This is a genomic window from Pseudomonas sp. KB_12, assembly GCF_052114545.1.
GTDB classification, from domain to species: domain Bacteria; phylum Pseudomonadota; class Gammaproteobacteria; order Pseudomonadales; family Pseudomonadaceae; genus Aquipseudomonas; species Aquipseudomonas brassicacearum.
Map to the genome: position 1 here is coordinate 1 of NZ_JBFREY010000038.1, position 46107 is coordinate 46107.

Below are 46107 nucleotides of genomic sequence, written 5' to 3' on the forward strand. Positions count from 1 at the left end.
CTGTGCTGTGTGGGAGCAAGGCTTGCCCGCGATGAAAACGCCGCGGTCTCTTGAGGACCGCAGCGCCTGGATCGCGAGCAAGCTTTGCTCCCACACAGCTCGCTCCTACAGGTCCCGGGAAACCTGTCAGTGGGTTACAGGATATACCGCGACAGGTCTTCGTTCTGCGCCAGCTCACCCAGGTGGCTGTTGACGTACTCGGCGTCGATGAGGATCGGCGCTTCGTTGTGGGCGCTCGCCAGGTCGCCGGCGCTGAACGAAACTTCCTCGAGCAGGCGTTCGAGCAACGTGTGCAGGCGACGGGCACCGATGTTCTCGGTCTTCTCGTTGACCTGCCAGGCGATCTGGGCCAGGCGCTTGATGCCTTCTGGCGTGAACTCGATGTTCAGGCCTTCGGTCTTGAGCAGCGCGCAATACTGTTCGGTCAGGGACGCGTGGGGCTCGCTGAGGATGCGTTCGAAGTCTTCCGGCGTCAGCGCCTTGAGCTCGACACGGATCGGCAGGCGACCCTGCAGCTCCGGCACCAGGTCGCTCGGCTTGCTCAGGTGGAACGCGCCGGAAGCGATGAACAGGATGTGGTCGGTCTTGACCATGCCCAGCTTGGTGTTGACCGTGCAGCCTTCGATCAGCGGCAGCAGGTCGCGTTGTACACCTTCGCGGGACACATCGGCACCGCCGACATTGCCGCGCTTGGCGACCTTGTCGATTTCGTCGATGAACACGATGCCATGCTGTTCGACCGCCTCCAGCGCCTTGGCCTTCAACTCTTCTTCGTTGACCAGGCGGCCGGCTTCCTCATCGCGCACCAGTTTCAGCGCTTCCTTGACCTTGAGCTTGCGGTTTTTCTTCTTGCCCTTGCCCATATTGGCAAACAGGCTCTGCAACTGGTTGGTCATCTCCTCCATGCCGGGCGGCGCGGAAATATCGACGCCGGCCATTTCGGCGACTTCGATCTCGATTTCCTTGTCGTCCAGCTGGCCTTCGCGCAGGCGCTTGCGGAACAGTTGGCGGGTGTTGGAATCCTGGGTCGCGGCGGTGTCGGCGTTGAAGCCCATGCGCGCCGGTGGCAGCAGGGCGTCGAGGATGCGCTCTTCGGCGGCGTCTTCGGCGCGGTGGCGGACCTTGGTGATTTCCTGTTCGCGCAGCAGCTTGATGGCGGCATCGGCCAGGTCACGGATGATTGACTCGACGTCGCGACCGACATAGCCGACTTCGGTGAACTTGGTGGCTTCGACCTTGATGAACGGCGCGTTGGCGAGTTTGGCCAGGCGACGGGCGATCTCGGTTTTACCAACACCGGTCGGGCCGATCATCAGGATGTTCTTGGGGGTCACTTCGACGCGCAGTTCTTCGGGCAGTTGCATCCGGCGCCAGCGGTTACGCAGGGCGATGGCGACGGCGCGCTTGGCATCGTCCTGGCCGATGATATGGCGGTTGAGTTCGTGGACGATTTCGCGGGGAGTCATGGACATAATAATGGGTGGTCCTCAAGCAAGAATGGGCCGTGGCGTGGTTCGCCTGGACAGGCTTATTCCGCGAGGTCCTGCTCCTCAATGGTCTGGGTGTGGTTGGTGAAGACACAGATGTCGCCGGCAATGCCCAAGGCAGTCTCGACGATCTCACGAGCCGACAGGTCGGTTTTTTTCAGCAGGGCGCTGGCCGCAGCCTGGGCGTAGGCACCGCCGGAACCCATGGCGATCAGGCCGTCTTCGGGCTCAACGACGTCGCCGTTGCCGGTGATGATCAGGGAGGCATCCTTGTTGGCGACCGCGAGCATGGCTTCGAGGCGGCTCAGGGAACGGTCGGTGCGCCATTCCTTGGCCAGCTCCACGGCGGCACGGACCAAGTGGCCCTGGTGTTTCTCAAGCTGGCCTTCGAAACGTTCGAACAAGGTGAAGGCGTCGGCAGTGGCCCCGGCGAAACCGGCGATGACTTCGCCGTGATACAGGCGGCGGACTTTCTTCGCGTTGCCTTTCATCACGGTGTTGCCCAGTGAAACCTGGCCGTCGCCGCCCATGACGACTTTGCCATGACGGCGGACTGAAACGATGGTGGTCAAGGGAGAGTCTCCACGCAGCGGGGCGAAAATGCCCGGATGGAACTCATATGGGGGTGGCGTGGGTTTTTTCAACTGCGGGGGACGAGTGGTGCGAGTCACGTAGGAGCTGTCGAGTGCAACGAGGCTGCGATCTTTCCCCAGACCATTGAGTCTCAAGCGAAAGATCAAGATCAAAAGATCGCAGCCTCGCTCCGCTCGACAGCTCCTACAGGCCCAGCGGGAGCAAGCTCCCTCGCCACGAAAGCCCCGCAGCCACAGATGCTTTCGTTAGAATCAGCGGCTCTGGCGTTGTTGTAACAACAGATTGCTGAAACCGCTGCCAGCCAGTTGCTTCTGCGCCTTGGTCAGTTCTTCGCGGTTGCTAAAAGGCCCGACCAATACCCGGTACCAGGTTTCGTCCTTCACGGTGCCGGACTCCACCGCCACGGACTGGCCCAGCAGAATGATCTGCGCCCGGACCTTGTCGGCGTCGGCTTCCTTGCGGAACGAACCGGCCTGGAGGAAGAACTTCGTCACCGGCGCGGCTTTCTGCACCGGTGGGGCCGGTGGCGGCGTGATGCCGGCCAGGGCCGCCTGGGCGCGAGCGGTGTCGATCTTCGCCGCTTCGGCTGGGGTCACCGGTGTGGTGGGCACTTGCGGCGTCGGCAGGGTTTTCTCCGGCACGGCATCGGGCGGCACGATGACTTCCGATTCCGGCAGCAAGGTGTAGAAGTCGTACTTCGGCTTCACCGGTTGCGTCGGGCTCGGCGGGGTCTTGTTGGCCTCGGCGATGCGCGTGGCTTTCTGCTGCTCTTGGCGGACGCGCTTGACGTCATCGCCCTGGCCCGGATCCAGCTTCATCAGAAACACAATGAAAGCGCCGACGGTCAGGCCGATGGCCATCCACAACCAGCCCGGAATCGGTTTTTTGGCCGGAGGCTGGTAACGACTGGCGCCGCGTTTGGGTGCAGGTTTTTTCTTGGCGGCCAACTTACATGCGCTCCAGGGTTTCCAGGCCCAGCAGTTCCAGGCCTTGCTTGAGCGTGCGCCCGGTCAGCGCGGCGAGGCGCAGGCGGCTCTGCATTTGCTCTGGGGTTTGCGCGTTGAGGATCGGGCAGTTCTCGTAGAAGCTGGAGAACAGGCCGGCGACATCGTACAGGTAGGCGCACAGGGTGTGCGGCGTGCCCTTGTCGGCGACGTTGTTCAACACTTCACCGAACTGCGCCAGCTTCGCCGCCAGCTCCTGTTCGTGAGGGGCCTGGAGCACAATCTGGCCGTCCACTTCATTGAAGTTTTTGCCGAGCTTGCGGAACACCCCGGCCACGCGGGTGTAGGCGTACAGCAGGTACGGCGCGGTGTTGCCTTCGAAGTTGAGCATCAGGTCGAAGTTGAAGCTGTAGTCGCTGGTGCGGTGCTTGGACAGGTCGGCGTATTTCACCGCGTCGATGCCCACGACCTTGGCGATCTTGCGCAGTTCGTCTTCGGCCAGCTCGGGGTTCTTGCCCTTGACCAGGGTGTAGGCGCGGTCCTGGGCTTCGGTCAGCAGGTCGATCAGCTTCACCGTGCCGCCGTCGCGAGTCTTGAACGGGCGGCCATCGGCGCCGTTCATGGTGCCGAAGCCCATGTGCTCCATCTCCATCGGATGGGTCACGAAACCGGCCAGGCGTGCGACTTCGAACACTTGCTGGAAGTGCAGGGCCTGGCGCTGGTCGACGAAGTACAGCACCCGATCGGCCTTGAGCACGCTGTTACGGTAGCGCACGGCTGCCAGGTCGGTGGTGGCGTAGAGGTAGCCACCGTCGGCCTTGACGATGATCACCGGCAGCGGCTCGCCATCGGCGGTCTTGAACTGGTCGAGGAACACGCACTGGGCGCCGTTGCTTTCCACCAGCATGCCCTTGGCCTTGAGGTCGTTGACCACGTTGATCAGGTCGTCGTTGTAGGCGCTTTCGCCCATCACGTCGGCCATGGTCAATTTGACGTTCAACAACTCGTAGATTTTCTGGCAGTGGGACAGGGAGATGTCCTTGAACTTGCTCCACAGTGCCAGGCACTCGGCATCGCCGGCCTGCAGCTTGACCACCAGGCCCCGGGCACGGTCGGCGAACTCGGGCGACTCGTCGAAGCGTTGCTTGGCGGCGCGGTAGAAGTTCTCCAGGTCCGACAGTTCGTCGCTGGTAATGGGGTTTTCCTGCAGGTAGGCCATCAGCATGCCGAACTGGGTGCCCCAGTCGCCCACGTGGTTCTGGCGGATCACGGTGTCGCCGAGAAACTCCAGGACCCGGGCCACGCCGTCGCCGATGATGGTCGAGCGCAGGTGGCCGACGTGCATTTCCTTGGCCAGGTTGGGGGCCGAGAGGTCGACCACGGTGCGCTGCAACGGGCCGGCCTTGCGCACGCCAATGCGCTCGTCAGCCAGGGCCGCGTCAAGGCGCGAAGCCAGGGCCTGGGTGTTCTGGAAGAAATTGATGAACCCGGGGCCGGCAATGTCGGCCTTGCTGACGTTCTCGTCGGCCGGCAGGGCATTGATGATTTTCTCCGCCAGGTCCCGTGGCTTCATGCCAGCCGGCTTGGCGAGCATCATCGCGATGTTGCTGGCGAAGTCGCCGTGGGTCTTGTCGCGGGTGTTTTCGACCTGAATCGCCGGCGACAGGCCTTCTGGCAGCACACCTTCAGTGACGAGTTGGGCGATGGCTTGCTGGATGAGCTGGCGAATGGTGTCTTTCATGGTCTTCTCTTTCAACCGCAGGCGCGGCGGCGCTTCGATGCGCAGGTGGAAAAACTGGGCATTATCCGTGGCGAAGGCGGGCTTGCCAACTGTAGCGGGTCGGTTGGGGATGTGTGGTGACTATTCTTGGCCGTCAGGATGTACGCGATCCCCTTGTGGGAGCGAGCTTGCTCGCGATGACGGTGGGTCAGCTTGCATTGATGTTGAATGCCAGACCGCTATCGCGAGCAAGCTCGCTCCCACAGGGAATCAGTGAGCCCCGTCAATACAAATCCACCGGATCCACATCCAGCGACCAGCGCACCGCCCGCCCGCTGGGCATTTGTTCCAGCACCAGCAGCCAGGTGCTCAGCAGTCGATGCAGCGGTGCCCGGGCATTGGCCTGTAATAGAAGCTGCGCGCGATAGCGCCCGGCCCGCCGTTCCATCGGCGCCGGCACCGGCCCCAAGAGTTCGATGCCGGTGAGATTCTGCTCCGCCAGCAAGCGTTCTGCCTCGCTGCAGGCCTCATCGAGAAAGCCTTCGGCCTGCCCCGGCTTGTGGGCTTCGGCCCGCAACAGCGCCAGGTGGGCAAAAGGCGGCAGGCCGGCGCTGCGGCGTTCGCTCAAGGCCTGTTCGGCGAAGGCGAAATAACCTTGCTCGGTCAGTTGGATCAACAGCGGATGATCGGCCAGGTGCGTCTGGATGATCACTTTACCCGGCTCCTCGGCCCGCCCGGCCCGGCCTGCGACCTGGACGATCAACTGCGCCATGCGCTCGCTTGCGCGGAAATCACCGGAAAACAGTCCGCCATCGGCGTCGAGGATCGATACCAGCGTGACCCGCGGAAAGTGGTGCCCCTTGGCGAGCATCTGCGTGCCCACCAGAATGCACGGCTGGCCCTTCTGGATCGTGGCGAACAACTGGTTCATCGCGTCCTTGCGCGAAGTGCTGTCGCGATCCACCCGCAGTACCGGGTAATCGGGGAACAGGATGCCCAGTCGTTCTTCGGCACGCTCGGTGCCGGCGCCGACCGGGCGCAAGTCCACTTTGCCGCACTGCGGGCAATGCCTTGGCACGCGCTCGACGTGGCCGCAGTGGTGGCAACGCAACTCGCCATGGCGTTGATGCACGGTCATCCGCGCATCGCAGCGCTCACAGCCAGACATCCAGCCGCAGTCGTGGCACAACAGCGTCGGGGCAAACCCGCGGCGATTGAGGAACACCAGGACCTGTTGCCCGGCAGCCAGGGTCTGGCCGATGGCTTGCTGCATCGGCCCGGAAATACCGCTGTCCAGCGGGCGACTTTTCACGTCCAGGCGCAGGAAGCGCGGTTGCTTGGCGCCGCCGGCCCGCTCGTTGAGGCGCAGCAGGCCGTAGCGGCCGGTGTAGGCGTTGTGCAGGCTTTCCAGCGATGGCGTGGCCGAGCCGAGGACGATCGGGATGTTTTCCTGGCGGGCGCGCACCAGCGCCAGGTCGCGGGCGTGGTAGCGCAGGCCTTCTTGCTGTTTATAAGAGCCGTCGTGTTCTTCGTCGATGATGATCAGGCCAGGGTTCTTCATCGGTGTGAACAGGGCCGAACGGGTGCCGATGATGATATCGGCCTCGCCGTCACGGGCGGCGAGCCAGGCCTCCAGGCGTTCGCGGTCGTTGACCGCCGAGTGCACCAGGGCGATCCGGGCGTTGAAGCGTTGTTCGAAGCGCGCCAGGGTTTGCGGGCCGAGGTTGATTTCCGGAATCAGTACCAGCGCCTGCTTGCCGGCCTCCAGGGTCTGGCGGATCAGTTGCAGGTAGACCTCGGTCTTGCCGCTGCCGGTGACACCTGCCAGTAGAAAGGCGTGATAACTGTCGAAACCTGCGCGAATCGCTTCGCAAGCGGCCCGCTGTTCGGCGTTGAGCGGCAGTTCCGGCTGGGCCAGCCAATGTTCATGGCGGGCGCCGGGGGCGTGCCTGCGTACTTCCACCTGGACCAGGTCCTTGGCCAGCAACAGGTCGAGGCTGTCCTTGCTGAGCATCAGTTTGCTCAACAATTGATGCGCCACGCCGTGGGGATGTTGGGCCAGGGTCGCCAAGGCCTCACGCTGGCGCGGGGCACGGGCGATGCGCGGGTCGTCCAGCGAGGCGCCAGGCGCCACCGACCAGAACCGCTCCTGGCGCGCCTCGGCCGGTTCGCCCTGGCGCAGCAGCACCGGTAGCGCCCAACTCAGGGTGTCGCCGAGGCTGTGCTGGTAATACTGGGACGTCCACAGGCACAACTTGAACAGCGCGGCGGGCAGTGGTGGCGTGGCATCGAGCAGGGCCAGGGCTGGTTTGAGCTTGTCGACCGGGACCTCGCTGTGGTCGGTGACCTCCACCAGGATGCCGATCATCTCCCGCCGGCCGAACGGCACCCGCAGGCGCATGCCCGGCTGCAACTGGGCGCGCAGGACCCCGGCCGGGGCGCGGTAGTCGAACAGGCGGCGCAGGGGCGAAGGCAAGGCGAGGCGCAGGATGGCGTCGGGCACGCGGGGGATCTCGATAGGCGGACAAGTTCGCAAGGCTGGGCACGATTCAATGTGGGAGCGAGCTTGCTCGCGATGGCTGCGGCACAGCCAGTATCACTGCAACTGACCCACCGCTTTCGCGAGCAAACTCGCTCCCACAGGGATTGTGCTTGAGGTCGCGAGCCTAGCAGACGGTTGGTACAAGTCATAGCTTGCGTGATTGATGTTGTCTGGTAGAATCCGCGGCCTAATTACGTGCGGTATTCAACAATAGTGTTGGATGGCGGCACGCTAGCCTGAGGAAAACAGCATGAAAACCGATATCCATCCGGAATACCCAGTAATTGCCGTAACCTGCAGCTGCGGCAACAAGTTCGAAACGCGTTCGACCTACGGCAAAGCCCTGGCGATCGACGTTTGCAACGAATGCCACCCGTTCTACACCGGCAAGCAAAAGACTCTGGATACCGGCGGCCGTGTTCAGAAGTTCGCCGATCGTTTCGGTGCTTTCGGCAAAGTTACTCCAAAAGCCTGAGGCTGATCATTTTGGATGGTCGTCTCGACCGCTCCAGACTGATGAAAAAGGCGCCCCTTGTGGGCGCCTTTTTTGTGTCTGCGATTTGGCTCGGTGGTGCCCAGGCGTCTTGTCCGTCGCCGGGCAACCTGCCCCAGGTGGCGGTGCAACGGGTGGTGGATGGCGATACCTTGTACTTGGAGGATGGCCGACGCATTCGGATGATTGGGCTCAACAGTCCTGAGCTGGGCAAGCGAGGCCGCGCCGACGAACCGTTCGCCGTGGCGGCGCGTCAGCGACTCGAAGCCCTGGTAGCCGCCAGCGATGGACGGGTGGGCGTGTTGCCTGGCAAGGATGAGCGGGATGATTACGGTCGCACGCTGGCCCATGTCTACAACGCCCAGGGCGAGAACCTCGAGGAACGGTTGATTGCCGAGGGGCTGGGGTTTCTGGTGGCGGTCGCGCCGAACGTCGACCTGGTCAGTTGCCAGCAAATGGCCGAACGTCATGCGCGGCAAGCCGGATCCGGTCTCTGGAAAAAATCGCCCGTCGTGCGAGCGGAGCAAATCAATGCGCCCGGTTTTGTGCTGACGAGCGGACGTGTCGAAAACGTCCAGCGCAATCGCGGGGGCATCTGGATTGAATTGCAGGGGTCGGTTGTCTTGCACATTGCGCCCGGCGTGCAAAGACGCTTCGACGCCTCGGCCCTGAAGCGGCTAAAGGGCCGAAAAATCGAGGCCCGTGGCTGGGTCGTCGATCGCGCCCGACGCGGCGGCCACAAGGCCGGGCAGGCGCGATGGATGTTGCCGCTGACCGATCCTGCCATGCTGCAAGCGGTCTTGTAAGAAAATAATTGTAGACATTTTATAGATCGATTGTATGCATATGGCCCTTGTGTTTCGCGGCTCTTGGTCCAAAGTCGTAGGGCAGGGCGCTTGACAGCAGTGACTGGTCAGTCTTGTGGGGACTTTGCGAGGCGCGTATCCTCGGCGGTCCGTCTGTCCAACACAGTAAAAAGCGGAATGCCCACATGTCTGATCTGAAAACTGCCGCTCTCGAATATCACGCTAATCCTCGTCCAGGGAAGCTGAGTGTCGAGCTCACCAAGGCCACCGCTACTGCTCGCGACTTGTCGCTGGCCTACAGCCCCGGCGTAGCCGAACCAGTCCGCGAAATCGCTCGCGACCCTGAACTGGCCTACAAATACACCGGTAAAGGCAACCTGGTTGCAGTCATTTCCGATGGCACCGCGATTCTCGGCCTGGGTAACCTCGGCCCATTGGCTTCCAAGCCAGTCATGGAAGGCAAGGGCGTGCTGTTCAAGCGCTTCGCCGGTATCGACGTATTCGACATCGAAGTCGACTCCGAGAGCCCGCAAGCCTTCATCGACACCGTCAAGCGCATCTCCATCACCTTCGGTGGCATCAACCTGGAAGACATCAAGGCACCTGAGTGCTTCGAGATCGAGCGCGCCCTGATCGAACAGTGCGACATTCCAGTATTCCACGATGACCAGCATGGTACCGCGATCGTTACTGCGGCCGGCATGATCAACGCCCTGGAAATCGCCGGCAAGACCCTGCCGCAAGCCAAGATCGTCTGCCTCGGCGCCGGCGCTGCGGCCATCTCCTGCATGAAGTTGCTGGTGAGCATGGGCGCCAATATCGAAAACATCTTCATGGTCGACCGTACCGGTGTGATCCACTCCGGCCGTGACGACCTGAACCAGTACAAGGCTGTGTTCGCCCACGCGACCGAGAAGCGCTCCCTGGCGGACGCGCTGGACGGTGCCGACGTGTTCGTTGGCCTGTCCGGTCCGAACCTGCTGAGCGCGGAAAACCTGCTGCGCATGGCGCCGAACCCAATCGTGTTCGCGTGCTCGAACCCGGACCCGGAAATCGCCCCGGAACTGGCTCACGCAACTCGTAACGACGTGATCATGGCCACCGGCCGTTCGGACTATCCGAACCAGGTCAACAACGTACTGGGCTTCCCGTTCATCTTCCGCGGTGCCCTGGACGTTCGCGCCAAGCGCATCAACGAAGAAATGAAAGTCGCGGCCGCCAATGCCCTGCGCGAACTGGCCAAGCTGCCAGTGCCTCAGGAAGTGTGCGACGCCTACGGCGGCATCAAGCTGGAATTCGGTCGTGAGTACATCATCCCGAAACCAATGGACGCCCGCCTGATCACCCTGATCTCCGACGCCGTGGCCAAGGCCGCCATCGAGACTGGCGTGGCCACCCTGCCGTATCCGAAGAACTACCCGCTCAAGAGCGTGGATGATGTGTTCAACGGCTAAGCCGTTGTAGCGCTTCAACAAAAAGCCCCGGCTCCTGTGAGTCGGGGCTTTTTGTTGCTTGCGGTTTCGTGTAGCCGCCGCAAGTCCCCTGTGGGAGCGAGCTTGCTCGCGATTGCAGTCTGGCATTCAACATCGATGCAAGCTGACCTGCCGCCATCGCGAGCAAGCTCGGCTCCCACATTTGATCGGTGATGGACTTTGATTGTGGCCACCGCAAATCCCTGTGGGAGCGAGCTTGCTCGCGATTGCAGTCTGGCATTCAACATCGATGCAAGCTGACCCGCCGCCATCGCGAGCAAGCTCGGCTCCCACATTTGGTCGGTGGTGGGCTTTGATTGTGGCTACCGCAAATCTCTGTGGGAGCGAGCTTGCTCGCGATTGCAGTCTGGCATTCAACATCGATGCAAGCTGACCTGCCGCCATCGCGAGCAAGCTCGGCTCCCACATTTGATCGGTGGTGGGCTTTGATTGTGGCTCCTACAGAATGTTGCGGCCCAAAAAAGCCCCGCGCTTCTTCCGAAGGCGGGGCTTTTGGGTGGTGCCCGGTCAGAACAGATCGATCGGCGCCGCTTCGTCCGCTGGCAATGGGCTGCCCGGTGCGACGCCGTTGCCCAGCTCGTTGGCCGACGGTGGGGTGTCTTCGCTCTTGAACAGTTCGAAGTACGCACCCGGGGTGCCCGGTGTGGCGGCGCGGCCACTGACTGGATCGACCCGCAGGCTGAGGATGCCTTCTGGCTCCGGCTGGATGTGAGGCGGTTTGTCCTTGAGGGCGGCGCCCATGTAGCTCATCCAGATCGGCAGCGCCACGGTGCCGCCGAACTCACGGCGACCCAAGCTTTCGGGTTGGTCGAAACCGGTCCAGACGGTGGTCACGTAATCGGCGTTGTAGCCGGAGAACCAGGCGTCCTTGGATTCGTTGGTGGTACCGGTCTTGCCCGCCAGGTCGGTGCGGCCCAGGGCCAGGGCGCGACGGCCGGTGCCGAGCTTGATCACGTCCTGCAGCATGCTGTTGAGGATGTAGGTGGTACGGCCATCGACAATGCGTTCCGCGATGGCGGGCGCCTGGGGCAGGCCTGGGGCCGTGGTGGCTTCGCCCGGTGTCGCATTGACCGTAAACGTCTCGGTGGACGGTGCGGCGACGCCATTGCTGGCCTGCTCACCCGTTGGGACGCGTGGCGGGTTGGCGACGAACAGCGTCTCGCCGTTGCGGCTTTCGATCTTGTCGATGATGTACGGGGTGATCTTGTACCCGCCGTTGGCGAATGTACTCCAGCCGGTGGCGATTTCCATCGGCGTCAAGGTCGCGGTGCCCAGGGCCAGGGACAGGTTGCGCGGCAGATCCTGCTTGTTGAAGCCGAACTTGCTGATGTAGTCGATGGTGCGGTCCACGCCCAATGCCTGCAGCAGGCGGATCGAGACCAGGTTGCGGGATTTGTACAGCGCCTCGCGCAAACGAATCGGGCCGAGGAACGTATTGGTGTCGTTCTTCGGTCGCCAGACCTTGTCCAGGTACTCATCGACGAACACGATCGGTGCGTCGTTCACCAGGCTGGCGGCGGTGTAGCCGTTATCCAGGGCGGCGCTGTAGACGAATGGCTTGAAGCTCGAGCCCGGCTGGCGCTTGGCCTGCAACGCGCGGTTGTAGTTGCTTTGCTCGAAGGCGAAGCCACCGACCAACGAACGGATGGCACCGTCCTGCGGGTCGAGGGACACCAGGGCGCCCTGGGCGGCCGGGATCTGGCTGAACTTGAGAGTGTTGTCCGCCTGGCGCTGGACGCGGATCAGGTCGCCGACCTGGGCAACGTCGGACGGTTGCCGTGGGTTGGCGCCCATGCTGTTGGTGTTGAGGAACGGCCGGGCCCACTTCATGGTGTCCCAGGCCACGTGTTCTTCCTGCTCGCCGTTACGGGTCAGCACCTTGATGCCGTCCTTGTCCACCGACGTGACAATCGCCGGCTCCAGGCTGCTGATGGTGCGCTGCTTGGTCAGCTCCAGGGCCCAGGCTTCCTTGGTCTTGCCTGGCAGGCGCGATTCAGGGCCACGGTAGCCGTGGCGCTGGTCGTAGGTCATCAAGCCTTCGTGCAGCGCGGTGTTGGCCATTTCCTGCAAGTTGCTCGGCACCGTGGTGGTCACGCGGAAGCCTTCGGTGTAAGCGTCGCTGCCATAGCGCCCAACCATCTCGGCACGGGCCATCTCGGCGATATACGGGGCGTTCACTTCCGGGGTCGGTACGTGATAGCTGGCGTTCAGCGGTTCATTGATCGCGGCGGTATAGTCGGCCTCGCTGATCTTGCCGAGCTTGTACATACGCCCCAGGATCCAGTCGCGACGTTCCTTGCTGCGTGCCGGGTTGGCCAGCGGGTTGAAGCGCGAGGGTGCCTTGGGCAGGCCGGCAATCATCGCCATCTGTGCCAGGCTCACGTCGCGGATCGACTTGCCGTAATACACCTGCGCCGCCGCCTCGATGCCGTAGGCGCGGTTGCCCAGGTAAATCTTGTTCACGTACAGCTCGAGGATTTCATCCTTGGTCAGTTGCCGCTCGATTTGCAGGGCCAGGAGGATCTCGGTGGTCTTGCGCGAGAAGCTGCGCTCGCTGGTCAGGAAGAAGTTCTTGGCCACCTGCATGGTGATGGTGCTGCCGCCGGACTGGATGTGCCCGCTCTTGACCAACTGGCTGGCGGCGCGCATCAGGCTGCCCGGGTCGACGCCGTAGTGATTGGCGAAGTTATCGTCTTCAGCACTTAGTAACGCATTGATGAAATTGGGGGGAATGTCGGCGAAACGGATCGGCGTGCGGCGCATTTCGCCAAATTCGGCGATCAACTTGTTGTCGCTGCTGTACACCCGCAAAGGAATCTGCAACTGAATACTTCTCAGCGCCTCCACGGACGGCAATCCCGGACTAAGGTAAAGAAAGGCACCGCTCAGGCCCAAGAGCAGTCCGCAGAAAACGGCGACGATGGACCATCCGAAAAATTTCAGCAGACGAATCAAGGCTTTTGGATATCCAGGCAAAGAATGAAAAAGGCGCCAGGTGCAGGGATGGACCCGTGCTTGCAACAAAGCGAAAAAAAACGCTGGGCATTATAAGCATTTTTTTTCGTCGGGAATGCCATCCGGACGTCCGTCGGACCGGTGTAATTGAACGCAATGCATATTAGAGAGTCCGTAACTCACGGATAGTCATAGGGAATTGGTAGTGCTACGACTCTTCAATAAAAAAGCCCATGCGCTTCTGGGGATCGACATCAGTTCGACGTCGGTGAAGCTGCTGGAGTTGAGCCGCCAGGGCGATCGATACCGCGTCGAGTCCTACGCGGTCGAACCGTTGCCAGCCAACGCCGTGGTCGAGAAGAACATCGCCGAGCTCGAAGGGGTGGGGCAGGCGTTGTCGCGCCTGTTGGCCAAGGCCAGGACGCCCTTGCGTAGCGTGGCAGTGGCCGTGGCGGGTTCGGCGGTGATCACCAAGACCATCGAGATGGACGCCGGGTTGTCCGACGATGACATGGAAAACCAGCTCAAGATCGAGGCCGATCAATACATCCCCTATCCCCTGGATGAGGTGGCCATTGATTTCGAAGTGATAGGTGTTTCGCCACGCAGTGCCGAGCGCGTCGAAGTGCTGCTGGCGGCGTGCCGCAAGGAAAACGTCGAGGTCCGCGAGGCCGCGTTGGCGCTCGCCGGGCTGACGGCCCGGGTGGTCGATGTGGAGGCTTATGCGCTGGAGCGTGCTTTCGGCCTGCTCGCCACCCAACTGGCTGCCTCCCAGGAACGGCTGACTGTGGCGGTTGTAGACATCGGCGCCACCATGACCACCCTCAGCGTGCTGCACAACGGGCGCATCATCTATACCCGCGAACAATTGTTCGGCGGTCGCCAACTGACCGAGGAAATTCAGCGCCGCTATGGTCTGACACCCGAGCAGGCCGGCCTGGCAAAGAAGCAGGGTGGCCTGCCGGACGATTATCTCAGTGAGGTGCTGCAACCTTTTCGCGAGGCCCTGGTACAGCAGGTCTCGCGGTCCTTGCAGTTCTTCTTCGCCTCGGGCCAGTACAGTGCGGTGGATCACATTCTGCTGGCCGGGGGCTCGGCTTCTGTCGCCGGCCTGGATCGGCTGATCGAGCAGCGCCTGGGCACGCCGACCCAGGTGGCCAACCCGTTTACCAACATGGCCCTGAGCAGCAAGGTCAATGCCGGYGCCCTGGCCGGTGATGCGCCGGCACTGATGATTGCCTGTGGGCTGGCCCTCAGGAGTTTCGACTGATGGCGCGGATCAACCTGCTTCCCTGGCGCGAAGAGCTGCGTGAAGAACGGCGTAAACGCTTTTTGCTGGCCTTGGTGGGGGCGCTGGTCGGTGCGGTTGGCATGGTCCTGGTCGCGGCCCGGTACTTCGACAGCGCCATCGACCATCAGGTCGCTCGCAATAGCCATCTCTCCGAGCAGATCGCCGTGCTGGACGAACGCATCAAGCAGATCAGCGAATTGAAGGCCCGTCGCCAGCAATTGTTGGAGCGCATGCGCATCATCCAGGACTTGCAAGGTAACCGGCCGGTCAGCGGGCGCATCTTCGACCAATTGGTGCGAACCCTGCCGGACGGGGTGTATTTCACTGAGGTGAAGATGGAAGACGGGACGCTCTCGATCAAGGGGGCCGCGGAATCGAACAACCGGGTCTCGGACCTGATGCGCAACCTGGACTCGTCGGACCTGTTCGACACGCCCAGCCTGACGGAGGTCAAGGCCACCACCGCTGGGCAGCTCGACCAGGCCAACGTCTTCCAGCTGACGGTTCGCCAGACTCGCCCGGCCGATGCGGAGGACGCCCAATGAAGCCTGGGGAGTGGCTCGACGCACTGCGCAAGATCGATCTCAGTGACCTGGACACCAACAACATCGGTTCCTGGCCCGCGCCGATCAAGTGGCTGGCGGGTGTCCTGCTGGTGGTCCTGGTGCTGGGGCTGGGCTATAACTTTGCCTTGAGTGACCTGGAGAACCAGTTGCAGCAGGTGCGCGAGGAAGAAAACACCCTCAAGGCGCAATTCGCGGGCAAGGCCCACATGGCCGCGAACCTGGAGCGCTACACCGAGCAGATGAAGCAGATGGAAACGTCTTTTGGTGTGCTGTTGCGGCAATTGCCCAGCGATACCGAAGTGCCGGGCCTGCTGGAGGACATTACTCGCACCGGCCTGGGCAGTGGCCTGGAGTTCGAGGAAATCAAGCTGCTACCGGAGGTCACCCAGCCGTTCTACATCGAGTTGCCGATCCAGATCACCGTGACCGGCGGCTACCACGACCTGGCGACGTTCGTCAGTGGGGTGGCGGGGTTGCCCCGGATTGTCACGCTGCATGATTTCGAGATCGCACCGATGGAGCCCGAGGCCGGCGCGAAGCTGCGCATGAGCATCCAGGCCAAGACCTACCGGTACAACGAGCAGGAGGCGCAACCATGAGGCCGGTGTGGCGCATCTGCCTGCTGGCAGGCCTGGTCGCGCTGGCGGGCTGCGGTAACGACAATGGTTTCAGCGACCTGGACGCCTACATGAACGAAGTGCGCCTGCGGCCACCCGGCAAGATCGAGCCGACGCCGACGTTCAGGCCCTACGAAACCTTTACCTACAGTGCCGCCAACCTGCGCAGCCCGTTTTCCCGGCAGGTCCGCGTGGACCAGGCTGAACGGCAGCGGGGCTCGCGCAATGTCCGGCCCGACCCGAACCGGGTCAAACAGTACCTGGAAGGCTTCAACATCGAGCAGTTTGAAATGGTCGGTACGATCTCCAACGCCAGTGGCTCCTTCGCGCTCCTGCGGGGCGCGGGCGGGGTGCATCGGCTCAAGGTCGGTGACTATCTGGGGCGCAACGACGGGCGGATCGTCAACATCAGTGCCACCCAGGTCGATGTGGTCGAAATCGTTCCCGATGGCGAGGGTGCCTGGCTGGAGCGACCACGGACCATTCCTTTGAAAGAGCATTCATAGTGGAACTCGAACAATGAACAGGTTTTTTTCAGCCCTCGGTATTTCGCTATGGATAGCGCTGTTGTCGCCGATGGTTCTCGGGGCAAGCCTGAAGACGTTGGATGTGGCGGCGTTGCCGGGGGACCGTGTCGAGTTGAAGCTCTCCTTCGACGGGCCGCCGCCGCCGCCCCGGGGCTACACCACCGAACAACCGGCGCGGATTGCGCTGGACCTGCCGGGCGTGACCAATCAACTTTCCAGCAAGCGCCGCGACCTGGGCGGGGGCAATGCACGCAGCGCCACGGTGGTCGAGGCTGGGGATCGTACTCGGTTGATCATCGGCCTTACCCAGCTGGCGCCGTATGACACCCGGATCGAAGGTAACAACCTGTTCGTGGTGGTTGGCAAGGGCGTCGCCCCGAAGACCGTCGCCCCGAAGAACTCCACCACCCAGCCCCCGCGCCCGGCGGTTGCCAGCGCTGCGCCTGCGAGGGCCAGTGCGCCGGCGGGCAAGGCGATCCGAGGAGTGGATTTCCAGCGCGGGACCCAGGGCGAAGGCAACGTCGTGATCGACCTGTCTGATCCGTCCATCGCCCCGGATATCCAGGAGCGCGAAGGCAAGATCATCCTCAATTTCGCCAGGACCCAGTTGCCTGAGCCGCTGCGCGTGCGCCTGGACGTCAAGGACTTCGCCACCCCGGTGCAATTCGTCAATGCCAGCGCCGGCAGCGACCGGGCGACCATCAGCATCGAACCCAGCGGGACCTTCGACTACTCGACCTACCAGACCGATAACAAGCTCACTGTCAGCGTCCGGCCCATGACCGTCGACGACCTGCAAAAACGCAACGCCGACCGCGCGGCCTACAGTGGCGAGAAGCTCTCGCTCAACTTCCAGGACATCGAGGTGCGTTCGGTCCTGCAGCTGATTGCCGATTTTACCAACCTGAACCTCGTGGCCAGCGACACGGTGCAGGGTGGCATCACCTTGCGGTTGCAGAATGTGCCCTGGGACCAGGCGCTCGACCTGGTGCTCAAGACCAAGGGGTTGGACAAGCGCAAGGTCGGCAATGTGCTGTTGGTGGCTCCGGCCGATGAAATTGCCGCGCGTGAACGCCAGGAGCTGGAGTCGCAGAAGCAGATTGCCGACCTGGCGCCGCTGCGGCGTGAGCTGTTGCAGGTCAACTATGCGAAGGCGGCGGACATCGCCAAGTTGTTCCAGTCGGTGACCAGTGCCGAGGCCAAAGCCGATGAGCGCGGCTCGATCACGGTCGATGAGCGAACCAACAACATCATTGCCTACCAGACCCAGGACCGCCTCGACGAACTGCGCCGGATCGTGGCGCAACTGGATATTCCGGTGCGCCAGGTGATGATCGAAGCGCGGATTGTCGAAGCCAACGTCGACTACGACAAAAGCCTGGGCGTGCGCTGGGGTGGTTCGGTACAGAACCAGGGCAACTGGAATTCCTCCGGGGTCACCAACGGCACTTCCACCACCATCGGCACCCCGGGCAGAACCGGCACCAACCAACCGTTCGTCGACATGGGCACCTCGGGCAACACCTCGGGCATCGGCATCGCGTTCATCACCGACAACGTATTGCTGGACCTTGAGCTGACGGCCATGGAGAAAACCGGCAACGGCGAAATCGTCTCCCAGCCCAAGGTGGTGACGTCCGACAAGGAGACGGCAAAGATCCTCAAGGGCACGGAAATTCCTTATCAGGAAGCCAGCTCCAGCGGTGCTACGTCGGTGTCGTTCAAGGAGGCTTCGCTGTCGCTGGAGGTGACCCCGCAGATCACCCCGGACAACCGGATCATCATGGAGGTCAAGGTCACCAAGGATGAGCCGGACTACCTGAACAAGGTGAATGATGTGCCGCCGATCAAGAAAAACGAAGTCAATGCCAAGGTCCTGGTCAATGACGGCGAGACCATTGTGATTGGTGGGGTTTTCTCAAATACTCAGAGCAAGGTTGTAGATAAGGTGCCATTTCTTGGCGATGTGCCGTATCTTGGCCGCCTTTTCCGGCGTGATGTGGTTTCGGAGAAAAAATCCGAGCTGCTGGTGTTCCTCACTCCGCGTATCATGAATAACCAGGCGATTGCTGTGAGTCGTTGATTCTGTGCGAAATTTGATTCTTGTTGGGCCGATGGGCGCTGGAAAAAGCACCATCGGCCGTTTGCTGGCCAAAGAGCTGCGCCTGCCGTTCAAAGATTCCGACAAGGAAATTGAATTGCGCACGGGCGCCAATATCCCATGGATTTTCGACAAGGAAGGCGAACCGGGCTTTCGTGACCGTGAGCAGGCGATGATCGCCGAGCTGTGCGCGTTCGATGGCGTGGTGCTCGCCACCGGTGGCGGCGCGGTGATGCGCGAAGCCAATCGTCGGGCGCTGCATGCTGGGGGACGAGTGGTCTATCTGCATGCTTCTGTCGAGCAGCAGGTGGGGCGCACCGCTCGGGATCGCAACCGCCCGCTGTTGCGCACCGCCGACCCGGCCAAGACCCTGCGCGACCTCCTGGCGCTGCGTGACCCGCTGTATCGGGAGATCGCCGACCTGGTGGTGGAAACCGACGAGCGGCCGCCGCGGATGGTGGTGCTGGACATTCTCGATCGCCTTCAGCAACTGCCTCCCCGTTAATGCGCTTGGCGAAATGCGCTATCCTCGACGTCCCGTCATGGCCCGCCTGGGGCGTGGCGGATGGCCATTAACTGGCGTCAGAACAAGCTCCGTGGACTTTCGTTAATTGCAGGCAGGACGCCTGATTCCATCTTCACTGTGGGGACACATGCAGACACTTAAGGTCGACCTGGGCGAGCGCAGCTACCCGATTCATATTGGCGAAGGCTTGCTGGACCAGCCCGAACTGCTGGCGCCGCATATCGCCGGGCGGCAAGTGGCGATCATTTCCAATGAAACCGTCGCGCCCCTGTATCTGGAACGCCTGATCCGCAGCCTGTCGGCCTTCTCGGTCATTTCCGTGGTATTGCCCGACGGCGAAGCCTTCAAGAACTGGGAAACCCTGCAACTTATTTTCGACGGCCTGCTGACTGCGCGCCACGATCGTCGCACCACGGTGGTTGCCTTGGGTGGCGGTGTGATCGGCGACATGGCCGGTTTTGCTGCCGCCTGCTATCAGCGTGGCGTCGATTTCATCCAGATCCCCACCACGCTGCTGTCGCAGGTCGACTCGTCGGTGGGCGGCAAGACCGGGATCAACCATCCGCTGGGCAAGAACATGGTCGGCGCGTTCTATCAGCCCAACGTGGTGCTGATCGACACCGCCACCCTCAATACCTTGCCGGCCCGCGAACTGTCTGCGGGGCTGGCGGAAGTCATCAAGTACGGGCTGATCTGCGACGAGCCGTTCCTGGGCTGGCTCGAGGATAACGTCGACCGCCTGCGCGCACTCGATCAAGCAGCCCTGACCTACGCCATCGAACGCTCCTGTGCCGCCAAGGCTGCCGTAGTCGGTGCCGATGAGCGTGAGTCGGGGGTGCGCGCCACCCTCAACCTGGGTCACACCTTTGGCCATGCCATCGAAACCCACATGGGCTATGGTGTCTGGCTGCACGGTGAAGCGGTTGCGGCCGGTACGGTCATGGCCCTGGAGATGTCTGCGCGCCTGGGCTGGATCAGCGAACAGGAGCGTGATCGCGGTATTCGTCTGTTCCAGCGCGCCGGGCTTCCGGTGGTTCCGCCCGAGGAAATGAGCGAGGCGGATTTTCTTGAACACATGGCAATCGACAAAAAAGTGATCGACGGTCGTCTGCGTCTGGTGCTGCTGCGCCACATGGGCGAAGCGGTGGTGACCGACGATTATCCGAAAGAAGTTCTACAGGCCACGCTGGGAGCGGACTACCGCGCCCTGGCTCAGCTTAAAGGTTAATAAGATCCGATGACTAGTTTGCATGCCGACGAGGCTTTCCTCGGCCATTTCCAATTGAGTCATGACCCTTTCGCACCGCGGGTCCCGGGCTTCAAGTTCTTTCCTGCACAGCGCAAGCCGGTGCTGGGCCAGTTGCATCACCTGGCGCGCTACAGTCAATTGCTGCTGGTGGTCACCGGTCCCCAGGGCAGCGGCAAGACCTTGCTGCGCCAGGCGCTGGTGGCCAGCACCAACAAGCAGTCCGTGCAAAGCGTGGTGGTGTCGGCCCGTGGCGCCGGCGATGCAGCCGGTATATTGCGTCAGGTGGCCCAGGCGCTGAACGTCGCGCAGGCCGAAGTCGGTGCAATTCTCGATCAGATCGTGCAACTGGCGCTGACCGGGCAGGAAGTCTATCTGCTGGTGGACGATGCCGAGCAACTCGACGAGTCGGCCTTAGAGGCCCTGCTGGCCTTGGCGGCCGGGGCGCCGGAGGGTCGCCCTCATGTGTTCCTGTTCGGTGAGTCGTCGCTGATCGCTGATCTGGACCAATTGAACCTTGAGGAAGAGCGCTTCCACGTCATCGAGCTGGCGCCCTACACCGAGGAAGAAACGCGCGAATACCTGGCCCAGCGTCTTGAGGGTGCGGGCCGGGGTATCGAACTTTTCACCGCCGATCAGATCTCTGAGATTCACGAAAGCGCCGACGGTTGGCCTGGCAACATCAACCAGGTCGCCCGCGATGCTCTGATCGAAGTCATGATTGCCAGCCGCTCAGCGGTGAAGCGTCCAAGTATGGGGTTCAACATGCCGAAGAAACACGTATTGGCTATTTCCGCCGTCGTCGTGGTCGCGGTTGCCGCCGCCTGGCTGATGCCGGGTCGCACCAAGGCACCCACCACGGGTGCCCCTGCCAACGAACAGGCGCAACTGCCTCTCGGCCAAGGGACGCCGCAACCCAACGGTGGTGCGCCGGCAGTGGAATTCGCCGGCAACACCCAGCCGATGCCACTGCCGCTGGTCGGCCAGTCGCAACCGGTCATGCGCGGTCCTCTGGCTGAAGCGGCCGGTGGCATCACCGAAGGCGACGACGGCGCAGCGCCACCGGTCGACGACAGCAGCGACGTGCCGCCGACCGTGACCACCACCGCACCGCCTGTGGGCGTGCCGGCCGGTCCTGCCCCGACACCTGCCCCGGCTGCCAAGCCGACTCCGGCGCCGACCCAGCTGGCCACTGCCAAGCCTGCCCCGGTTCCAGCGCCTGCCACCAAGCCGGCGGCGCCAGCACCCGCAGCCAAGCCTGCTGCTGCCCCGGCCAAGGCCACGGGCGGTAGCTGGTACGCTGGCCAGGCACCGGGCAACTACGTAGTGCAGATCCTCGGCACCAGCTCCGAAGCCGCGGCACAGAGCTTCGTCAAGGAGCAGGGCGGCGAGTACCGCTATTTCAAGAAAGTCCTCAACGGCAAGCCGCTGTATGTCATCACCTACGGCAGCTTTGCCAACCGTGATGCAGCCGTTTCCGCCATCAAGGCCTTGCCAGCGAAGGTTCAGGCTGGTAAACCTTGGCCTCGCACTGTCGCCAGCGTCCAACAGGAACTGGCAGCAACTCGCTGAAGATTCGGCGGCCTTACCCAGGCCGCCTCTCCCGGCAACCTCAAAATTTCCGCAGGGGCGGGCGACCTTTCAGGCCGCGCGCCTTGTGGTGTCTGCGTCACAGTAGTGTTTGAGTCGTAGCGGTCGAACCCAAAAAAGTTTTGACTAGCACAGCATATAGCTTTAAACCTTTCATAAATGCGACATGGATTTGCGACAGTTCGTCGTCAAATTTGTGAGCCTCTGTGTCGGTGTGTACAATGACCTCCCTTTTGCCCCCGCAAAGCTGGCGTACGTTCGGCGCGGTATGCAACTGGTTGAATTGAAAAGAATTTGCCTCGATTAGAGGCAGCCTGGTGAGAAAGTGTCTATGAAAGCAGGTCTGTACCAACCAGATGAATTCAAGGATAACTGCGGTTTCGGCCTGATAGCTCATATGCAGGGCGAGCCCAGCCACACCCTTTTGCAAACGGCCATTGAGGCCCTGACCTGCATGACCCACCGTGGTGGGATCAACGCCGACGGCAAGACCGGCGACGGTTGTGGCTTGCTGATTCAAAAACCCGACGAGTTCCTGCGTGCCATAGCCCAGGAAACGTTTGGCGTGACCCTGCCCAAGCAGTACGCCGTGGGCATGGTGTTCTTCAATCAGGACCCGGTGAAGGCGCAAGCGGCTCGCGAGAACATGAATCGCGAGATCCTGGCCGCTGGCCTGCAACTGGTCGGCTGGCGCAAAGTGCCGATCGACACCAGTGTCCTCGGCCGCCTGGCGCTTGAGCGCCTGCCGCAGATCGAACAGGTGTTCATCGCCGGCGAAGGCCTGAGCGACCAGGACATGTCGATCAAGCTGTTCAGCTCCCGTCGTCGTTCGTCCGTGGCCAATGCCGCCGACACCGATCACTACATCTGCAGCTTTTCCCACAAGACCATTATCTACAAAGGCCTGATGATGCCGGCGGACCTCACCGCCTTCTATCCGGACCTGAGCGACGAGCGCCTGAAAACCGCGATCTGCGTGTTCCACCAGCGCTTCTCCACCAACACCCTGCCGAAATGGCCGCTGGCCCAGCCATTCCGCTTCCTCGCCCACAACGGCGAGATCAACACCATCACCGGCAACCGCAACTGGGCCGTGGCCCGTCGCACCAAGTTCGCCAACGACCTGATGCCCGACCTCGAAGAACTCGGCCCGCTGGTCAACCGCGTGGGCTCGGACTCCTCGAGCATGGACAACATGCTGGAACTGATGGTGACCGGTGGTATCGACCTGTTCCGTGGCGTGCGCATGCTCGTGCCGCCGGCGTGGCAGAACGTCGAGACCATGGACCCGGACCTGCGCGCCTTCTACGAATACAACTCCATGCACATGGAGCCGTGGGATGGCCCGGCCGGCATCGTCATGACCGACGGTCGCTACGCCGTATGCCTGCTGGACCGTAACGGCCTGCGTCCGGCGCGTTGGGTCACCACCACCAACGGGTTCATCACCCTGGCGTCGGAAATCGGCGTCTGGAACTATCAGCCTGAAGACGTCATCGCCAAGGGCCGCGTAGGCCCGGGCCAGATCTTTGCCGTGGACACCGAGACCGGCCAGATCCTCGACACCGACGCGATCGACAACCGCCTCAAGTCCCGTCATCCGTACAAGCAATGGCTGCGCAAGAATGCCCTGCGCATCCAGGCGACCATGGAAGACAACGACCACGGCTCGGCGTTCTACGACGTCGACCAGCTCAAGCAGTACATGAAGATGTACCAGGTGACGTTCGAAGAGCGTGACCAGGTGCTGCGTCCGCTGGGCGAGCAAGGCTACGAAGCGGTCGGCTCCATGGGTGACGACACGCCGATGGCCGTGCTATCGCAGCGCGTGCGCACGCCGTACGACTATTTCCGCCAGCAGTTCGCCCAGGTGACCAACCCACCGATCGACCCGCTGCGCGAAGCGATCGTGATGTCCCTGGAAATCTGCCTCGGTGCCGAGCGCAACATTTTCCAGGAGTCGCCGGAACACGCCTCGCGGGTGATCCTCAGCTCGCCGGTCATTTCCCCGGCCAAGTGGCGCTCGTTGACCAACCTCGATCGCCCGGGCTTTGCGCGCCAGGTCATCGACCTGAACTACGACGAAAGCGTCGGCCTGGAAGCGGCGATCCGCAACGTTGCCGATCAGGCTGAAGAAGCCGCGCGCGCCGGTCGTACCCAGATCGTGCTGAGCGACCGTCATATCGCGCCGGGCAAGCTGCCGATCCACGCCTCGCTGGCCACCGGCGCGGTGCACCATCGCCTGACCGAAAAAGGCCTGCGCTGCGACTCCAACATCCTGGTAGAGACCGCCACCGCCCGCGATCCGCATCACTTCGCGGTGCTGATCGGTTTCGGTGCCTCGGCGGTGTATCCGTTCCTGGCCTATGAAGTGCTGGGCGACCTGATCCGTACCGGTGAAGTGCTGGGCGACCTCTATGAGGTGTTCAAGAACTACCGCAAGGGCATCACCAAGGGCCTGCTCAAGATCCTGTCGAAGATGGGTATCTCGACCATCGCCTCGTACCGTGGCGCGCAACTGTTCGAGGCCATCGGCCTGTCGGAAGAAGTCTGCGAGCTGAGCTTCCGTGGCGTGCCGAGCCGCATCAAAGGTGCGCGTTTCGTCGACATTGAAGCCGAACAGAAAGCCCTGGCGGCCGAAGCCTGGAGCCCGCGCAAGCCGATCCAGCAAGGCGGCCTGTTGAAGTTCGTCCATGGTGGCGAGTACCACGCCTACAACCCGGACGTGGTCAGCACCTTGCAAGCCGCCGTGCAGCAGGGCGACTACAGCAAGTTCAAGGAATACACCTCGCTGGTGGACAACCGTCCGGTGTCGATGATCCGCGACCTGCTCAAGGTCAAGACCCTCGACACGCCGCTGGACATCAGTGAAATAGAGCCGCTGGAATCGGTGCTCAAGCGCTTCGATTCGGCGGGTATTTCCCTGGGCGCCTTGTCCCCGGAAGCCCACGAAGCCCTGGCCGAAGCCATGAACCGCCTCGGTGCGCGTTCCAACTCCGGTGAAGGCGGCGAAGACCCGGCGCGCTACGGCACCATCAAGAGCTCGAAAATCAAGCAGGTGGCGACCGGCCGCTTCGGTGTGACGCCGGAATACCTGGTCAACGCTGAAGTGCTGCAGATCAAGGTTGCCCAGGGCGCCAAGCCCGGCGAAGGCGGCCAGCTGCCCGGCGGCAAAGTCAACGGCCTGATCGCCAAGCTGCGCTACGCGGTACCCGGCGTGACCCTGATCTCGCCGCCACCGCACCACGACATCTACTCGATCGAAGACTTGTCGCAACTGATCTTCGACCTCAAGCAGGTGAACCCGAAGGCGCTGGTCTCGGTGAAACTGGTGGCGGAAGCCGGCGTTGGCACCATCGCGGCGGGCGTGGCCAAGGCCTATGCCGACCTGATCACCATCTCCGGCTACGACGGCGGCACCGGCGCATCGCCGCTGACCTCGATCAAGTACGCGGGTGCGCCGTGGGAACTGGGCCTGGCCGAAACCCACCAGACCCTGCGCGGCAACGATTTGCGCGGCAAGGTCCGGGTGCAGACCGACGGTGGCCTGAAAACCGGCCTGGACGTGATCAAGGCTGCCATCCTCGGCGCCGAGAGCTTCGGCTTCGGTACCGCGCCGATGATCGCCCTGGGCTGCAAATACCTGCGCATCTGCCACTTGAACAACTGCGCCACCGGCGTGGCGACCCAGAACGACAAGCTGCGCAAGGACCACTACATCGGTACCGTCGACATGGTGGTGAATTTCTTCACCTACGTGGCCGAAGAGACCCGTGAGTGGCTGGCGAAGCTGGGCGTACGCTCGCTTGAAGAGCTGATCGGCCGTACCGATCTGCTGGAAGTGATCGAAGGCCAGACCGCCAAGCAGCATCACCTGGACCTGACCCCATTGCTGGGCAGCGATTACATTCCGGCAGACAAGCCACAGTTCTGCCAGGTCGAGCGCAACCCGCCATTCGACAAGGGTGAGCTGGCCGAGAAGATGGTCGACATGGCCGCTGCGGCGATCAACGACCTGAGCGGTGCCGAGTTCGACCTGGATATCTGCAACTGCGACCGTTCCATCGGCGCACGGATCTCCGGCGAAATCGCGCGCAAGCACGGCAACCAGGGCATGGCCAAGGCGCCGGTCACCTTCCGTTTCAAGGGCACCGCAGGCCAGAGCTTCGGCGTCTGGAACGCCGGCGGCCTGAACATGTACCTGGAAGGCGATGCCAACGACTACGTGGGCAAGGGCATGACCGGCGGCAAGCTGGTCATCGTTCCGCCCAAGGGCAGCGTCTACAAGACCCAGGACAGTGCCATTATCGGCAACACCTGCCTCTACGGCGCCACGGGCGGCAAGCTGTTCGCCGCCGGCACCGCGGGCGAGCGTTTTGCCGTGCGTAACTCCGGGGCCCACACTGTGGTGGAAGGCACCGGCGATCACTGCTGCGAGTACATGACCGGTGGTTTTGTCTGCGTGCTGGGCAAGACCGGTTATAACTTCGGCTCAGGCATGACCGGCGGTTTCGCCTACGTGCTCGACCAGGACAACACCTTCGTTGACCGGGTCAACCACGAACTGGTGGAAATCCAGCGGATCAGCGGCGAGGCGATGGAAGCCTATCGCAGCCACCTGCAAAACGTGCTGAACGAGTACGTCGCGGAAACCGACAGCGAGTGGGGTCGTGAACTCGCCGAGAACCTCGATGACTACTTGCGCCGTTTCTGGCTGGTCAAGCCCAAGGCTGCCAACCTGAAATCGTTGCTTTCCAGCACTCGTGCCAACCCGCAGTGATATGCGCCTGAAGAGTTTGATGAGGTTTTAACAATGGCTGAACGTCTGAATAACGACTTCCAGTTCATCGATGTCGGGCGCAAGGATCCGAAGAAGAAACTGTTGCGTCAACGCAAGAAAGAGTTCGTGGAAATCTACGAGCCTTTCAAACCCCAGCAGTCGGCCGACCAGGCCCACCGCTGCCTGGGCTGCGGTAACCCGTATTGCGAATGGAAGTGCCCGGTGCACAACTTCATTCCCAACTGGCTGAAACTGGTGGCCGAGGGCAACATCCTCCAGGCCGCCGAGCTGTCCCACCAGACCAACACCCTGCCGGAAGTCTGTGGCCGGGTGTGCCCGCAGGATCGCCTGTGCGAAGGTGCGTGCACCCTCAACGACGGTTTTGGCGCGGTGACCATCGGTTCGGTGGAGAAGTACATCACCGACACTGCGTTCGCCATGGGCTGGCGTCCGGACATGTCCAAGGTCAAGCCGACCGGCAAGCGCGTGGCGATCATTGGTGCCGGCCCGGCGGGCCTGGGCTGTGCCGACGTGCTGGTGCGTGGTGGCGTGACCCCGGTGGTGTTCGACAAGAACCCGGAAATCGGCGGTCTGCTGACCTTCGGCATCCCCGAGTTCAAGCTGGAAAAGACGGTGCTGAGCAATCGTCGCGAAGTCTTCACCGGCATGGGCATCGAGTTCCGCCTGAACACCGAGGTGGGCAAGGACGTGACCATGGAGCAACTGCTCGAAGAATACGATGCGGTCTTCATGGGCATGGGCACCTACACCTACATGAAGGGCGGCTTTGCCGGTGAGGACCTGCCAGGCGTCTACGACGCACTCGACTTCCTGATCGCCAACGTCAACCGCAACCTGGGCTTTGAAAAGTCGCCGGAAGATTTCGTCGACATGAAAGGCAAGAAGGTCGTGGTGCTCGGCGGTGGCGACACGGCGATGGACTGCAACCGTACGTCGATTCGCCAGGGCGCCAAGTCGGTGACCTGTGCCTACCGTCGCGACGAAGCCAATATGCCCGGCTCGCGCAAAGAGGTGAAGAACGCCAAGGAAGAAGGCGTGAAGTTCCTCTACAACCGCCAGCCGATCGCCATTGTCGGTGAAGACAAGGTCGAAGGCGTGAAAGTGGTCGAGACCCGTCTCGGCGAACCGGACGCCCGCGGCCGTCGCAGCCCCGAGCCGATTCCCGGTTCCGAAGAGATCATCCCGGCCGACGCCGTGGTCATCGCCTTCGGCTTCCGCCCAAGCCCGGCCCCGTGGTTCGAGCAGTTCAGCATCCAGACCGACAGCCAGGGCCGCGTCGTGGCGCCGGAGCAGGGCCAGTACAAGCACCAGACCAGCAACCCGAAGATCTTCGCCGGTGGCGACATGGTCCGCGGTTCCGACCTGGTGGTGACGGCGATCTTCGAAGGCCGCAATGCAGCGGAAGGGATCCTGGATTACCTGCAAGTCTGACCAGGCGACACAACCCCCTGTGGGAGCGAGCTTTGTGGGAGCAAAGCTTGCTCGCGATCCAGACGCCTCGGTCCTCAAGAGACCGCGGTGTTTTCATCGCGGGCAAGCCTTGCTCCCACAAAAAAAGCTCCCACAGGTGTTTTGTGGTGTTGCGAAAGTTGTGCTGCCCCGCGACAAATTGCCCCGATAGATAAAAGGCACGGCTCTTGCCGTGCCTTTTGCGTCGCGCTCTGAGAAAATGCCCGCACTTTTTTTCCGGATGCCGACATGACTGCCCTGAAGAACGACCGTTTCCTTCGCGCCCTGCTCAAGCAACCCGTGGACGTCACCCCCGTATGGATGATGCGCCAGGCCGGTCGCTACCTGCCGGAATACCGTGCCAGCCGCGCCAAGGCCGGTGACTTCATGAGCCTGTGCATGAACCCACAGTTCGCCTGCGAAGTGACGATGCAGCCGCTGGATCGGTATCCGCAGCTGGACGCGGCCATCCTGTTCTCCGACATCCTGACCATTCCCGATGCCATGGGCCAAGGCCTGTACTTCGAGACCGGCGAAGGCCCGCGCTTCAAGAAAGTCATCAGCACCCTGGCCGACATCGAGGCCCTGCCGATTCCCGATCCACAGAAAGACCTGGGCTACGTCATGGACGCGGTCAGCACCATTCGCCGCGAGCTCAATGGTCGTGTGCCGCTGATCGGTTTCTCTGGCAGCCCATGGACCCTGGCCACCTACATGGTCGAAGGCGGCTCGTCGAAGGACTTTCGCAAGACCAAGGCAATGCTCTACGACAACCCGCAGGCCATGCACCTGTTGCTGGACAAACTGGCCCAGTCGGTCACGTCCTACCTCAACGGCCAGATCCTGGCCGGTGCGCAAGCGGTACAGATCTTCGACACCTGGGGCGGCAACCTGTCGGCGGCGGCGTACCAGGAATTCTCCCTGGCCTACATGCGCAAGATCGTCAGCGGCCTGATCCGCGAGCACGAGGGACGCAAAGTCCCGGTGATCCTGTTCACCAAGAACGGCGGCCTGTGGCTGGAAAGCATCGCCGATGTCGGCGCCGACGCCCTGGGCCTGGATTGGACCTGCGACATCGGCAACGCTCGTGAGCGCGTCGGTCACAAGGTCGCCCTGCAAGGCAACATGGACCCGACCGTGCTCTACGCCAAGCCTGAAGCCATTCGTGCTGAAGTTGGGCGCATCCTGGCCAGCTACGGCAGTGGCAGCGGCCATGTGTTCAACCTCGGCCATGGCATCACCCCGGAAGTCGACCCCGAACACGCCGGCGCCTTCCTGCGGGCGGTGCATGAGTTGTCGGCGCAATATCACGTCTGATTGCGGCCCCTGTCACCCAGCCTGTCCGGACCTGTGCCGGACAGGCTTTTTTATGCGCGCTTGTTTAACGATCCGACCTAAAGCAGCCAATTGCTTCTTTTGGGTGTGTTTGTTTGTCTTTGGTTGATAGTTATTTCTGTTCGTAAGATGTTTCTCTAGTTATGTAGGGGAAATCGATTCAGAGATCATTCCTTCTATGTTGAGAGATTTATCCTACATAGGGAGTGTTCGACTTTCTATAAGGTTCCGGTCACTTGCAAGGGTGTGCGCTGAGCGTTCTGGCGCACCTTTCAAGAGGACGGTGATCCCGTCTTTCATTTTGATGACTAGTCTGGAACTTATATGAAGAATAACTTCAACAAGAGCAATCTATTAACGGGGTGTGCGTCCTCATTAGTTCTGCTGTCGGCCATGGCGGCATCCCAAGGCGCGCTTGCCCACGGTTTCGTCGAAGTACCGCCTTCCCGTGCGTTGTTGTGCCAGCAAGGCGTCAACCAAAACTGCGGCGGCGCGCAATACGAGCCACAGAGTACCGGTGAAACCTTCAAGGGTTTCCCTAATGGTGTAGGCGGTGCGCCGCTGCAGGGTCCTATCGACGGCAAAATCGCCAGCGGCGGCATTGCCCGGTTTTCTGCACTTGATGCGCAGTCGGCCACACGCTGGCACCTGACTGAAATCAGGGACCGCAACTTTGCCTTTCAATGGCAATACTCCGCCGCGCACCCTGCGACCAAACACGAATACTTCATTACCCGCGATGGGTGGAATCCAAACGAAGCGCTCAAGCGTGCCTCGTTCGATAGCGCGCCGTTCTGTACGGTGGACGGCGGTAATCAAGTCCCGGTCGGTGGTGCCAAGCACAACTGCGTCATTCCCGACAGCAAGTCGGGCCATCACGTCATCCTGGCGGTCTGGACGGTTGGTGATACCGACAATGCATTCTACGCCCCGGCGGATGTGAACATTCTCGCCGAAGCCGCATTGCCGGGCGGCTGGCAGTCGGTGGGCAGCATTGCGCCATCGACCCCATTGCTGGTGGGTGACAAGGTCAAGGCCCGGGCGTTCTCCGCGACCGGTGAAAGTGCCGAATACAGCGTAGAAATCAGCATCGACAACGCCGAGGAAGGCAAGCCTGAGAACTGGTCGTTCAAACTGGCCGAAGCCATCAACAAGGCCCATACATTGATTCGTGCAGGTGTTCGTGACGAGGAGGGCAATATCACGCCGGTCAATGGCGCCAACAGCCTGTACGCCCAGGACGAAAGCGGCGTGAAGCGCTATGAAGTGCAACTGGACATGAAGGAAGACGCTGGCGCCAGCATGGAGATTTCTTCCCTGCAGCCAGAATACGTACTCGACAAAGGTCGGGTCAGCATGGCCTTCACCGCGCAGACGAACCGCAGGATGAACCTCGAAGCCACGCTGTTCGATGAGAAGAACAAGCAGGTCGGTGTCGTTAGTCAGACCGTGGGTGAAGGCAGCACCGGCCTGAACCTGGACGTGCGCAGCGCGCCAGGCGCCCATACCCTGACGCTGGTGGGGACCACCGAAGACGGCCGCACCACGCGCCAGGACACCCAAGCGGTCACCCTGGCCGGTGAAGGCGCAGGCATCGAGTACGACTTCGTCTTCCCAGAAGGCATCACCGACTACACCGCCGGTACGAAAGTGCTGCAACCCAAGACTGACGAAGTCTTCGAGTGCAAGCCGTTCCCGGCGTCCGGCTACTGCAAGCAGTACAGCCCGACAGCGAACGGTTTCGAGCCGGGAGTCGGTGCGTCCTGGCAGAGCGCCTGGGACAAGCTGTAAGTCCTGACAGGCATGGCCCCAGGCGATCCGCACGGGTTGCCTGGGGCCTTCATACGAGCGCGCAGTAATGTCTATCAATTACTCCAGACGACGGGTGCTGCTGCACTGGGTGTCGGCGGCCATTATCTTATGGGCGTTGGTGTCCGGTTTTTATGTGGCGTTCAACCCGGTGTCAGCTTCGACCGAACAGTGGGTTGGCTCACTCAATGTGTCGCTGACCACGCTGTTCATTCCATTTTTCGTGTGGCGGGCCTGCCTGTTTTTCGGCGCGCTGGAAGCCCGTGGAACCGCGCCTTCATTTACACAGTGGCTAGCTCTGGCGGTACACACGCTGATCTACCTGGTCATTGGCATCGTGCTGGTGACTGGTGTGCTGATGATGAAAAGCGCCATCAGTATCTTCGGCATTGTTCACATCCCCCAGCCACTGGGCGATCCGGCACTGATCGAACTCGCCAACACCCTCCATACCTTGTCTTGTGCGGGGCTTTCGGTACTGGTCGCGCTGCATCTGTGCGCTGTGCTCTGGCATGAGTTTTCCGGACGCCGGGTGGTGCGGCGAATGTCCTTCGCCAAGCCTGCGGGCACGATCCAGAGCGCACAACGGTGAGCCTGTCTTTTCGGGTCGGCAGCCGTCTGCCGAAGCTGCTGCTGGTGCTCCTGCTGCTATACGGAATCTTCCTGGCCGGGCAAGAGTGGCGCTTTCGCCAGGCATTGGGCCGTGATGTGCCGGTGCTGATCCACCCACCGGTGGCTCCTGTTCGCGACCTGCCCAACGTCCAAGCCGTGGCCACGGTGCTAGGCCTGGCACCTGAAGGTGCCCACGCCCCGAGCGCCGAACCGATTACGTTGCAAGCCAGCTTTGTCGCCGACCAAGGCTTGTCCCGGGCATTGCTCGCGGACGCTGCCGGCCCGCGCATTTATCAGGTGGGTGAGCGCTTGCCCGGTGGCAGCGTGCTGCGCCGGGTCGAGGCCAGCCATGTGACGTTGTGGCGCAACGGACGTGAAGAACGGTTGGCCCTGCAACACGCGGTCAAGCCCTTGCTACGCCGGTTGGAGCTCGAAGACGGGCGCCATGCCGCGCTGCATTCCTCGCAATACCTACGCCCGGTGGCCGGGCAATCAGAGTGATCGAATTCATGAACAGCTTTATCCGGGGCGGTGTTTCGCGCGTCCTGTTCTGCCTGGCCGTGTCCTGCCCAGTGGCGTTCTCCGGTTCGCTGCAGGCCGAGGAGACCCAATGGCAACTGGCGATGAACAATGCGGAACTGCGCGACGTGGTCGAGGAGTTCTCGGCGATCCTGGGCAAGACCGTGGTGCTTGATCCGCGGGTGTCCGGGCGCATTACGGTGATGTCCCGCCAGGCGCTGGACCGCGAAGGCGTGCGTCGGTTGTTTTATTCGGTACTCGATGCACACAACTTCACTGTGATCGACGAGGGCGAGCGGATCCTGATCACCCCGGTCAGCGAGGCCAAGACGCGCGCTGGAATCACTGATGCGAAGAGCACCACACCGTCGCAGTTCGTCACCCGGGTCATCGATCTGCAATCGAGCATTGCCGCCGACATCGCCGGGCTGGTCCGGCCCTTGGTATCGGCCAATGGTTACGTCGGCCCTTCGGTATCGTCCAACGCGCTGGTGGTCACCGACACGGCTGCCAATGCCCAGCGCATTGCCGACGTGGTTCGGCAGTTGGACTCAGGGCGCAACCGCAATCATGTGGTGGTGCGGTTGCGGCATGCCCAGGCCGGGGATATCGCACCGTTGATGGAAGCCTCCGGTGGCAAGCGCGAGGGCGATATGGCGGGCCTGGTGATCGCCGATGCCCGCAGCAATCGCCTGGTGGTCATCGGCGCACCGGCGGTGCGTCAGCGCTTGGTCGACCTGGCTCGGACCCTCGACGTCCCTGCCGTCGTATCCCAGGACAACGCCCGGGTCATCCGTCTGCGCCATAGCGATGCCAAGCAATTGGCTGAGGTGCTGGAAGGCGTCGGGCAGGATAAAAAAACCACGCCGACCCTGGCCGGCCAGCGGGACATTGCCGCCACCCGCCCGTTCATGATCAAGGCCGATGAAAGCCAGAATGCCCTGGTGCTAATCGCCGATCCGGCCCAGGTCCGCACCATCGAAAACATCGTCCGTGAACTCGATCAACCTCGGGCCCAGGTGCTTATCCACGCGGCCATCGTGGAGGTTTCCGGGGACATTACCGAAGCCTTGGGCGTGCAGTGGGGCCTCGACAGAGGCAGCGCGACCGGGTTCATCAACTTCCCGGGAACCGACATCCCGATCATCGGCAACCTGAACCTCAGCGAACTTGATAAAGGACCGGAAGGCGCGATCCTGCGGCTGGGCGGCGACCGCTTCAGTGCGCTGATCTCGGCGTTGGCGAGCAATACCCACAGCAACCTGCTGTCCACACCCAGCCTGCTGACCCTGGATAACCAGGAGGCGGAAATCATCGTGGGCCAGAACGTCCCGTTCAAGACCGGCTCCTACGCCACCAGCGGTAACGGTGCGGACAATCCGTTCACCACCGTCGAACGCAAGGACGTCGGCATCAGCCTCAAGGTCAAGCCGTACATCAACGAAGGCTCGACCTTGCGCCTTGAGGTCGAGCAGGAAGTCTCGGACATCGCGCCGTCGGTCTCCGGTGTGGACTCCTCGGACCTGATCACCAACAAGCGGGCCTTGAAGAGCACGATCCTGGCGGACGATGGCGAGATCATCGTGATCGGCGGCCTGATCCGCGACAGTGTCCGTACCCAGCAAAGCGGTGTGCCGTTGCTGCGCAGTATTCCGTACCTGGGCGCGCTGTTTCGCTGGAACCGCGACACCCAGACCAAAAGCAACCTGATGGTATTCCTGCGCCCGACCATCGTGCGCAGCAACGAAGACCTCGCCGAGGTGAGCCGCCAGCGTTATGACGCGCTCCGGGACCTGAGCAAGCCGGGCTCGCGGAAAAACAATTCGCTGCTGCTGCCGCGGGACGCTCGCCAGTTGTTCGAATCCTCCCCGCAAGCGCCGTCGGCCGACCCGCGCCCACAGCGCTCCGGTGAACTGTGAGCGAGCCGTTGCCCTTTGGTTTCGCCAGGCGCCTGGGCGTGCTGCTGGAAGGCGAGGGGCCGACCTTGAGCCTGGTCATGCGCCGCGATACACCCTTGACCGCCGTGGCCGAAGTGCAACGTCTGTGCGGTCGGGATTTACCTATCCAGGTACTGGAGCCGGCGGCGTTCGCCGCGCGCCTGGCCTGCGTCTATCGCCAGGGCCAGAGCGCCGCCGAACAGGTCGCCCAAGGCCTGGACGAGGAACTGGACCTGCTCAGCCTGGCCGACCAGATGCCGCAGACCACCGACCTGCTGGAGCAACAGGGCGATGCGCCGATCATCCGGCTGATCAATGCCTTGCTCAGCGAGGCCGTCCGTGAACACGCGTCGGACGTGCACCTGGAAACGTTCGAACAGTACCTGTCGGTGCGCATGCGCATCGACGGTCAGTTGCAGGAAATGCTCCGTCCGCGCCGGGAACTGGCGAGTCTGCTGGTGTCGCGAATCAAGGTCATGGCGCGCCTGGACATCGCCGAGAAACGCGTGCCCCAGGACGGCCGAATGGCCTTGCGCCTGGCCGGGCACGAAGTCGATGTGCGGGTCTCGACGCTGCCTTCGGCCCATGGCGAGCGCGTGGTGCTGCGCCTGCTCGACAAGCAGGCCGGGCGCCTGGAGCTACAGCGCCTGGGCCTGCCCGACGACACCCTGGCCGGCCTGCGCCAGTTGCTCGGCAAGCCCCACGGCATCGTGTTGGTCACCGGGCCCACGGGGTCGGGGAAAACCACCAGCCTGTACGCGGCGTTGAGCAGCATCAACGACCAGAGCCGCAACATCCTCACCGTCGAAGATCCGATCGAATATCACCTGCCGGGCATCGGCCAGATGCCGGTCAACCCGAAAGTCGACATGACCTTCGCCCGTGGTTTGCGGGCCATTTTGCGCCAGGACCCGGACGTGGTGATGGTCGGCGAAATACGTGATCGCGACACCGCCGAAATCGCCGTCCAGGCGTCGCTGACCGGGCACCTGGTGCTCTCGACCCTGCACACCAACACCGCCGTCGGCGCGGTCACGCGGCTGGTGGACATGGGCGTGGATGCCTATCTGCTGGCGTCGTCCCTGGCCGGCGTTGTCGCCCAGCGCTTGTTGCGCAGCCTGTGCCCGTCCTGCAAGACGCCTTATGTGGCCGACGCCGCTACGTGTCGGCGTCTGGGCCTCGACGCCGATGCCGCGCCCCGATTGTTCAAGGCCCAGGGCTGCGAGCACTGCCAGAAGGGTTATCGCGGACGCTTCGGCATCTATGAGCTGGTGAATGTCAGCGCCGCCCTGTCGCAGTTGATTCATCAGGGCGCCACCGAGCAGGCGCTGGCCGCCGAGGCGCGCAAGACCTCCCGCAGCCTGTTTCAGGACGGCCGCCAGCGGGTGCTGCAAGGTCTGACCAGCGTCGACGAACTGCTGCGCATCACCCAGGAGGATTAGCACCGTGCCGACCTTCGACTATCGGGCCGAAGACGCCCAGGGCCGCCGCTGCAAGGGTCGTGTGGAAGCCGACAGCCCGCGCCATGCTCGCCAGTTGCTGCGCGAGCGCGGCTTGCTGCCCAGCGAACTGGCTGCAGCCAAGGAACCGCGAACCCTGGGCGGGCGGCATGCCGGAACGCGTTTGAGCCCGGCAGATCTGGCGTTGCTGACATTGCAGCTGTCCACCTTGATCCAGGCCGGCCTGCCCCTCGAAGAGTCCCTGGGAGCGGTGGCGCAACAGAGCCAGAAGCGCCGCGTCGCCCACCTGCTGGCGGCGGTGCGCAGCCGGGTGATGGAAGGCCATGCGTTGGCGACGGCCCTGAGGGCCTTCCCCCAGGCGTTCCCCGAGCTGTTCTGCGCCACGGTCGCGGCGGGCGAGCAATCCGGGCACCTGGGGCAAGTGTTGGAGCAGCTGGCGAGCTACACCCAGGCGCGCCAGGCCTCGCGCCAGCGTATTCAGCTGGCGTTGGTGTACCCGCTGATCCTGATGCTGGCCTGTGTCGCGATTGTTGGTTTCCTGTTGGGCTACGTGGTGCCGGATGTGGTGAAGATTTTCATCGACAGCGGCCAGCCGTTGCCCTGGCTGACCCAGGCGTTGATCGCCGTGAGCGATGGCTTGCGCCGCTATGGCTTGCTGCTGCTCGGTGCGCTGGCCGGGCTGCTCGGGCTGTGGCGTTGGAGCCTGCGCCAACCGGCGTGGCGCCTGCGCTGGCACCGTGTGTTGCTGCGGCTGCCGGTGTTGAGCGAAGTGCTGCGGGCGATGGAGGCGGCCCGATTCGCCAGCACCCTGGCGATCCTGAGCAAAAGCGCCGTGCCTCTAGTGGATGCCTTGCACATCGCCGCGCAGGTGATCGGCAACCTGACGATCCGCGCCCGCATGGCCGACGTCGCCCGTTCGGTCCGCGAAGGCGGGACCCTGACCCGCGGCCTGGAGCAGGGCGGCGATATCCCGCCGCTGATGCTGCACATGATCGCCAGCGGCGAACGGGCCGGCGAGCTCGACAGCATGCTGGCCCGGGCCGCCGAACAACAGGAAGCCAGCCTCGCGGCGCGTATCGCGCTGGTGGTGAGCCTGTTCGAACCGGCCATGTTGGTGTTGATGGGCGGCGTCGTGCTGCTGATCGTCATGGCCATCCTCCTACCGATCCTGAGCCTCAACCAATTGGTGAATTGACCGATGAAATTTCAAAGCAAACGACCTGCACGCCCTCAACGCGGCTTCACCCTGATCGAAATCATGGTGGTGGTGGTCATCATTGGCGTGCTGGGCGCCATCGTGGTGCCGCAGTTCATGAGCCGACCCGATCAAGCCAAGGCTACGGCCGCCCGCACCGATATCCAGGCGATCGCCACGGCCCTGGAAATGTACCGCCTCGATAACTTCCAGTACCCGTCGACCCAACAAGGCCTGGAGGCGCTGAGCAAACGCCCGTCCGGTACGCCTGCAGCCAGGAACTGGAACCCCCAGGGGTATCTGAAAAGCCTGCCGGTCGATCCCTGGGGTACGCCCTACCAGTACCTCAATCCTGGGCATAAGTCCCTCAACGGTGGCTATGACCTTTATTCGCTGGGCGCCGATGGCGTGTCGGGCGGCGAAGGCATGGCGGCTGACATCGGCAATTGGGCCGAGTGAACATGGGTCGTCATTGCCGGGGCTTCACCTTGCTGGAACTGATGGTTGTCATCGTGCTGATCGGGGTACTGGCGGGCATGGTCAGCTTCGCCACGGGGTCGAGCCCGACGCGTGAAGCCCGGCAGCAAGCCCAAGATTTCGTGCGTGTGGTCCAGCAGTTGCGCGAGCGGGCGGTATTGGATGGGCAGGAATACGGCGTGCGCGTGCAGCCTCTTGGTTACCAGGCCTTGCGCCTTGAGGCCCAGGGCTGGACGGCGGTGTCGGCGTTGCATCGATTGCCTGAGGGGCTGACGCTCGGGTTGGAGCAGGACGGTCATGTCCTCAGGCTCGATGATGTTCAAGGTCCACCGCAGTTGCTGATGCTCAGCAGCGACGAGATCAGCCCCTTCAGGCTGCTCATCAAAGTCGCCGGGCAGACGATTTCCCGGGTGTTGAGCGATGGCCTGGCGGAGCCGCTGATCGATGACTGACGCTCGCAGGCCGGCTGCCGGTTGCCGGGGCTTCACGCTGTTGGAAGTCGTGATCGCCCTGGCGATTTTCGCGACGCTGGCGGCGGCCGTGCTCTCGGCCAGTCAGTTCGTGCTCAAGCAAAGCGCCGGGCTTGAGGACCGTCTGTTCGGCGCCTGGCTGGCGGACAATCAGTTGAACGAACTGCGCCTGCAAGCCGCTACGCCACCAGGGCAACAGCGGCTGAGCCGGCACCTGGATCGTCGCGACTGGCTCTTGCAACAACGTATCGCCCCGGCCGCTGATGGGCGCTTGCTGCAGGTCGAGATTCAGGTCAGCCGTGTCGACAGCGCGACGGTCGTGCACCGCACCACCGGATGGATCCGCAGCCGTGATGAATAAGCAGTCGGGGTTCACCTTGTTGGAGCTGGTCATCGCCATCGGCATTTTTGCCTTGCTCGGCCTGGCCAGTTGGCGGCTGTTCGACGGCGTCGTGCGCACCCAGCAGGGGACCGGTCAGCATGAGCGCGACATCCGGGCCTTGCAGCGTGCCGTCGGCGTGATCGAGCGGGATGTGTGGCAGGCGGTTGCCGGCTCGGTCGTGCTCGCGCCGGGGCGTTTGCAACTGCAGCGCAGCCATTGGCGCAATCCGCTGGACCAGCCGCGCAGCGAACGGCAGACGGTGAGCTATCGACTCGAGGGTGCCGCGTTGTGGCGCGACGGTGTCGGCGAAGGCACGTCCCTTGTGCAGCAGCAGAAGCTGCTCGACGACGTACACGGCCTGAGCTGGCGTGTGTTCGACCCGCAGCGGGGCTGGCACAGCGAAACCGCGGGCGACATTGCGCCGCTGGCGTTGGAGTTGATCGTGTCGGCGGGGCGTTTCGAACAGGTCCGTCGGGTGTTGCTGTTGCCGGGGGCGTTGCCATGAGCCGACAACGCGGTGTGGCGCTGATCAGCGTGCTGCTGGTGCTGAGCCTGGCCTTGCTGCTGGTCGGTGGCCTGTTGCGCAGTCATCGCCTGTTGTTGCACAGCAGCGCGCAGCAGCTGCAACAGGTCCAGTTGCGGCAATTGGGATTGGCAGGGGAAGACTGGGCGCGGGTGGTGTTGGAAAACAGTGGGATAACGCCGTCCGGGCCCGTTGACCTGAGCCAGGATTGGGTTCGGCTCGGGCCCGTCCTGGAAGTGGACGGCGCCGAGCTGCACATCGGTATCGAGGATTTGTCCGGGCGCCTGAATCTCAACGCGCTGCTGGCCCTGGGGCAAATCGATCAGGTCACCCTCGGCCGCTGGACTCGCTTGCTGGCCTTGCTGGATTTACCGCCGCTGTCGTTGCCCCAGGTCGGGCCGGTGCAGGAGCTGAGTCAACTGCGCCTGTTGCCGGGCATCGATGGCCAGACACTGCGGCGCCTGGAACCGTGGGTGGTGTTGCTGCCCAAGGACGCGCGGCTGAATATCAATACCGCATCGCTGCTATTGCTGATGACCCTGGACGGCATGGAGGGCGGGCCGGCCAACGTGTTGGTCAACCAGCGTCGCCACGCGCCCTACGCCAGCGTGCAGGCGTTTACCAACGACCCGGTGTTGTCCGGGCTGGGCCTCAACAGCCACGGTCTGGGGGTGGGCAGTCGCTGGTTCCGGATCACCGTGAGTGTGACCCACGCCGACAGTCGTCTACGCCTGGCCTCGGATATCGAACGTGATTCCGTTAGCGGGCGCTGGACTGTTCGTCAGCGTCGTTTCCTACCCTTGAGCACCAGCGAGCTTCCCTGATGAAAACCTGGCTTTACCTGACGGCCGAAGGCCTGGGCGCGCCTTGCGCCAACTGGCCGTGCTGCGTGTGGTCGCCCACCGGCGAGCGTCGTCGCCTGCCTCTGCATGAGGCGTCCGACGAGTTGAACGGACGGCCCGTCGATGTGCTGTTGCCAATGGAAATGTGCAGCTGGTTGCGCAGCGATCCATGGCCCTCTCGACGCCAGCCCCGCCCTCAGGCCCTGGCATTCGCCATCGAAGAACAACTGAGTGAAAACCTGGAGGCGCTGCACATCAGCATCGGCCCGCGCGACCGTCAGCACCGCTATCCGATGATGGTGACGGAGCGGACCCGGTTCCGGGCGCTGCTGGCGTTGCTGGCGGCACAAGGCATTGAGGTGCGTGCGGTGCATGTCGATGCCGATCTGCTTGCCGATGAGCAGGCGTTTGGCGTGCGCTGGTTCGGGCGCTGGCTCTTGGGCGCAGGGCTGTCGGCGCGGATGTCGTTGTCGGCCCGAGGCTTGGCGACGCTCAAGCCAGGCCTGCCCGAAGACATCCACTGGCTGGACGAGGAACGTGATCGCCAGGGCATCGATGAGTGGTTGTTGGGCGCTGGCGGACAGCCCGTCGACCTGTTGCAGGGCGAGTTTCGTCGGCGCCGCCAACCGCTGCCATGGCGCGGCGCTTCGGCGGCTGTGCTGGGCGCGTTGGTGCTCACCTGGGCCTTCAGTGAAGCCCGCCTACGTTTTCTTGAAAACGAAACCCGGCTTCTCTATGCCCAAAGCGAACAGCGATTCAGGTCGTTGTATCCCGGGCAGGAGCGGATCGTCGACCTGGCGGCGCAGTTCCAGGCATTGCAGAGTCGTCGTGGACAAAGTCAGGACACCCAGGTCGCGCGTCTGGCTCGTCTGACCGAGCAGGTCATTGGCGCCAGCAGCGTCGAGGTGCAGCGCATCGATTTTCGTGAAGGCGAGGGTTGGAAGATCCAACTGACGGCCAACAGCTTCGTCGAACTTGAGCAACTGCGTGAGCGCGGGCAGCAGAACGGATTGCCCGTCACCCTGGGCAGCGCGAGCAAACAGAACAATCGCGTGCAGGCCATTCTCACGCTGGAGAACAGTTGATGAACGTCAAGGGATGGCTGGCTTTGAAACAGGCCTGGGGGAGAACATCGCGCCGTGAGCAAGGACTGTTGCTGGGACTTGCCGGGTTGGTGCTGGTGGCGCTGGCCTATACCGCGATTTGGCAACCGACTCGGCAACGGCTGGAGGTTGCTGAACGACAGCATCGCCAACAGGCCGAACTGAGTGCCCGGATCCAGCGCGCCGAACCCACCCGGGAGGCGACTGCCGCCACACGGCCCTTGTCGGTGCGTGTTAACGAGGATGCGACAGCGGCGGGGTTGGAAATAGCGGAAATGGAGGTCGACGGCGATTCGTTGCGACTCGCCGTCAGTGGCGAGGCCAATTCGTTGCTTCGTTGGCTGGATCAACAAGAGCGGGAGGGTGCGGTGCTGCAATCGCTCACTCTGGAAGCTGAGAATGGTTTGCTGGGTGCGCGGGTGGTGTTGCGTCAATGACGGGTTGAAGACGTAGCAATTTTGACCAGGAGTATGAGGTTTTGTGGCGAGGGAGCTTGCTCCCGCTGGGTGGCGCAGCCGCCCCAAAACCAGACGCCGCGGTGCAACAGGTGAACCCCGCCAACCAGTTTGCGACTGCTGCGCAGCCGAGCGGGAGCAAGCTCCCTCGCCACAAAGTGTTCGCTCTGTCCCGGGGTTGGAGAGGGCTCTCGTGATGGCTAAACCTGCACATTCCCCGGCAGCAACGGCAATTTCGCCAGCTTCACCGCCACCCACAATGCGATCACCAGCAAACCACCGATGAACAGGCCGACACCATTCCACCCCCCCAGGTGCCAGGCCACGCCGCCCGCCGTACCCGCAACGCTGGATCCGGCGTAATAGCTGAACAGGTAAAGTGACGAAGCCTGACCCTTGGCCTTGAGGGCGCGGCGGCCGATCCAGCTGCTGGCGACCGAGTGGGCGCCGAAGAAACCGAAGGTGAACACCAGCATGCCCAGCACGACCAGCCATAGCGGGGTGGCCATGGTCAACGCGAGGCCGGCCAGCATCAGCGCAATGGTTGCCCAGAGCATTTTGCGCCGGCCGAGTCTGTCCGCCAGTGCACCGATTTTTGCCGAGCTGTAGATGCCCGACAGGTACACCACCGACAGCAACCCGACAAAAGCCTGGTCCAAGTGATAAGGCTCGGCCAGCAGGCGGTAGCCGATGTAGTTGAACAGCGTCACGAACGCGCCCATCAACACGAAGGCTTCAAGAAACAGCAGTGGCAACCCGGCGTCGCGAAAGTGCATGGTAAAGCCGTCCAGCAAACTGCGCGGGTGCAGCGAACGGGGACGGAAGTTGCGTGACTCGGGGAGGATTCTCCAGAACACCGCCGCCGCGATCAGCGCCAGGCCGCCAATCACCAGCATCGCGGTGTGCCAACTGACAAAGTCGATCAAGACCCCGGTGATCAGGCGTCCGCACATGCCGCCGATGGCGTTGCCGGCGATGTATAGCCCCATCGCCAGGCCGATGTGCTTGGGATGGATTTCCTCGCTCAAATACGTCATCGCAACGGCTGCCAACCCGCTCAACGACAGCCCCACCAAGGCGCGCAGCAGCAATACACCCTGCCAGGTCGGCATCATGGCGCTGGCAATCGTGCACACCGAGGCGGCGAACAGCGCCGCGACCATCACCGGCTTGCGGCCGATACGGTCGGAAATCGGGCCGGTGATCAACAGGCCGATGGCGAGCAGGCCGGTCGCCACCGACAGGATCAGGCTGCTCTGCGCCGCGTTGATGGAAAATTCCTTGGACAACAGCGGCATCATCGGTTGCACGCAATACAGCAGGGCAAAGGTCGCAAAGCCACCACTGAACAGCGCCAGCACCGTGCGCATGAACATCGGCGTGCCCTTCTCGATATAGATCTCCTTGAGTTCGGCGACGACATCATCCTGCACACGCGGTGGGATTTCATGGGCCAGTGGAGCGACAGCAGTTTTCACGGTGGACCTCGCAAGGGCACGATCAGGCAGGCAATGAAAAAAGCATATAGCCGGCTAATGTTTCTATCCAATATATTGTTCGACCTGTTTAAGACGTTTTACGACCTATTGGATGGCCCATGGAACTGCGTCACCTGCGTTACTTCATCGCCGTTGCCGAAGAACTGCATTTCGGCCGTGCCGCGCTGGCCTTGGGCATCTCCCAGCCGCCCTTGAGCCAGCAGATCCAGGCGCTGGAGCAGGAGATTGGCGCGCGGCTGTTCGAACGCACCAATCGTCGGGTCGAATTGAGCGAGGCCGGACGGTTGTTCCTTGAAGAGGCGCGACGGGTATTGGTCCAGGTCGACAAAGCCGCCGACGTCGCCCGCCGCGCCCAACTGGGGGAATTGGGCGAACTGAAGATCGGCTTCACCTCCTCGGCGCCGTTCAATTCCACCATCCCCCAGGCGATTTTTTCATTCCGGCAACGCTTCCCGGCGGTGCACCTGAACCTGCGGGAAATGAGCAGTACCCAAGTGGCCGACGCACTGGTGGACGAAGAGATCGAGGTGGGCATCATGCGACCGTTGCCGTTGCCTGACTCCCTGGCGGAAATCGAGCTCAGCCGCGAACCGCTGGTAGCCGTGCTCAGTGCCAAGCACCCCCTGGCCCAAGGCAATGAAGACGGCCTGTTCCTCTCGGCCTTGGCCCAGGAACCGTTCGTGTTCTTCCCCCGCAGCTACGGCAGCGGCCTCTACGCCCAACTCCTGAACCTGGCCCGCGACGCCGGCTTCAGCCCGCACTTCGCCCAGGAAGCCGGCGAAGCCATGACCATCATCGGCTTGGTGGCGGCGGGGCTGGGTGTCTCGGTATTGCCGGCGTCTTACCAGCGCATGCGTATCGATGGGGTGGTCTATCGACCGCTGCTCGATCCAGCGGCGGTGTCGGCGGTGTGGCTGGTACAGCGCAAGGACCAGCGTTCGCCGATGGCGAAGGCGTTTGTGGCGTTGTTGACTGGCAATACCGAGTAGCGGGTTAAGTGGGAAAACGCCTGTGGGAGCGAGCTTGCTCGCGATGACAATCTTCAATTCGCCCCAAGTCTCTCAGCTCAACGCTGAACCTCGATCCAATCCCCTGTGGCGAGGGAGCTTGCTCCCTCGCCACAGGTTTTGGGTTGCCTGGGCTGCCGCCCACAGCGATTGCGCTTAACTGACTGGCATTAGCACTTGGGTCATTGAGTGATTGTTAAAAACGCCAAAATCGCTTCGCGAGTCGCCTGCGTTTGTTCCTCCAGCACCCAATGCCCGGTATCTACCAATATCAATGAGTGCGGTTGCGTCGCAATGTACAAGGCCTGTTCGGCCAAGGTCTTTCCTCTCGAGTGGTCCCCGCCGATGGTGAGTAGTGGAGCAGTCAATTTGTTCTTGGAAAATTCCAGGTTGTCATGCGCATCCTGTTCTACCCAGGTTGAATAGAGCTTGAAGGCCGCTTCCATGCGTCCAGGCCGGGAGTAGTCATGCACCAGCGCCTGTCGCACCGCGTTACTGACTTTAGCGTTGCGCGCGAGTACGAAGTCATCGAAGAACATGTCCAGGTAGGTTTTCTCTTGTCCTTCAATCAGGGTGAGGGCCGCTTTACCAAAGAAGCGAAAATGCCATTTGCTGGTTATGCCGGTTGCAGCATTCCCGTTATAGGCAGCTTCCCATCCGGGAATGCCCGGAATAAATCCGTCCATCAACACAATGCGCCCGGTTTCCGCCGGATAAAGCGCCCCGTAGGCGTAGGCAATGATCAAGCCGATGTCATGGCCAATGATATCGACCTGCTTGATGTTCAAGAGCGTGACCAGTTCGTGCAGATCATGGGCCATGCTTTTTTTGTCGTAGCCACCGACTGAAATATCCGTTTCGCCAGCGCCGCGGTAATCAGGAACGATGGGTGTATAACCGGCACGCACCAATGCGCCCATCAACGGCTCCCAGCTACGCCAACTGCCCGGAAACCCATGCACCAGCAAAATTGGGCGTTCACCATCACCGCCCATGAGGTAGTGAAGGCGAATACCGTTCACGCATGCATAGGCATGTGTAAATGTCGCGCCGTCGACAACGACGCTGTCTTGTTCCGTAGAAGGTGATGTGGCGGGGTGTTTGCGAGATATGGCTGTGCGGCCCGACCAGGCTATTGTGCTCATCAATTTTTTATCCATGTTTGGAGCCAAATTAATTTTATGGGCTGCGAATCACAGCTCATGAGGTCGAACGGTTTGATCGAACGTCGACGTCTGGAAGACTGAAGCTATCCCGAGCACTTTCGCTACTGTCAGAGTTGACAGTTCCGACAACGGGGAAAAAGTGCTGCTTCGATTGAGGACCCTAGAAGAAGGGCGGGTGGTGGGCGTTGCATCAGGCTCCTTTGGGCTGTAGGAAAACGCGCATTTCTGGTTACGACACTTCCTATTCGTTCCAGATACCACTCCGCTGGGGTTGCGACTCGCCAGCGCTGCAACGTCTTATTCATCATTCCGAATCGTCCGGCTCAGTGCTCCTTCCCAGCGGCAAGGGACGCAGCCTGAAGCCCATGAATAAGGCCCCTGGAAATGCACTCATCTTTGGATGCGCCCTACACCAACGAAATCTCCCATGAAGCTCTTCGTCATTTGGATGACTTGTACTTGGAGCCACGCCAACTGGAGGGTTACGGCGAAGAAGTCGCGGCATTCATGAGTCGACAAAAAGCCTTCGTCGAAGCTCATCCGCCAATTGCCATCTACCGAGTGGCCACCGAGGGCAGCCAGACGCGTGACGGCGGAACGATCCAGCAAGTGTCATCGTCGTTGACGTTCACCTTGGATAATGGCTGGAAGGTACGCGCCGCGCAGAAAGGCGATGAGGTGGTGTATGCCGATGGCAGCACGGCACGGATCATCACTGGCGCTGGGAAGAACAATAGCAACATTGCATTGGTGGGCAGTCGCCTGAGCAATGGCGATGAGATCATTAATACGCTTCAGAGGCGTTTCATGATTATCGTGCGGGAGGGTGTGCCGATGGCGGAGGATTTTTTGCCTGGGCTTAGGTTGGCGGAGGTTCATCGCCTGCACTCGAATGCGATGAAGGAGAACATCCAATGAACGAGGGTTACTTCATTGGTCAGGGCGACAAGACCACTTGCGGTGGGAAAGTGCTGGATGGCGACGGCAAGGTGAACATGTTTGACCTGTAGCATGCCCGCGAAGGTGACCGCGTCTCTTGTGGGCAGGACGGGAACACCTATCAGATCAGGGGCGGTATCGGGCACATGGTCAGCCATGGCAGGCATATGGCCGGCACCCTGGATAGCCGCAGTACCTGCCCCTGCAACGCGCGACTGATCCCCTCGGTATTCTGGGGCACCTACAAAAATGCCGACCCCGCACCGCAAGCCAGCCGAGCCGCTCAACTGGCTTAACGACCCTGTGGGAGCCGAGCTTGCTCGCGATGACGGCGGCACAGCCAGCATCATCGGCGCTGACCCACCGCTATCGCGAGCAGGCTCGCTCCCACAGTGGATCTTTGGTGTTTGCAATATCTGGGTACACCACCCAACCCTGTGGGAGCTGAGCTTGCTCGCGATGACGGCGGCACAGCCAACATCACCGGCACTGACCCACCGCTATCGCGAGCAAGCTCGCTCCCACAGTGGATCGTTGGTGTTTGTAATATCTGGGTACACCACCCAACCCTGTGGGAGCCGAGCTTGCTCGCGATGACGGCGGCACAGCCAACATCACCGGCGCTGACC

The 46107-nt window shown here is 62.2% G+C and carries 37 protein-coding genes; 29 read left to right on the plus strand and 8 right to left on the minus strand.

Annotated features, from left to right (window positions below; genetic code table 11):
- Positions 1–134: 134 nt before the first annotated feature.
- The 5 genes from hslU to AB4Z20_RS24025 all read right to left on the minus strand — a co-directional run bounded on the left by hslU (position 135) and on the right by AB4Z20_RS24025 (position 7248).
- A complete protein-coding gene (gene hslU, locus AB4Z20_RS24005; protein ID WP_214510906.1) occupies positions 135–1472 on the minus strand; it encodes an ATP-dependent protease ATPase subunit HslU in 1338 nt (445 codons plus the stop codon).
- A 56-nt stretch (positions 1473–1528) separates the two neighbouring features.
- Entirely contained in the window at positions 1529–2059 is a 531-nt protein-coding gene (gene hslV / locus AB4Z20_RS24010; RefSeq protein WP_003196958.1) for an ATP-dependent protease subunit HslV, read from the minus strand.
- A gap of 273 nt (positions 2060–2332) precedes the next feature.
- On the minus strand, positions 2333–3028 hold the full coding sequence (locus AB4Z20_RS24015) for an SPOR domain-containing protein (RefSeq protein WP_253471082.1): 696 nt from the start codon (positions 3026–3028) through the stop codon (positions 2333–2335).
- 1 nt (position 3029) lies between these two features.
- Positions 3030–4766, minus strand: coding sequence for an arginine--tRNA ligase (argS, locus tag AB4Z20_RS24020; RefSeq protein WP_253471084.1), 1737 nt, complete (start codon positions 4764–4766; stop codon positions 3030–3032).
- 262 nt (positions 4767–5028) lie between these two features.
- Positions 5029–7248, minus strand: coding sequence for a primosomal protein N' (locus tag AB4Z20_RS24025; protein WP_442090699.1), 2220 nt, complete (start codon positions 7246–7248; stop codon positions 5029–5031).
- A 289-nt stretch (positions 7249–7537) separates the two neighbouring features.
- Here AB4Z20_RS24025 and rpmE point away from each other — a divergent pair, with 289 nt between their 5' ends.
- From rpmE to AB4Z20_RS24040, 3 genes are all read left to right on the plus strand, one after another.
- Positions 7538–7762 (plus strand): 50S ribosomal protein L31, encoded by a 225-nt coding sequence (rpmE, locus tag AB4Z20_RS24030; RefSeq protein WP_003196965.1) that lies wholly within the window; start codon positions 7538–7540, stop codon positions 7760–7762.
- 41 nt (positions 7763–7803) lie between these two features.
- Positions 7804–8586, plus strand: a complete 783-nt coding sequence (locus AB4Z20_RS24035; RefSeq protein ID WP_320389792.1) for a thermonuclease family protein — start codon at positions 7804–7806, stop codon at positions 8584–8586.
- Between the two features lie 185 nt (positions 8587–8771).
- A complete protein-coding gene (locus tag AB4Z20_RS24040; RefSeq protein ID WP_258690224.1) occupies positions 8772–10040 on the plus strand; it encodes a malic enzyme-like NAD(P)-binding protein in 1269 nt (422 codons plus the stop codon).
- 546 nt (positions 10041–10586) lie between these two features.
- On the opposite strand, the gene AB4Z20_RS24045 is transcribed toward AB4Z20_RS24040, so the two are convergent.
- On the minus strand, positions 10587–13031 hold the full coding sequence (locus AB4Z20_RS24045; protein WP_435052330.1) for a penicillin-binding protein 1A: 2445 nt from the start codon (positions 13029–13031) through the stop codon (positions 10587–10589).
- A 208-nt stretch (positions 13032–13239) separates the two neighbouring features.
- Here AB4Z20_RS24045 and AB4Z20_RS24050 point away from each other — a divergent pair, with 208 nt between their 5' ends.
- From AB4Z20_RS24050 to gspM, 24 genes are all read left to right on the plus strand, one after another.
- The gene (locus tag AB4Z20_RS24050) at positions 13240–14304 is read left to right on the plus strand and encodes a pilus assembly protein PilM (protein WP_214510899.1); all 1065 of its coding nucleotides are present in this window, start codon (positions 13240–13242) and stop codon (positions 14302–14304) included.
- Complete coding sequence (locus tag AB4Z20_RS24055) at positions 14304–14870, plus strand: PilN domain-containing protein (RefSeq protein ID WP_258690225.1); 567 nt, start codon at positions 14304–14306, stop codon at positions 14868–14870. Before AB4Z20_RS24050 ends, AB4Z20_RS24055 begins: the two co-directional genes overlap by 1 nt.
- The gene (gene pilO, locus AB4Z20_RS24060; protein WP_214510897.1) at positions 14867–15490 is read left to right on the plus strand and encodes a type 4a pilus biogenesis protein PilO; all 624 of its coding nucleotides are present in this window, start codon (positions 14867–14869) and stop codon (positions 15488–15490) included. Before AB4Z20_RS24055 ends, pilO begins: the two co-directional genes overlap by 4 nt.
- A complete protein-coding gene (locus AB4Z20_RS24065; RefSeq protein WP_253471097.1) occupies positions 15487–16014 on the plus strand; it encodes a pilus assembly protein PilP in 528 nt (175 codons plus the stop codon). The genes pilO and AB4Z20_RS24065 overlap by 4 nt, the downstream gene beginning before the upstream one ends.
- Positions 16015–16027: 13 nt before the next feature.
- The gene (gene pilQ, locus AB4Z20_RS24070; protein WP_442090700.1) at positions 16028–18118 is read left to right on the plus strand and encodes a type IV pilus secretin PilQ; all 2091 of its coding nucleotides are present in this window, start codon (positions 16028–16030) and stop codon (positions 18116–18118) included.
- A 4-nt stretch (positions 18119–18122) separates the two neighbouring features.
- Positions 18123–18641 carry a shikimate kinase AroK gene (gene aroK / locus AB4Z20_RS24075; protein ID WP_024616288.1) on the plus strand — a complete coding sequence of 173 codons (519 nt, stop codon included), beginning with the start codon at positions 18123–18125 and terminating at the stop codon, positions 18639–18641.
- 148 nt (positions 18642–18789) lie between these two features.
- Positions 18790–19890 carry a 3-dehydroquinate synthase gene (aroB, locus tag AB4Z20_RS24080; RefSeq protein ID WP_253471101.1) on the plus strand — a complete coding sequence of 367 codons (1101 nt, stop codon included), beginning with the start codon at positions 18790–18792 and terminating at the stop codon, positions 19888–19890.
- Positions 19891–19899: 9 nt separating this feature from the next.
- Entirely contained in the window at positions 19900–21480 is a 1581-nt protein-coding gene (locus AB4Z20_RS24085) for an AAA family ATPase (protein ID WP_253471102.1), read from the plus strand.
- A gap of 349 nt (positions 21481–21829) precedes the next feature.
- The gene (gltB, locus tag AB4Z20_RS24090; RefSeq protein WP_253471104.1) at positions 21830–26278 is read left to right on the plus strand and encodes a glutamate synthase large subunit; all 4449 of its coding nucleotides are present in this window, start codon (positions 21830–21832) and stop codon (positions 26276–26278) included.
- Between the two features lie 33 nt (positions 26279–26311).
- A complete protein-coding gene (locus AB4Z20_RS24095; protein WP_003196992.1) occupies positions 26312–27730 on the plus strand; it encodes an FAD-dependent oxidoreductase in 1419 nt (472 codons plus the stop codon).
- Positions 27731–27997: 267 nt separating this feature from the next.
- The gene (gene hemE, locus AB4Z20_RS24100) at positions 27998–29065 is read left to right on the plus strand and encodes a uroporphyrinogen decarboxylase (RefSeq protein ID WP_018603491.1); all 1068 of its coding nucleotides are present in this window, start codon (positions 27998–28000) and stop codon (positions 29063–29065) included.
- Positions 29066–29407: 342 nt separating this feature from the next.
- Positions 29408–30874: an N-acetylglucosamine-binding protein GbpA gene (gene gbpA / locus AB4Z20_RS24105; RefSeq protein WP_442090701.1), complete on the plus strand. Its 1467-nt coding sequence runs from the start codon at positions 29408–29410 to the stop codon at positions 30872–30874.
- Between the two features lie 67 nt (positions 30875–30941).
- Complete coding sequence (locus AB4Z20_RS24110; RefSeq protein ID WP_442090702.1) at positions 30942–31484, plus strand: cytochrome b; 543 nt, start codon at positions 30942–30944, stop codon at positions 31482–31484.
- A complete protein-coding gene (locus AB4Z20_RS24115; protein ID WP_442090703.1) occupies positions 31481–32005 on the plus strand; it encodes a type II secretion system protein N in 525 nt (174 codons plus the stop codon). The genes AB4Z20_RS24110 and AB4Z20_RS24115 overlap by 4 nt, the downstream gene beginning before the upstream one ends.
- 8 nt (positions 32006–32013) lie before the next feature.
- The gene (gene gspD, locus AB4Z20_RS24120; RefSeq protein ID WP_253471113.1) at positions 32014–33942 is read left to right on the plus strand and encodes a type II secretion system secretin GspD; all 1929 of its coding nucleotides are present in this window, start codon (positions 32014–32016) and stop codon (positions 33940–33942) included.
- The gene (gspE, locus tag AB4Z20_RS24125; RefSeq protein ID WP_320389796.1) at positions 33939–35402 is read left to right on the plus strand and encodes a type II secretion system ATPase GspE; all 1464 of its coding nucleotides are present in this window, start codon (positions 33939–33941) and stop codon (positions 35400–35402) included. The genes gspD and gspE overlap by 4 nt, the downstream gene beginning before the upstream one ends.
- A gap of 4 nt (positions 35403–35406) precedes the next feature.
- A complete protein-coding gene (gene gspF, locus AB4Z20_RS24130; protein ID WP_258690230.1) occupies positions 35407–36615 on the plus strand; it encodes a type II secretion system inner membrane protein GspF in 1209 nt (402 codons plus the stop codon).
- A gap of 3 nt (positions 36616–36618) precedes the next feature.
- A complete protein-coding gene (gene gspG, locus AB4Z20_RS24135) occupies positions 36619–37074 on the plus strand; it encodes a type II secretion system major pseudopilin GspG (RefSeq protein ID WP_320389798.1) in 456 nt (151 codons plus the stop codon).
- Positions 37075–37076: 2 nt separating this feature from the next.
- Positions 37077–37544 carry a type II secretion system minor pseudopilin GspH gene (gspH, locus tag AB4Z20_RS24140; protein WP_442090704.1) on the plus strand — a complete coding sequence of 156 codons (468 nt, stop codon included), beginning with the start codon at positions 37077–37079 and terminating at the stop codon, positions 37542–37544.
- Positions 37537–37923 carry a type II secretion system minor pseudopilin GspI gene (gene gspI, locus AB4Z20_RS24145; RefSeq protein WP_442090705.1) on the plus strand — a complete coding sequence of 129 codons (387 nt, stop codon included), beginning with the start codon at positions 37537–37539 and terminating at the stop codon, positions 37921–37923. The genes gspH and gspI overlap by 8 nt, the downstream gene beginning before the upstream one ends.
- Complete coding sequence (locus AB4Z20_RS24150; RefSeq protein ID WP_018603471.1) at positions 37916–38449, plus strand: type II secretion system protein GspJ; 534 nt, start codon at positions 37916–37918, stop codon at positions 38447–38449. The genes gspI and AB4Z20_RS24150 overlap by 8 nt, the downstream gene beginning before the upstream one ends.
- Positions 38446–39291: a type II secretion system protein GspK gene (locus tag AB4Z20_RS24155; RefSeq protein ID WP_442090706.1), complete on the plus strand. Its 846-nt coding sequence runs from the start codon at positions 38446–38448 to the stop codon at positions 39289–39291. The genes AB4Z20_RS24150 and AB4Z20_RS24155 overlap by 4 nt, the downstream gene beginning before the upstream one ends.
- Positions 39291–40394 carry a type II secretion system protein GspL gene (gspL, locus tag AB4Z20_RS24160; protein ID WP_442090707.1) on the plus strand — a complete coding sequence of 368 codons (1104 nt, stop codon included), beginning with the start codon at positions 39291–39293 and terminating at the stop codon, positions 40392–40394. Before AB4Z20_RS24155 ends, gspL begins: the two co-directional genes overlap by 1 nt.
- Entirely contained in the window at positions 40394–40849 is a 456-nt protein-coding gene (gspM, locus tag AB4Z20_RS24165; RefSeq protein ID WP_442090709.1) for a type II secretion system protein GspM, read from the plus strand. The genes gspL and gspM overlap by 1 nt, the downstream gene beginning before the upstream one ends.
- A 218-nt stretch (positions 40850–41067) precedes the next feature.
- Here gspM and AB4Z20_RS24170 read toward each other — a convergent pair whose 3' ends face one another.
- The gene (locus tag AB4Z20_RS24170; protein ID WP_437180702.1) at positions 41068–42345 is read right to left on the minus strand and encodes an MFS transporter; all 1278 of its coding nucleotides are present in this window, start codon (positions 42343–42345) and stop codon (positions 41068–41070) included.
- A gap of 119 nt (positions 42346–42464) precedes the next feature.
- Between AB4Z20_RS24170 and AB4Z20_RS24175 the strand changes: the two genes are divergently transcribed.
- Positions 42465–43355, plus strand: a complete 891-nt coding sequence (locus AB4Z20_RS24175) for a LysR family transcriptional regulator (RefSeq protein ID WP_186651213.1) — start codon at positions 42465–42467, stop codon at positions 43353–43355.
- Positions 43356–43555: 200 nt separating this feature from the next.
- On the opposite strand, the gene AB4Z20_RS24180 is transcribed toward AB4Z20_RS24175, so the two are convergent.
- A complete protein-coding gene (locus AB4Z20_RS24180; protein ID WP_442090708.1) occupies positions 43556–44533 on the minus strand; it encodes an alpha/beta fold hydrolase in 978 nt (325 codons plus the stop codon).
- 390 nt (positions 44534–44923) lie between these two features.
- Here AB4Z20_RS24180 and AB4Z20_RS24185 point away from each other — a divergent pair, with 390 nt between their 5' ends.
- On the plus strand, positions 44924–45457 hold the full coding sequence (locus AB4Z20_RS24185; RefSeq protein WP_253471130.1) for a hypothetical protein: 534 nt from the start codon (positions 44924–44926) through the stop codon (positions 45455–45457).
- The last annotated feature ends 650 nt before the right edge of the window (positions 45458–46107 follow it).

What these genes read in the sequence shown, in the direction of transcription:
- hslU (WP_214510906.1), bottom strand. Translation starts at nt 1,472, where the DNA reads ATGTCCATGACTCCCCGCGAAATCGTCCACGAACTCAACCGCCATATC.
- argS (WP_253471084.1), bottom strand. Translation starts at nt 4,766, where the DNA reads ATGAAAGACACCATTCGCCAGCTCATCCAGCAAGCCATCGCCCAACTC.
- rpmE (WP_003196965.1), top strand. Translation starts at nt 7,538, where the DNA reads ATGAAAACCGATATCCATCCGGAATACCCAGTAATTGCCGTAACCTGC.
- AB4Z20_RS24035 (WP_320389792.1), top strand. Translation starts at nt 7,804, where the DNA reads ATGAAAAAGGCGCCCCTTGTGGGCGCCTTTTTTGTGTCTGCGATTTGG.
- AB4Z20_RS24040 (WP_258690224.1), top strand. Translation starts at nt 8,772, where the DNA reads ATGTCTGATCTGAAAACTGCCGCTCTCGAATATCACGCTAATCCTCGT.
- AB4Z20_RS24055 (WP_258690225.1), top strand. Translation starts at nt 14,304, where the DNA reads ATGGCGCGGATCAACCTGCTTCCCTGGCGCGAAGAGCTGCGTGAAGAA.
- pilO (WP_214510897.1), top strand. Translation starts at nt 14,867, where the DNA reads ATGAAGCCTGGGGAGTGGCTCGACGCACTGCGCAAGATCGATCTCAGT.
- AB4Z20_RS24065 (WP_253471097.1), top strand. Translation starts at nt 15,487, where the DNA reads ATGAGGCCGGTGTGGCGCATCTGCCTGCTGGCAGGCCTGGTCGCGCTG.
- pilQ (WP_442090700.1), top strand. Translation starts at nt 16,028, where the DNA reads ATGAACAGGTTTTTTTCAGCCCTCGGTATTTCGCTATGGATAGCGCTG.
- aroB (WP_253471101.1), top strand. Translation starts at nt 18,790, where the DNA reads ATGCAGACACTTAAGGTCGACCTGGGCGAGCGCAGCTACCCGATTCAT.
- AB4Z20_RS24085 (WP_253471102.1), top strand. Translation starts at nt 19,900, where the DNA reads ATGACTAGTTTGCATGCCGACGAGGCTTTCCTCGGCCATTTCCAATTG.
- gltB (WP_253471104.1), top strand. Translation starts at nt 21,830, where the DNA reads ATGAAAGCAGGTCTGTACCAACCAGATGAATTCAAGGATAACTGCGGT.
- AB4Z20_RS24095 (WP_003196992.1), top strand. Translation starts at nt 26,312, where the DNA reads ATGGCTGAACGTCTGAATAACGACTTCCAGTTCATCGATGTCGGGCGC.
- hemE (WP_018603491.1), top strand. Translation starts at nt 27,998, where the DNA reads ATGACTGCCCTGAAGAACGACCGTTTCCTTCGCGCCCTGCTCAAGCAA.
- gbpA (WP_442090701.1), top strand. Translation starts at nt 29,408, where the DNA reads ATGAAGAATAACTTCAACAAGAGCAATCTATTAACGGGGTGTGCGTCC.
- AB4Z20_RS24110 (WP_442090702.1), top strand. Translation starts at nt 30,942, where the DNA reads ATGTCTATCAATTACTCCAGACGACGGGTGCTGCTGCACTGGGTGTCG.
- gspD (WP_253471113.1), top strand. Translation starts at nt 32,014, where the DNA reads ATGAACAGCTTTATCCGGGGCGGTGTTTCGCGCGTCCTGTTCTGCCTG.
- gspG (WP_320389798.1), top strand. Translation starts at nt 36,619, where the DNA reads ATGAAATTTCAAAGCAAACGACCTGCACGCCCTCAACGCGGCTTCACC.
- gspH (WP_442090704.1), top strand. Translation starts at nt 37,077, where the DNA reads ATGGGTCGTCATTGCCGGGGCTTCACCTTGCTGGAACTGATGGTTGTC.
- gspI (WP_442090705.1), top strand. Translation starts at nt 37,537, where the DNA reads ATGACTGACGCTCGCAGGCCGGCTGCCGGTTGCCGGGGCTTCACGCTG.
- AB4Z20_RS24150 (WP_018603471.1), top strand. Translation starts at nt 37,916, where the DNA reads ATGAATAAGCAGTCGGGGTTCACCTTGTTGGAGCTGGTCATCGCCATC.
- AB4Z20_RS24155 (WP_442090706.1), top strand. Translation starts at nt 38,446, where the DNA reads ATGAGCCGACAACGCGGTGTGGCGCTGATCAGCGTGCTGCTGGTGCTG.
- gspL (WP_442090707.1), top strand. Translation starts at nt 39,291, where the DNA reads ATGAAAACCTGGCTTTACCTGACGGCCGAAGGCCTGGGCGCGCCTTGC.
- gspM (WP_442090709.1), top strand. Translation starts at nt 40,394, where the DNA reads ATGAACGTCAAGGGATGGCTGGCTTTGAAACAGGCCTGGGGGAGAACA.
- AB4Z20_RS24175 (WP_186651213.1), top strand. Translation starts at nt 42,465, where the DNA reads ATGGAACTGCGTCACCTGCGTTACTTCATCGCCGTTGCCGAAGAACTG.
- AB4Z20_RS24180 (WP_442090708.1), bottom strand. Translation starts at nt 44,533, where the DNA reads ATGGATAAAAAATTGATGAGCACAATAGCCTGGTCGGGCCGCACAGCC.
- AB4Z20_RS24185 (WP_253471130.1), top strand. Translation starts at nt 44,924, where the DNA reads ATGCACTCATCTTTGGATGCGCCCTACACCAACGAAATCTCCCATGAA.